The organism is Streptomyces sp. H27-H5, from assembly GCF_026627505.1.
Classification (GTDB): domain Bacteria; phylum Actinomycetota; class Actinomycetes; order Streptomycetales; family Streptomycetaceae; genus Streptomyces.
Genome location: NZ_JAPNLK010000043.1, coordinates 1 through 56,230, shown reverse-complemented (window position 1 = coordinate 56,230; position 56,230 = coordinate 1). Strand labels below are relative to the sequence as shown.

Below are 56,230 nucleotides of genomic sequence, written 5' to 3'. Positions count from 1 at the left end.
ATCCGGCGGAGTTCGCCGCCGATCACGTCGCCGTACCGGATCATGAAGGAGGCGATCTGGACCAGCAGCGGCGGCAGTTTCAGCCGCTGGAGGCCGAGGAGGAGCGCCCGCAGTTCGGTCGTCGAGGCGAGCAGGACGGAGGCGGCCACGCCGAGGGTGCCCTTGGCGAGCACGTTCCAGGCGCCCCACAGGCCGGAGACGCTCAGCGACATGCCGAGCACCTCGACCCGCTCGCCCTCCGCCACGAAGGGCATGAGCACGGCGAAGGCGACGAACGGCACCTCGATCAGCAGCCGGCGCAGCACGAAGGCGGCCGGGATCCGGGCGACGGCCGTGACCGCCGCGAGCAGGAGGGCGTACAGGCCGAAGGCCCACATCGCCTCCCGCGGTGTGGACACGACCACCAGCACGAACGCGAAGGTCGCGGCGAGCTTGCAGTGCGGCGGCAGGGCGTGGATCGGCGAGTGCCCGTGCCGGTAGAGCTTGTGGGTGTGGCCGGCCCCCATGTCAGGCGGTGGGCACGGAGGTGGAGGTGGCGGTCAGGTCCTCGGCGCGGCGGCGGCGGACGACCCAGAAGATGCCGGTGCCGACGACGACGGTCACGCCGACGCCGATGATCCCGGCGAGGCCGCCGGACAGCCGGGCGTCGCCGACGCCCTTGACGCTGTAGTCGGCGACGGGGGAGTTCGCGGAGGCGTGTTCCTCGACGTGGGCGTCGATGCCCTTGTCGGCGGCGACCTTCTCCAGCCCGTCGGGGCTGGCGGAGGCGTAGTAGGAGACGACACCGGCCAGCACGAGGGCGGTGACCAGGCCGGTGATCCACACGGGCTTGGTGGAGCGGGCGGCGGCGACGGGCACGGGGGCGGCGGTGGGGGCGTCGACGAGTTCGCCGTCGACGCGCAGCTTCAGCGGCGTGGCCAGTCCGCGCGCGCCGTGGACGAGGTCGGGCCGGACGGCCAGGACGGCGCCCACGGTCGCGGCCGTGATGACGGCCTCGCCGATGCCGATGAGGACGTGGACTCCGACCATGGCGGTGAACACCTTGGCCACCGGGATGTCGGTCGTCCCTCCGACGGCGTAGATCGCGGTGAAGGCGGCGGCCGCGCCGGGCACCGAGAGCAGGGCCCCGGCGAAGGCGGCGGTGGTGATCGAGGCCCGGCCGGTCGGCAGCACCTTGACCAGGCCACGGAAGATCGCGTAGGCGATGACCACGGTGACGACGCCCATGACGGTGATGTTGACGCCGAGGGCCGTCAGTCCGCCGTCGGCGAAGAGGATGCCCTGCATGAGCAGGACCACGGACACGCAGAGGACGCCCGTGTAGGGGCCGACGAGGATCGCGGCGAGGGCCCCTCCCAGCAGGTGGCCGCTGGTGCCGGCGGCGACCGGGAAGTTGAGCATCTGCACGGCGAAGATGAAGGCGGCGACCAGGCCGGCGAGCGGGGCGGTGCGCTCGTCGAGCTCGCGGCGGGCACCGCGGAGGCTGACCGCCACCGCACCCGCGGCGGCGACGCCCGCGGCTATGGAGACGGGGGCGTCGATGAAGCCGTCGGGGACATGCATGTGTCTGCTCCGCTTCCTGCGGTAAGGCTCACGGCGGTAAGGCTCGTGGCAGTGGGGCGCGTGGGGGTTCGGGCCGGTGTTGCGCTGACAAAATCTTTAACCGTTCAAGAATAGTGCCCACTTGCAAACCGTTGGCAAGAGCGTGCGCGCCCCAAATAGCGGCGCGCGGATTCGTGGGAATGTGCGAGGCTGGGGACAATACAGACGCATATGTTCCGATTTGTAGGAGCGGTGTCGATGTCAGCGACCGCCGATGACCCCCACATGACCGAGGTGACCACCGCCGTGGAGGAGCGCGTACGCGCCCGTGTGATCACGGACGATCCGCTCTACCGGGCGATTCCGGTCCTCCTGCGGTTCACCTCCGCCGAGCCGCTGGCCGTACGGATCGTCTTCCCGGCCGACCTGTCCCCCGAGGGCACGGACAACGAGTGGGTCTTCCCCCGCGCCCTCCTGGAGGCGGGCCTGACCGCCCCCACCGGGACCGGTGACGTGCGGGTCTGGCCGTGCGGCCGGGTACAGGCCGTCGTCGAGTTCCACTCCCCCGAGGGCGTCGCCGTGGTGCAGTTCGACCTCTCGGCGCTGCGCCGCTTCCTGCGCCGTACGTACGCCCCCGCCGCGGCGCCCGCCGTCGAGCCGGCCACCCGTTAGGCCCAATGCCACCGCACCCGCCCGACCGGCGGGCGCGAACGAGGCCGGCCCCGCACCCGGTGCTTCGGGTGCGGGGCCGGCCTCTGCTGCGATGACGGTCAGGCGCCGACGGTCAGGCGTTGACCAGTTCGCGGTCCTTGTCCGGGCCCTCGGAGGAGTCGCCGAGGTGCTTGCGCAGGCTCTCGCCCTCCACGTCCACGTTCGGCAGGAGCCGGTCGAGCCACTTCGGCAGCCACCAGGCCTTGTGGCCGAGCAGCGCCAGTACCGCCGGGACGATGGCCATGCGGACCACGAAGGCGTCGAAGAAGACGGCGACGGCCAGACCGAAGCCGATCATCTTGACCATCTGTTCGCTGGCTCCGATGAAGCCCGCGAACACGGCGATCATGATGACGGCGGCGGCCACGACCACGCGCGCGCTGTACTGGAAGCCGGTCACGACGGCCTGGCCCGGGCGCTCGCCGTGGACGTACGCCTCCCGCATGCGGGTGACCAGGAAGACCTCGTAGTCCATGGCCAGGCCGAAGACCACGCCCACCATGAAGATCGGCATCATCGACATGATCGGACCGGTCTGCTCCACCCCGAAGAGCGAGCCGAGCCAGCCCCACTGGAAGACCGCGACGACCGCGCCGAGGGCCGCGACGACCGACAGCAGGAAGCCGAGGGCCGCCTTGAGCGGGACCAGGATCGAGCGGAACACCAGCATCAGGAGCAGGAAGGCGAGACCGACCACGAGCGCCAGGTAGGGCAGCAGCGCGTCGTTCATCTTCTGCGAGAAGTCGATGTTCATCGCGGTGGCGCCGGTGACGAGGACGTCGTCCCCGCTGCCGTCGCGGATCTCGTGGACCAGGTTCTCGGTCTCGACCGAGGAGGGCCGGTCCTTCGGGATCACGTTGATGATCGCCGCGTCGCCGTCCTTGTTCAGCATCGGCGGGGTGACCGCCACGACGCCTTCCAGACCCTTGATCCGGTCGGCCGTGGAGTCGGCGAGCGCCTTGTCGCCGTCGACGACGATCATCAGCGGGCCGTTGAAGCCGGGGCCGAAGCCGTCGGACAGCAGGTCGTAGGCCTTGCGCTGGGTGGTGGAGACCGGCTGGGCGCCGTCGTCCGGCAGGCCCATCTCCAGCTTGCTCGCCGGGATGGCGACCACGCCGAGGCCGATCACACCGACCAGCAGCACCATGATCGGGCGGCGCAGGACGAAGCGGGCCCAGCGGGTGCCGCCGTTGGCCTTGGGCTCGGCGCCCTCGGCCTTCGGCCTGCCCTTGCCGAACAGCTTGCTCTTGGCGCCGGCCGGCAGGACCTTCTTGCCGGCGAAGCCCAGGATGGCCGGGACCAGGGTCAGGGCCACGAGGACCGCGATGACCACCGTGCCGGCGGCCGCGACGCCCATCTTGGTCAGCATCGGGATGTTGACGACGGCCAGGCCCACCAGGGCGATGACCACGGTCAGACCGGCGAAGACGACGGCGGAGCCGGCGGTTCCGGCGGCCCGGCCGGCGGCCTCGTCGCGCTCCCGGCCCTCGGCGAGCTCCGCGCGGTAGCGGGAGACGATGAAGAGGGCGTAGTCGATGCCGACGGCGAGGCCGATCATCATCGCGAGGGTGGAGGTGGTGGAGCCGAGGTCCAGCACGTTGGCGAGCGCCGTGATGCTGGAAACACCGATGCCCACGCCGATCAGCGCGGTCAGCAGCGGCAGTCCGGCCGCGATCAGCGAGCCGAAGGTGATGACCAGGACGATCGCCGCGATGGCGATGCCGATGATCTCGCCGGAGCCCGTCTCGGGCGCGGCCATCAGCGCGTCGCCGCCGATCTCGACGGTGAGCCCGGCGTCCTGGGCGGCCTTGCCGGACACCTTCAGGGCGTCGCGGGCGTCGTCCTTCAGCTCCATGCCGCTGACGTCGTACTTGACGCTGACGTAGGCGGTGGAACCGTCCTGGCTGACGGCCTTCACCTGGTAGGGGTCGTCGATCTTGGCGATCTGCTCGGCGCCGGGGCCGTTCTGCAGACCGGAGATGATCTTCTCGACCTCGGTCTTGGTGCCGGGGTCGGTGACCTTGGCGCCGGCCGGGGCCTTGACGACGATACGGGCGGTGGCGCCGTCGGCGGCCATGCCCGGGAAGCGCTGCTCCAGCAGGTCGAAGGCCTTCTGGGCCTCCGTGCCGGGTATCGAGAAGGAGCCTGAGGTGGGCGCGGACGCCGAGGCCGCGCCGAAGCCGGCGACGAACAGCAGCGCCACCCACACGAGGGCGACGAGGCGCCGGCGCCGGAAGGCGCCCTTGCCGAGGCGGTAGAGGAAGGTGGCCACGTCGGTGGTTCTCCCGTTCGGGTCGTGGGATGGGACAGGGCGTGGTGAGCCGGCCCGACGACGAGAGCGGCGTGTCAGGAGCAGCGGAAAGGGTCGTGCGTGGGGACTCAGACGCCGAGGGCGGGGAAGACCACGGCATCCAGGAACTGGCCGAGGAACGTCCGGTCCACCGACCGGTCCTCGATCAGCGGGAGCGCGATGAACGCCCCGATGAGCATGTGCGGTACGAAGTCGAGCGCCGGACAGTCCGGGGCGATCTCGCCCCGGTCCACCGCGCGCTGCAACATCATCTGCAGCCCGTTGATCTCGGGATCGACGAGCAGGTCGCGCAGTGCCTGGTGGAGTTCCGGGCTCTCGTGGACGGCATGGGCCAGACCCCGCATCAGCGCGGTGTCCTTGGCCATCTGCGCGTCGTCGGAGTGTTCGACCATCAGGGCGAAGTCCCCGCGCACGCTGCCCGTGTCGATCTCCCGGAGGGAGACCGGCTGGGTGCAGCGCAGGGCCTTGGCCACCAGTTCGGGCTTGCTCCCCCACTGGCGGTAGAGCGTGGCCTTGCTGGACTTGGTGCGGGCGGCGACCGCGTCCATGGTCAGCGCCTCGTACCCGACCTCGCGCAGGAGGTCGAGGACCGCCCCGTGGAGTTCGGCTTCCCGCTCGGGGGTGATCCGGCTGCGCCGCGACGCGACCTCTTCGGGCATACCCGGTCCTCCCATCCGAACGAAACGGTTTCGTACTCATGCGAGAGTACCTCCCCGCCGAACGAAACGAAACCGTTCCGTTTCGCTTCGAGGAGTGTCATGGATCACCTGTACGAGTTGCCAGGGCTCCTCCGCGCGGAAAGCATTGGGGGGTGAGTCACGACGTCGCGTACCTCCGGTTCCCGCACCTGCACGACGACCTGCTGTGTTTCGCCACCGAGGACGACCTCTGGGTGGCGCCCCTGGCTCCGCCCGACGGCCCGGCCGGCCGGGCCTGGCGGATCACCGTCGACCGCACCCGCGTCGGCCACCCGCAGTTCTCCCCCGACGGCCGGCACATCGCCTTCACCACCTGGCGCAGCCTCGACCCCGAGATCCACCTCGCGCCCGTGGACGGCGGCCCGGCCCGCCGGCTCAGCCACTGGGGCTCCACCGACACCCGCGTCTGCGGCTGGACCCCGCCCGACAAGGACGGCCGCAGCGACATCCTGGCCGTCTCCTCGCACGCCCAGCCCTTCTCGTACTACTCCTGGGCCTACAGCCTGCCCACCGACGGCAGCCCCGGCGGCAAGCTGCCCTGGGGCCCGGTGTCCGACATCGCCGTGCGCGAGGAACCGAACGGCGAGCGCCGGACCCTGCTGCTCACCGGCAAGCCCCCGCACGAGCCCGCCGCCTGGAAGCGGTACCGCGGCGGCGCCACCGGCCGGCTCTGGCTGCACGGCCGGCGGCTGCTGGAGGACGTCGAGGGCCACCTCGACTCGCCGATGTTCGTCGCGGGCCGGATCGCCTTCCTCTCCGACCACGAGGGCATCGGCAACCTCTACTCCTGCCTCCCCGACGGCACCGACCTGCGGCGCCACACCGACCACGCCGAGTTCTACGCCCGGCACGCCTCCAGCGACGGCACCCGGGTCGTCTACCAGTGCGCGGGCGACCTCTGGCTCGTGGACTCCCTCGCCCCGGACGCCGTCCCGCGCAAGCTGGAGGTCCGCCTCGGCGGCCCCCGCGCCGGCCGGCGCAGCTATCAGATCCCGGCCGCCCACCACGTCGACTCGCTCTCCGTCGACGCGACCGGCAGGGCCAGCGCCGTCGTCGTGCGCGGCAGCCTGTACTGGCTCACCCACCGCGACGGCCCGGCCCGCACCATCGCCGACACCCCGGGCGTACGGGTCCGGCTGCCCGAGATGCTCGGCAGCGGCGGGCAGGTGGCGTACGTGACCGACGCGGAGGGCGAGGACGCGATCGAGATCGCCTACCTGCCCCGCGCCTCCGGTGACCGCGAGCCCCGCCGGCTGGCCTCGGGCCGGCTGGGCCGCGTACTGGAGCTGCTCTCCGACCCGGACGGGGAACGGCTCGCCGTCGCCTCCAACGACGGCCGGCTGCTGCTGATCGACGCCACCGAGGAGTCCGACGGGGAGGTCACCGAGCTCATCCGCTCCATCAACGGGCCCGTCACCGACATCGCGTTCTCCCCCGACGGCTGTTGGCTGACCTGGTCGCACCCGGGCATCGGACGCTCGCTGCGCCAGATCAAGATGGCCCGCATCGCCGGCCCCGGCACCCGCACGGTCGTGGACGTCACCAACGGCCGCTTCGACGACGAGAACCCGGTGTTCACCCGGGACGGCCGGTTCCTCGCCTTCCTGTCCTGGCGCGGCTTCGACCCGGTCTACGACGTCCACACCGGCGACCTGTCCTTCCCGCTGGGCTGCCGCCCGTACCTGGTGCCGCTGTCCTCCGCGACCCCCTCGCCGTTCGCCTTCTCCCCCGACGGCCGCCCCGCGGCAGGCGGACTCGACCCGGTGGAGGGCGAGTCCGGCGACGGGGACGGCTCGGTGACCGTGGAGGTGGAGGGACTGGAGAGCCGGGTCACGCCCTTCCCCGTCACCGCGTCGAAGTACTCGGCCCTGTACCCGGTCAACGGCGGCGGCCTGGTGTGGCTGCGCTGGCCGATCTCGGGGGCGCTCGGCGAGACCTTCGCCAACCCCTCCGACACCAGCGGCAAGCCGACGCTGGAGCACTACGACATCTCCAAGGCCCGCAAGAGCGAACTCGCCTCCGGACTGGACTGGTTCGCGGTCAGCGGCGACGGCACCCGACTGGTGATCAACGACGACGGCGACCTGCGGGCCGTCCCCTCGACCGAGTCGGGCGACGGCGACTCCACCGTCTACCTGGACCTGCGGCGCATCCTGCACGAGGTGGACCCGGCGGCCGAGTGGCGTCAGGCGTACGAGGAGGCCGGCCGGCTGATCCGCGCCTACTTCTGGGAGCCCGACATGTGCGGCATCGACTGGGACGGGGTGCTGCGCCAGTACCGCTCCCTGGTCGAACGGGTCGCCTCCCCCGACGAGTTCGCCGACCTGCTGCGCGAGGTCCTCGGCGAACTGGGCACCTCCCACGCGTACGTGTCCCCCGCCCGCCGCAACGAGGGCCCGCCCCACTACCAGCGGGCCATCGGCCTGCTCGGCGCCAACCTGGTGTGCCGGGACGGCGCGTGGATGATCAAACGGATCCTGCCCGGCGAGTCCTCGGACTCCAAGGCCCGTTCCCCCCTGGCCGGCACCGGCATCCGCGAGGGCGCCGTGCTCACGCACGTCGACGGCCGTCGGGTGGACCCGGTGGCCGGCCCGCACCCGCTGCTGGACGCGGCGGGCGGCACCACCGTCGAGTTGACCTTCGCGCAGGACGGCGAGGGCCGGGCCCGCCGCGTCGCGGTCGTCCCCTTGATCGACGAACGGCCGCTGCGCTACCAGGACTGGGTCTCCAAACGCCGGTCGGTGGTCCGCGAGATCAGCGGCGGCCGGTGCGGCTACCTCCACATCCCCGACATGGGCGGCTCGGGCTGGGCGCAGTTCAACCGGGACCTGCGGATGGAGATGTCCCGGCCCGCGCTGATCGTGGACGTGCGCGGCAACGCCGGCGGCCACATCAGCGAGTTGGTCGTGGAGAAGCTGACCCGCTCGATCCTCGGCTGGGACCTGACGCGCAACGCCCAGCCGGTGTCGTACGCCTCCAACGCGCCCCGGGGCCCGATCGTGGCCCTGGCCGACGAGGCGACCTCCTCCGACGGGGACATGATCACCGCGGCGTTCAAACTGTTGGGGCTCGGCCCCGTGGTCGGCCAGCGCACCTGGGGCGGGGTGGTCGGCATGACCGGCCGGCACGTCCTGGGCGACGGCACGGTGATCACGGTGCCGATGAACGCGGCCTGGTTCCCCGAGTACGGCTGGTCGGTGGAGAACAACGGCGTCGAGCCCGACCTCGCGATCCTGCGCACGCCCCTCGACTGGGCGGAGGGCCGGCACGCGGTGCTCGACGACGCCGTGCACCTGGCGTTGGAACTGCTGGAGCAGGACCCGGCGGCGGTGCCCCCGGGCTACGCGGACGTCCCGGATCTGCGACGCCCGAAGTTGCCGCCGCGCCAAGCCGGTTCGTAGCGGCAGCACGGGAACGTCGAAGGGGCGGGACCGCGGTCGCGGTCCCGCCCCTCGTCACACGGTTCTCGTCCCACCGGTCCCGACCGCCCCTCGACCTACTCCTCGAAGGGCCGGTCGAACGTGTCACGGGGTCTGGCGGCCCGGTCCCGTACCGCCGCCGGCATCGGGTCCCCCGGCGCGTCCTTCGCCTCGTCCCTCGCTTCCCGGGCCTTCGCGGCCCTGCGTTCGAGTTCTCTCGCCTTGTCCTGGAACTGCTGCCTGATAGACATGCGACCAGACTTCCATGCGGTCATTAAGTGTGCATTTCGGGCACTTAACGGTCGAGGTTCGGTCGGGATCGACCCCTTCACCGCCTTCGGCAGGATCAGCGGGACGTGCTGCGTCCCTGTTCGTCCGCGGCCCCGCCGGCTCCGACGAGCCCCTTGGAGACGCCGCCGAGCCTCGGTTCGAACCGCGCCATCTCGCGCTGCCCGACGGTCGCGATGATCCCCGGCAGGTAGCCGCGCATGCCCTGCATGCCCCGCAGCCACCACTGCGCGTACACGTGCGGCGAGCGCCGCTCGATGCCGGCCACGATCCGGTCGACGGCCGGCCCCAGCGGGTACGTGCGGTTCGAGGGCCACGGCAGCCGTTGCCGCAGCTCGCGCATGACCTCGTCCTGGTCGGCGCCGCGCACCATGTCGGTGTCGGTCCAGGAGAGGTAGCCGACGCCGACCTTGACTCCCTTGTACCCGACCTCGGCGCGCAGGCAGTGCGCGAAGGCCTCGACGCCGGACTTGGAGGCGCAGTACGCCGTCATCATCGGCGCCGGGGTGATCGCGGCGAGCGAGGCGATCTGGAGGAAGTAGCCGCGGCTCTCCATCAGCACGGGCAGGAAGGCCCGGGCGGTGACGGCGCCGCCGATCAGGTTGACCTCGATCACCCGGCGCCACGCGTCGGGGTCGGAGTCGACGAACGGCCCGCCGGCGGCGACGCCCGCGTTGGCGACGACGATGTCCACCTTGCCGAACCGCTGCTTGACCTCCTGCGCGACCCGGGCCATCGCCTCGTGGTCGGTGACGTCGGCGTACCAGTGGTCGCTCTCGGTGTGCAGCCGCTCGGAGACCTCCTTGAGGGCCTCCGGCTCCAGACCCACCAGGGCCACCTTCGCCCCGCGCGCGGACAGCTTGCGGGCGAGGAGTTCACCGACTCCGCGGGCGGCGCCGGTGACGACGGCGACCTGACCTTCCAGACTCCTGCGAGCGCTCACGGCGTCTTCTCCTTCGGGGATGTGTCGTGGTCGTGCCGGTCCCCGGCGCCTCCCGCGTACAGGGCGGTCAGCTCGCGCACGGCACGGGTGACGGCCTCGGGGGCCTCGATCGGGGTCATGTGTCCCATGCCGGTCAGCTCGGTGAGCCCGCGGCAGTCGGGCAGCGCGGCGGCCAGTCCGCGGGCGAGGGTGAGGGGCGTCAGGCGGTCGCCGGTACCGGCGAGGACGGCGGTGGGCACGGTCAGCCGGGCCAGGTTCTCGCCCAGCTCCAGGTCGGCCAGGACCTGCGACCAGGCGTACCGGACGGCCGCGGGGCAGCCGTGCACGATGCGGGCGACGGCCTCGACCCGGTCGGGCGCGGTACCGGGCCCCATGGTGGCGTACTTGAGCACCTTGCTCGCGACGGGCGTGACCGGCCCGAGCGGGGCGCGGGAGCCGAGTACCGCCTTGGTGATCCTGGTCCGCAGCCGTCCGGCGCGCACCGGCAGCACCAGTGCCTCGGCGACCAGGCGTCCGCTGCCGGTGCTGCACAGCAGGGTGGCCGCGACGTGCTCGGTGAACTCGGGCCGCCCGGCTGCGGCCATGATCGTCATGCCGCCCATCGAGTGTCCCGCGACGACGGCCCGTTCGCCGGGCGCGAGGGTGGCCTTCAGCACGGCCACCAGGTCGTCGGCGAGGGCGGTCGTGCTGTGCCGGAGCCCGACGGGGCTGCGGCCGTGGCCGCGCTGGTCGTAGGCGATGACCCGGTGGTCCCGGACCAGGTCCCGTATCTGGGCGGCCCAGAAGGCGGTGGAGCAGGTCCAGCCGTGGGCCAGCACCACGGGCGGGGCGCTCGCCTCGCCGTGCACCTCCACGTGCAGCCGGGCCCCGTCGGCGGAGACGGCGGTGAGTTCCCGGCCCGCGACCGGGGGCGCGTAGGGCCCGGACGTCACGTGGGCGGGACGGCGGCTCACGCGGCGCTCCCCTCGGCCGTGACGGCCGTCGCCGGGGCGCCCCCGGACACGACGGCCCCGGAAGCGACGGCCCCGGACGGCACGGCCTCGGGCGCGGCCTTGCCGGCGCGGGAGGTCGGGCCGGTCGGGGCGGTCCCCGACGCCGACGTCGCCGCGACCCGCTCGGGTCGCGGTTCCCCGCCCTTGCGGACGACCTCGTACTCGGCGAGGTCGACGGTGCGGGTCTCGCGGCGGAACGCGCCGGTGGTGCCCGGCCAGACCGTCGTGTTGAGCCCGTTGGCGTCCAGGTACCAGCTGGTGCAGCCGCCGGTGTTCCAGACGGTCCGTTCCATCCGCGACTGCACCTGCCGGTTCCACGCGTTCACCGCGGACGGCCTGGCCGCCAGCGCGGTCCGGCCCCCCAGCGTGTCCAACTGCCGCAGGTAGTCGGCCATGTAGTTGAGCGCCGACTCGATCATCAGGATCATCGAGCTGTTGCCGAGCCCGGTGTTCGGTCCGATGATCGTCATCCAGTTGGGGAAGCCGGCGGCCGTCGCGCCGCGCAGCGACTTCATCCCGTCCTTCCAGGCGTCCGCGAGGGTCTGGCCGTCGACGCCGACCACCCGGTCCGCGATCGGCATGTCCGTCACGTGGAACCCGGTGCCGAAGACGATCGCGTCCACCTCGGTCTCGGTCCCGTCGGCGGCGACCAGCACCGAGCCGCGGATCTCCTTGAGCCCGGAGGCGACCACGTCGACATTGGGCCGGGCCAGCGCCGGGTAGTACTCGCTGGACAGCAGGATGCGCTTGCAGCCGATGCGGTACGAGGGCGTCAGCTTGGCCCGCAGCACCGGGTCCTTGATCGAACGCGCCATGTTGGCCTTGGCCAGGGCCTCGACCAGGCCGAGCTGGTTCGGCCGCTTGGTGAAGGCGCTGACCTGGAGTTCCCTGATCCCCCACAGCAGCCCGCGCCGGGCGGCCTGGGTGAAGGGCAACTGTCGGTGCAGCCGGCGCTCGAAGGCGGAGATGGCCCGGTCGGTGCGCGGCATCACCCACGGCGGGGTGCGCTGGAACAGCGTGAGGCGGTCCACGTCGGGGGCGATGGCCGGCACGATCTGGATCGCCGAGGCGCCGGTGCCGATCATGGCGACGCGCTTGCCGCGCAGGTCGTAGTCGTGGTCCCAGCGGGCCGAGTGGAAGACCTTGCCGGGGAACTCGGCGAGCCCCGGGATCTCGGGCATCTTCGGGTCGGACAGCGGCCCGGTCGCGGAGACCACCACGTCGGCGGTGAGGCTCCCGGTCGAGGTCTCGATCTCCCACCTCAGCTCGTCGGCGTCCCAGCGCATCAGCCGGACCTCGGAGTTCAGTCGGAGGTGCGGTCGCAGCCCGAAGGTGTCGGCGACCTGCTCCAGGTAGGCCCGGATGTGCGGCTGGCCCGAGAAGGTCCGGGGCCAGTCCGGGTTGGGCGCGAAGGAGAAGGAGTAGAGGTGCGAGGGCACGTCGCAGGCGCACCCCGGATAGTTGTTGTCGCGCCAGGTGCCGCCCACGGAATCGGCGCGCTCCAGCACGACGAAGTCCGTGATCCCCTCGCGGCGCAGCCGCACGGCGGCCCCGAGCCCGCCGAACCCGGACCCGATCACCACCACCCTCACGTGCTCGCGTCCGTCCACGCCGTCACCCTTGCCGCCCATGCCCGCCGCCTCCGCAGTCCCAGCCCAGCCCGGTCACAACCACCCGTGCAACACTGCCAGCAATCACTGGCACAATCGGGAGAGTAGAGCAGCCTCGTACTCATGGGTAGGGGTCGAGCCGGGAAAGTTACTGCGGGTACGCCGCGGGGGCGCCCGGGGCCCGGCCCGATCGACGGGACACCGCCCGACGGACGGGACACCGCCTAGGCTGCGCACGTGGCCGACAACGAGACGGAAGCAAGGACGACGACCGTGCCGAGTGCCGTGCGCGAATACCGTACGGAGGAGCTGGCCGAGGCGGCCGGCATCCCGGTGCGCACCCTGCGCTTCTACCGGGAGCGCAAGCTGCTGCCGCCGCCCCGCCGCGAGGGCCGGATCGCCTGGTACGACGACCACCACCTGGCCCGCCTGCGCACCATCGCCGGCCTGCTGGAACGCGGCCACACCCTGGGCGGCATCGCCGAGCTGACGGCGGCCTTCGAGAACGGGCGCGACGTCGGCCAGCTGGGAGAGCTGCTCGGCATCGGCTGGTCGGAGGAGACCCCGGTCCGGCTGTCACCCGAGGCGCTGGCCGACTACTTCGAGGGCGAGGTCACCCCCGAGAACCTGGCGGCCTCGCTGGACCTCGGCTACCTCGCCACCGACGGCGACGCCATCGTGCACGTCAGTCGCCGCCTGTTGGACGTCTCCTCGGCCCTGGTCCGCGAGGGCGTCCCGCTCGCGGCGGTGCTGGAGACGGGCCGCCGGGTCCGCGAGCACGCGGACGCCATGGCGGCCCTGTTCACCGAGCTCATATCCACCCACATCGCGGACGACGCCGTCCCGCGCCTGCGCCCGCTGGCCAAGAGCGTGGTCGAGGCCGAGCTGACGATGGCGATGGACCGGCTGCACCAGCAACGGGAGCAGCGGGAGCAGCGCCCTCAGACGCCGAGTTCGTAGACGACGGTCACCGGCGCGTGGTCGGACCAGCGCTCGGGGTGGGTCTCCGCGCGTTCCACGAAGGCCTTCACGGCCTTGCCGGCCAGTCCCGGGGTGGCGACCTGGAGGTCGATCCGCCAGCCGGCGTCGTTGTCGAAGGCCCGGCCCCGGTAGGACCACCACGAGTACGGACCCTCGGCGTCCGGGTGCAGCGCGCGCACGACGTCGACGTACCCGGCCTGCTCGTACACCTTCCCGAGCCACTCGCGTTCCTCGGGCAGGAAGCCGGCGTTCTTGCGGTTCGTCTTCCAGTTCTTGAGGTCGGCTTCCCGGTGGCAGATGTTCCAGTCGCCGCAGACGACGACCTCGCGCCCGTCGGCGGCGGCGCGCTCCTTGAGCCGGGCGAGGTGGTCGAGGAACTCGGCCATGAACCGGTACTTCTCGTCCTGCTTCTCGGTTCCCGCCTCGCCGGAGGGCAGGTACAGGCTCGCCACGGTCACCCCGGGAAGGTCGACCTCCAGGTAGCGGCCGGCGGCGTCGAACTCGTCGCTCCCGAAGCCGACCCGCACCGCCTCGGGCGCCCTGCGCGTGTACAGCGCGACGCCGGCCCGCCCCTTGGCGGCGGCCGGCGCGAACGCGGTGTGCCAGCCCTCGGGCTCCCGGACCTCGACCGGAATCTGCCCTTCCTCGGCCCGCACCTCCTGGAGGCACACGACGTCGGCGTCGGATCCCGCCAGCCATTCCACGAAGCCCTTCTTCGCGGCGGCCCGGATCCCATTCACATTCACGGTGGTCACGGTGAGCATCCCAGCACCTTAGCGGGACCGTTCCGTACGATGTTCGGATGTCTCATGGGATAACCCTGCGCACCGTCGCCTACGACCACCCCGACGCGGCGAAACTCGACGCCCAGGTCCAGATCGAATACCAGGAGCGCTACCAGGGGGAGGGTGACGCCACCTTCCTCGACCCGGCGATGTTCGTCCCGCCGAACGGCCTCTACCTCCTCGCCTACGACGTCTCGGACAGCCCGGTGGCCAGCGGTGCCTGGCGCCGCCAGGACCGGAGCGAGGAGGGCTACTCGGACGGCGACGCCGAGATCAAGCGGATGTACGTGGTCCCCGGGGCCCGCGGCCTCGGTCTGGCCCGGCGCATCCTGGCCGTGCTGGAGGACGACGCCCGGGTGGCGGGGCGCACCCGCATGGTCCTCGAAACCGGCGACCAACAGCCGGAGGCCATCGCCCTCTACGGCTCGTCGGGCTACACGCTGTCGGAGAAGTTCGGCCACTACCGCTTCCACGACTCCAGCCGCTGCATGACGAAGCCGCTGCGTCCCTGACCGCACCACACGGCGCGCCGCCCGCACCGCCGCCGGAGCCGAGGCCCCGGGGTGCGGGTGGCCAACGGGCCCCGGACAAAGAAAGATCCCGCCCGGTCTTGCGACCGGACGGGATCTCTTGTCTGTGGACCTGTGGGGATTTGAACCCCAGACCCCCTCGATGCGAACGAGGTGCGCTACCAGACTGCGCCACAGGCCCTTGCGACGTGTGAAACATTAGCATCCCCGCGCGGGTGCTCCAAAACCGGTTCCCCGAGGTGTCCGCGCAGGTCACCGATCACTCGTTCGCGGCACGCGGCCGGTCCTCGCCCTCGTACTGGTCGAAGAGCGGGGTGCGGCCCCGGTCCCGGCCGCGCGGGCGCGGGGTGACGGGGATCTTGGGCTCCGACTTCGGCTCCGGCTCGGAGGCCGGCGCCGGGACGGCCGGCTGGGCGCGCAGTCGGGGTTCCGTCGGCTCGGCCGTGCTGGAACGGGTGGCGCTCCAGCCGTCCGGGGAGGCCGGTCCGGTGGCACGCGGGGCCACGGGGGCCGTCACGTACGTCGGGAGCGGCACGGGGACGGGCTCCCAGCTGTCACCTCGGGCGGGGCCGCGTTCGCGCTCGCGCTGCTGGTCCACCCACTCGGCGTGGTCGGTCTGTTCGACCAGCGCGCGCCGGCCGGCCTCCTGCGGGGAGACCGGTGGAGAGGGGTCCGGTTCGGCGCCGGCGGCGGACTCCGCCTCGCGGCGGTGCGGGCGGTTCTCGCGGAGCCGGCGGGCGGCGGCCTCCGCGCGCCGCCGGTCCATCGTGAACTCGTAGCGCCGCCGCTCCTGGACCCGCAGGTGCACGATGTAGGTGCTCAGCAGCAGGGCCGGGAGGGCGGGCGCCCACAGGTAGCGCAGTCCGCCGACCGCGGCGACGATCGCCCCGAGGGTGAAGATCAGGAAGAGGAGCGCGGTGGTGCGCCTGCGGCGCGCCAGCACCTGGAGGCGCTGTTCCCGCCGGGCCCGCTCCGCCCGTTCGGCACCGGCCGACCTGGGCTCCGCCCTGGTCGGAGGCACGTCGAGGACCCGGGCGTCGGCGTCGACGGAATGCACCGTCTCCGTCGCCGCGTCCGGGTCCGCGTGGGGCTGGGGTTCCACCTCTTCGGCACCGCGCTCGCGCAGCCCCTTGGCGTAACGGCGCTCCATTCCCGCCCGGCCGGAAAGCAGCCGGATGGCAGTGGAGAAGCGTTCCGTCGGACGGGCTTCGTTCAGCTCGTCCTGCCTCCGGAGCCACATGGGCACCAAGTAGGCGGCCCAGGCCCCCACAATGACTGCGTAGATGAGGCCGCTGCTGCTCACACCACACACCGTAGAGGGGCGCGGGCGAGCGGATCAGCCAATTGAGCCGGTGTGTCGCACGATCTCGCTGATATCACGGACTTTTTTTGTGATTCTTCGGATCAGGTTATGGGCGAATCGGCCATGAATTCGAACGCGTTTGCGATTCCGCTATTTCGGCGGGGCTCCGCGGTGTCCGGCCGCCCGGTGCCAGCGGCTCAGCAGTCCCTCGGGAAGCTCCTCCACCGTGAGCGCGAAGACCAGGTGGTCCCGCCACGCCCCGTCGATGTGGAGGTAGCGCGGTCGCACGCCCTCCTCCCGGAACCCGAGCTTCTCGACGACCCGTCGACTGGGCCCGTTCTCCGGCCTGATGCACACCTCGATGCGGTGCAGCCCGACCTTCGCGAAGCAGTGGTCCACGGCGAGCGCGACGGCCGTCGGCATCACCCCGCGCCCCGCCACGTCGCGGTCCACCCAGTAGCCGACGTGGCCCGCACACATGGAACCCCAGGTGATCCCGGCGACCGTCAACTGGCCGACGAGACGCCCCTGGTACTCGATGACGAACGGCAGCATCCGCCCCGCGTTCGCCTCCGCCCGCAGGTGGCGCACCATTTGACGGTACGTCGGCCGGTGGATCACCGGTCCCCACGGCGCGGGCGGCGGGATCGTGGCCTCCCACGGCCGCAACCACTCGCGGTTGCGGCGGTTGACCTCGCGCCAGGCGCGCTGGTCCCGCAGCTTTATCGGCCGCAGCGTGACGTCACCGTCCGTCAGCACCACGGGCCAGGACGGGCCGTTCAGCTCGCGCTCCCCGACGGTCTCGGGTGGTCGCCACCCCGGATCTGGTCCACGGCGTGCGGCAGGATCCGGGACAGCACCGCGAGTCCGTCGCGGACCCCGCCGGTGGAGCCGGGCAGGTTCACGATCAGCGTGCGGCCGGCGACCCCCGCCACCCCCCGGGACAGCGCCGCGGTCGGCACCTTCGCCAGGCCCTGCGCACGGATGGCCTGCGGGATCCCGGGGATCTCGTAGTCGAGGACCTTCGCGGTGGCGTCGGGGGTCCGGTCGGTCGGCGAGATGCCGGTGCCGCCGGTGGTCAGGATGACGTCGTACCCGGCGGCCACGCCCTCGCGCAGCGCCTGCTCGACGGGGTCCCCGTCCGGGACGACCCGCGGGCCGTCCACGGCGAAGCCGAGCGCGCCCAGCGCCTCGGCCAGCAGCGGGCCGCCCTTGTCGGCGTACACGCCCTGTGAGGCGCGGTTGGAGGCGGTGATCACGAGCGCGCGCGTCACGGGCGGTGCCTCGGGGGCGTCGGGCCGTGCCGCCCAGGCCTCGCCCGCCACCGGCGGTACGTGGCTCAGGTGGCTGTGGACCTCGCCGCCGCGCGGGGCGTTCACGCGCGGGTCCAGTCGCCCGACTTGCCGCCGGTCTTCTCCTCCACCCGGACGTCCGTGATGACGGCGCCCTTGTCGACGGCCTTGACCATGTCGATCACGGTGAGTCCGGCGACCGCGACCGCGGTCAGCGCCTCCATCTCGACGCCCGTGCGGTCCGTGGTCTTCACGGTGGCGAGGATCTCGACGGCGTCGTCGGCGACCCTCAGGTCCACCTTCACCCCCGAGACGGCCAGCGGGTGGCAGAGCGGGATCAGGTCGGGGGTCTTCTTCGCCCCCATGATCCCGGCGATCCGCGCGGTGGCGAGGGCGTCGCCCTTCGGCACGCCCTCGCCCCGCAGCAGTTCGACGACCCGGGGGGAGACGAGGACCCGCCCGCTGGCTCGCGCCGTCCGGGTGGTGACGTCCTTCGCCGATACGTCCACCATCCGGGCCGCGCCGGCCTCGTCGATGTGCGTCAGCCTGCTCTGCGTGCTCATATCTGGTGCCGCTCCCGCTCCGGGCCCCGCAAGGGCCTGTGTGGTGCAACACGCTACCCGCACCTGCGGCACCTCAGCCGAGCAGGACCACTTCCAGCTCGGCCCCCGGCTCCACCGAGGTGACGTCCTCCGGTACGACGATCAGCGAGTCGGCGTGCGCCAGCGCGGCGATCAGGTGCGACCCCGATCCGCCGACCGGGCTGACCGTCGCGCTCTGCGGGTCGTACGTGCCGCGCAGGAACTGCCTGCGGCCGGCCGGGGAGCCGATGGCCTTGTCGGCCTTCAGCGCGGCCCGTACCACCGGACGGCTGACGGCGGACTCGGGCAGGCCCATCAGGGTGCGGATGGCGGGGCGCACGAACAGCTCGAAGGAGACGTAGGAGGAGACCGGGTTGCCGGGCAGGGCCAGCAGCGGGGTGTGGTCGGGGCCGATGGTGCCGAAGCCCTGGGGCTTGCCGGGCTGCATGGCGAGCTTGCGGAAGTCGATGCCGCCGCCGTCCACGTCGTCCTCGCCGGCGGCCACGGCGGTCAGGGCCTCCTTGACCACGTCGTACGCGCCGACGCTGACGCCGCCGGTGGTGACCAGCAGGTCGGCCCGGACCAGCTGGTCCTCGATGGTGGAGCGCAGGGTGTCCGCGTCGTCGGCGACCGCGCCGACCCGGTAGGCGATGGCCCCGGCGTCCCGCGCGGCGGCGGCCAGCGCGAAGCTGTTGGAGTCGTAGATGGTGCCCGCGGTCAGCGGTTCGCCCGGCTGGACCAGCTCGCTGCCGGTGGACAGGACGACCACGCGGGGCCGCGGCCGGACCCGCACCGTGCCCCGTCCGATGGCGGCCAGCAGGGCGATCTGCGGCGGGCCGAGCACCGTGCCGGCGGCCAGGGCGAGGTCCCCGGCCTGTACGTCGCTGCCGCGCGAGCGGACGTGCGCCCGGGCCTCGGCGGCGCGGTGCACCCGTACCTCGCCGCCCGCGCCCTCGGGCGCGGAGCTGGCCGGGGTCATGCCGACCGCGGCGCCCCCGCCGGTCCCGCCGTCGGTCCACTCGACCGGTACGACGGCTTCCGCGCCGGGCGGCAACGGGGCGCCGGTCATGATGCGGGCGGCCTGTCCGGGGCCGACCGTGGGCAGCTCACCGCTGCCCGCGGCGACGTCCCCGATGACCGTCAGCACCGCGGGGAACTCCTCGCTCGCGCCCTGGACGTCGGCCGTGCGGACGGCGTAGCCGTCCATCGAGCTGTTGTCGAAGGGCGGGAGGGCGACGGGCACGGTGACGTCCTCGACCAGGACACAGCCCTGGGCGTCGAGCAGTTGGAGTTCGATGGGCTCCAGCGGCCGGACGGCGGCGAGGATGTCCGCGAGGTGCTCGTCCACCGACCACAGACGGTCGTGATCGGTGCCCTGCGGTGCGGAACTGGTCAAGGTGCTACATCTCCTCCGTGACGTAACGGTGAAGCCAGGTGCGGAACTCCGGGCCCAGGTCCTCACGCTCGCACGCGAGACGGACGATGGCCCGCAGGTAGTCCCCGCGGTCCCCGGTGTCGTAGCGGCGGCCGCGGAAGACCACGCCGTGCACCGGGCCGCCCACGCTCTCGTCGGCGGCCAGCTTCTGCAGGGCGTCGGTGAGCTGGATCTCCCCGCCGCGGCCCGGCTCGGTCTCCCGCAGTATGCCGAAGATCGCCGGGTTGAGGACATAGCGTCCGATGACCGCGTAATTGCTGGGTGCGTCCGCCGCGTCCGGCTTCTCCACGAGTCCGGTCACCCGGACGACGTCGGGGTCGTCGGTCGGCGCGACGGCGGCGCAGCCGTAGAGGTGGACGCTGGCGGGATCGACCTCCATGAGGGCGACGACGGTGCCGCCGGTCTCGGCGTGGATGTCGACCATGCGGCGCAGCAGCGGGTCGCGGGGGTCGATGAGGTCGTCGCCGAGCAGGACGGCGAAGGGCTCGCGGCCCACGTGCGGCTCGGCGCAGAGCACGGCGTGCCCGAGTCCGCGCGGGTCGCCCTGGCGCACGTAGTGCATGGTCGCGAGGTCGCTGGACTCCTGGACCTTCTTGAGACGGTCGTCGTCACCCTTGGCGATGAGGGCCGATTCCAGCTCGTAGTTCCGGTCGAAATGGTCTTCGAGGGCGCGCTTGTTGCGTCCTGTGATCATGAGTACGTCGTCCAGGCCGGCGGAGACGGCCTCCTCGACGACGTACTGGATCGCCGGCTTGTCGACGACCGGAAGCATTTCCTTGGGGGTCGCCTTGGTCGCCGGAAGGAACCGAGTGCCGAGGCCCGCGGCCGGGATGACGGCCTTCTTGATCACGGGGTGCGACTGAGTCATGGGCAGAACGATAGTGGGTCGTACAGAACCACCAGGACAGATTCCGACAGATAAGACCGCTTATCGGATGGTTTGAAAGGATAGTTGAGTCAGTCGTGGTAGAGAAGCCGTCACGTCCCTCCCGAAACCCGGCGGCCCCGGTGGCCGAAAAGGCCACGCTGCGTCGTGAACTCCTCGCCGCCCGCCGCTCCCTGTCCCCCGAGGCCCGTCGCGCGGCGGCCCTCGCGCTCTCCCGCACCGCCCTCGAACTGCCCGAACTCGCCGACGCCCGCACGGTCGCCGCGTACGTCTCCGTCGGCGGCGAACCCGGCACCCGGGAACTGCTCGACGCGCTCCGGGCCGCCGGCAAGCGGGTCCTGCTGCCCCTGCTGCTCCCCGACAACGACCTCGACTGGGCCGTGTACGAGGGCCCGGACAGCCTCGCCGAGGCCGCGCACCCCGGGAAGATGCGCCTGCTGGAGCCCGCCGGGCCACCCCTCGGCCCGGACGCGGTCACCGGGGCCGACGCCGTCCTGCTGCCGGGGCTGGCCGTGGACCGGCGCGGCATGCGGCTCGGGCGCGGAGGGGGCTCGTACGACCGGGTGCTGGAACGGCTGGAGCGGGCCGGGGCGCGTCCCGCGCTCGTCGTGCTCCTCCACGACGAAGAGGTGGTCGCGCGGGTCCCGGAGGAACCGCACGACCACCCCGTTCAGGCAGTGGCCACCCCGTCGGGGGTGATCCGTTTCTGAGCCCTCGCCCCGATCCGTCGCCTACGGCTTCAGCGTGAGCGTGTCGACCGTGGCCTTGTCGACGGCCGCCTTGCCGAAGGGCCAGTCGAGCAGCTCGCCCTTGGCCCACAGCGTCGTCTGGTCCGTGTAGTGGGAGTGGTACGCGTGCCCCGAGGCACCGGTCAGGTTGATCCAGCGGGACTTGTCCAGGTCGTTGAGGTTCACGACCATCCGCATCGACGGCACCCAGGTCACCCCGTAGCCGCTGGAGGCGTTCCAGCCGGTGGCGTTGACCGTGGCCTCGCCGCCGCCCAGGTTCCAGGGGCCCCGGTTCAGCAGCCACTGCAGGTAGCCCGGGCCCTCCGTGCCGATGGTCTGGTTCTTCAGCGTCAGCTGGTGCATGCGGCCCCAGCTCCAGGTGGACTGGTCCTTGCCGAGCTTGGCGGTCAGCTCCCAGCGGGCGTCCTTCATGGCCCGCGCGAACAGCTCGTCGCGGGTCTTGGTGGCCGGCTTGTTGCGCGCGGCGGGTGCCTGCCACCAGGCCGACTTCTCGTCCTTGACCAGGCGCCGGACCACCTCGAACCAGCGGTCGCCGCCGTCGGGCTGCGCCGAGTCGGGGCCGCGCGTACCGCACTCGCGGACCGTCTCGGCGAGGTCGTCGACGGGGCCGGTGCTCTCGGCCCGGACGTTCATGCAGCTGCCCTCGACCCGCAGCTCCTTCGGCATCTTGTCGCCGAAGGACAGCTTGAGGATGTTGCGCCAGACCGCGTTGAAGTACGCGGCCGCCGCCGAGTCGGGCTCCTGGGTGTAGTTCCAGCCGTCCAGCAGCTTCTGCGCGGAGCGCACGTCCGGGTCGGAGATCTGGATCTTGGCCAGCATCGGGGTCAGCAGCGCGGCGATCTCGCTGCTGTTGTCCATCTGCATGGTCCGCATGTCATCGGTGGAGATCTTGCCGTTGTCCTTGGTCTTCGCCTCGATGAGGTCGTTGATCCGCTGGCTGCGGGCGCCGTATCCCCAGTCGGTGGTCAGCAGGTGCGGGTACTTCCCCGCGCCGGTGCCGCTCTCGACGACCGCCTGGTTGGCGGTGACGATGTAGCCGCGGGCCGGGTTCAGGTCCCACGGCATCTCGTCCTGCGGGATGTAGCCCGCGTTGCCGCTCTTCCACGCGTACTTCGGGTCCCAGCCGGGGGCCGGCATGCGACCGTCGCCCGTGGTGCGGATCGGGATGCGGCCGGGTGCCTGGTAGCCGATGTTCCCGTTGGGGCCCTTGTTGTCGGCGTAGATCAGGTTCTGCGAGGGGACCTCGAAGTCGCGCGCCGCCGCGCGGAAGCTGTTGAAGTCCTTGGCCCGGTTGATCTTGAAGACCGCGTCCATCGACTTGCCCGGGTCCAGCGCCGTCCAGCGCAGGGCGACGGCGTAGCCGTTGCCGCGGTCGGGGGCGGAGCTCGCGACCGGGGCGCGGGTGCCGACACCGGCGAGGTCGTCGCTGCGATCGGAGACCAGCGGCCCGTTGTTCGTGGTGCGGACGGTGATCTTCTTCTCGCCACCGCCGGCGATCTTGATCGTCTCCTCGCGGGTGACGAAGGGGACGACCTTGCCGCCGTAGAGGTAGCCCTCCGGCTTGACCTGCTCCAGGTAGAGGTCGGTGACGTCGGCCCCGAGGTTGGTCATGCCCCAGGCGATGTCGGCGTTGTGGCCGATGACCACGCCGGGCATGCCCGAGAAGGTGTAGCCGGCGACGTCGTACTGGCACCGGGGCGAGGCCGCGCGGCAGTGCAGGCCCATCTGGTACCAGACCGAGGGCAGCTGCGGGGAGAGGTGGGGGTCGTTCGCCAGCAGCGGCTTGCCGGTGGTCGTGTACTTGCCGGCGATGACCCAGGAGTTGGATCCGATGCCGCTGCCGTTGGGGCCGAGGATGGCCGGGATCTGGTCGAGGGTCTTGGCGAGGGAGGTCAGCCCGGTGCGCAGGCCGACGCTCGCGCCCTGGGCGGTGGCGTCCTCGGCGAGGCCGGTGGTGGTGCCCGGGTTCGCGGAGGCCTGCGAGCCGTTGCCCACGCCGTTGCCGGCGCCATTGCCAGAGCCCGACTGGCCCTGCGGGGCGTACTTGCCACCCGTGACCGCGCCGCCGTCGACGATCGGCTTGTTCCGGTCGAAGGGATACGCCGGGTAGAGGTCGTTGATCTGCTGCGGCGAGAGCTTGCCCGACATCAGCGAGCGGTCGATCTCGTCCTGCATGTTGCCGCGCAGGTCCCAGGCCATCGCCTTGAGCCAGGCCACCGAGTCGACCGGGGTCCACTGCTCGGGCGCGTAGTCGTCGCTGAGCTTGAGGGCGGCGTGCTCGACGGACAGGCTCTTGCCGGACTTCCCCTTCAGGTACGCGTTGACACCGTCGGCGTAGGCCTGGAGGTACTTCTTCGTCTCCGGCGAGAGCTTGGTGTCGTACTCGGCCTGCGCGACCTGGCGCCAGCCGAGGGTGCGCAGGAAGGCGTCGGTCTCGACCTGGCCGGAGCCGAACATCTCGGAGAGCCGCCCGGACGTCATGTGACGGCGGACGTCCATCTCCCAGAAGCGGTCCTGCGCGTGGACGAATCCCTGGGCGCGGAAGAGGTCCTCGTCGCTGTCGGCGTAGAGCTGCGGGATCCCGTGCTCGTCACGCTTGACGTCGACGGTCCCGGTCAGGCCGGGGACCTTCAGGGAGCCGGTGGTCTGGGGGAAGGAGGCGCGCACGCTGTCGACGCTCCAGTAAGCCCCGTAGCCGAGGCCCGCCAAGAGCGCCAGGACCATGACGAGCACGATCAGACGTGCGCGTCGTCCCTTCTTCTTGACGGAAGGGCCGGTTTCGTTGGCGGGCATCGCTGTCCTTAGAGGGGCAGGGTGGTCCTGGGAGTGCTGGGAGCAACCATAGGCGCAGGACCGAGTCCGATGATCCGCCAGGGGTCGAGCTGCTGAGGACAGGGCCGTTACCGCGTTTCACAATGTGACTATCGCGTCAAGGAATCGTCAAAGATTAGGTAAGGTAACGAAGTACTTGCCGGACGCGCCCCGGGAGGAACAATCCGTCGGTCCGCGGGCGCTCTGAGGAAAGGGCCGCCCGCTGACTGTCCACACGCTCAATGAGCTCCTGCTGGTCTGCTCGCTCGTGCTGCTCGTCGCCGTCGCGGCGGTACGCATCTCTTCACGCAGCGGCCTCCCCAGCCTGCTCATCTACCTCGGCATAGGCATCGCGATAGGCCAGGACGGGATCGGCAACGTCGTCTTCGACAACGCCGAACTGACGCAGGTCATCGGCTATGCCGCGCTCGTCGTGATCCTCGCCGAGGGTGGTCTGGGCACCAAGTGGAAAGAGATCAAACCGGCCCTGCCGGCGGCGATCTCACTGTCGCTGGTGGGCGTCGCCATCAGCGTCGGCGTCACCGCGGCGGGGGCGCACTACCTCGTCGGGCTCGAATGGCGGCAGGCCCTCCTCATCGGCGCGGTCGTCTCCTCGACGGACGCCGCCGCCGTCTTCTCCGTACTGCGCAAGGTTCCGCTCCCCTCCCGGATCACGGGTGTGCTGGAGGCGGAGTCCGGCTTCAACGACGCTCCCGTGGTCATCCTGGTGGTCGCCTTCGCGACCGTCGGCCCCGTGGACCCCTGGTACATGCTGATCGGCAAGATCGCCCTGGAGCTGGCGATCGGCGCCGCGATCGGCCTGGCGGTCGGCTTCCTCGGCTCGTACGGACTGCGGCACGTGGCGCTCCCCGCCTCGGGCCTCTACCCGATCGCCGTGATGGCCATCGCCATCACCGCGTACGCGGCCGGCGCCATGGCGCACGGCTCCGGCTTCCTCGCGGTGTACCTCGCCGCCATGGTGCTCGGGAACGCGAAGCTGCCGCACTGGCCGGCCACCCGCGGGTTCGCCGACGGGCTCGGTTGGATCGCACAGATCGGCATGTTCGTGCTGCTCGGCCTGCTGGTCACCCCGCACGAGCTGATCCACGACTTCTGGCCGGCGGTGATCATCGGGCTGGTGCTGACGATGGTCGCGCGCCCCCTGGAGGTCTTCGTCTCCCTCCTGCCGTTCCGCCTCCCCTGGCAGGAACAGGCCCTGATGTCCTGGGCGGGCCTGCGCGGCGCCGTGCCCATCATCCTGGCGACCATCCCCATGGTTTCCGGGATCGAGGGCAGCGACCGGGTCTTCAACATCGTCTTCGTGCTCGTCGTCGTCTACACGCTGGTCCAGGGGCCGACCCTGCCCTGGCTCGCGCGCAAGCTGAAGCTCGGGAACACCGACGAGAGCGCCTCCGACCTGGGCATCGAGTCGGCACCGCTGGAGAAGCTGCGCGGGCACCTGCTGTCCTTCGCGATCCCGGCCGCCTCGCGGATGCACGGCGTGGAGGTCAGCGAACTGCGCCTGCCGGCGGGAGCCTCGGTGACGCTGGTGGTCCGGGACGCGAAGAGCTTCGTACCGGCCCCCTCCACCGTGCTGCGACGCGGGGACGAGCTGCTGGTCGTGGCTACCGATCCGGTACGGGACGCGGCGGAGGCGCGGCTGCGCGCGGTGGCGCGGGGCGGCAAGCTCGCGGGCTGGCTCGGAAAGGGTGAGGGGCACGCGTGAGCCGCGAGCGCGCGACTCGCAAGTGAAGGATTCAGTGAACGATTCGCGCGAGGCCGGGGTTAGAGCGACGTTCTAATTCGGCCATTTTCGGGGGAGTATGCCCCATAGAATCCCCATATTTCGGGTTTCTGGAATGCGAAGTTCCAGTTAATCCCAGGTGAAGGCACCGCCTGTCGCCGTAATCACAGGGCGTGATAGGGAATCCCCCTGTACGATGAAGGCACACCACATCGAACCAACTCTGCCTGACGCAGAGCTGGCGCGACCGCAAAGCGGCCGTGGCACCCTCCCGCAGTGGGCGCCCAGGTATCACTCGGTTCTGCGCAAGAGGACAGCTCTCGGGGCTCCCACATGTACGGGTGCGATCGCTCACAAGGTGATGCATCGTCCGCAGTCGGGGAGTTCTACCAGGCAGCGGAAAGGCCAGGCCGTGACATCCGCGGTCACGACCGACACGTCCGCCCGCCCCGGCTACGGACAGCTCCTGCGCACTCCCGGCGCCCTCGGCTTCCTTCTTCCGGGCTTCGCCGCCCGACTGCCGTTCGGCATGCTGACCATCAGCATCCTGCTGCTCGTCCAGCACACCACCGGCTCCTACGCCAACGCCGGCATCGTCGCCGCCGTCACCGGCATCTCCATGGCGCTGTGCGCCCCCCTGATGGGCAACCTCACCGACCGCCACGGCCAGAGCGCCGTCCTGCTGCCGGTCGTACTGATCCACTCCGCCGCCGTCACCGGCCTGGCCGCGCTGGCCCTGGCCGGCGCGCCGGTCTGGGCGCTCGCCGCCGCCGCGATCCCCGCCGGCGCCTCGGTGCCGCAGGTCGGCCCGATGGTCCGGGCCCGCTGGGCCGCGAAGCTGGAGGGCTCGCCGCTGCTGCCGACGGCCGCCGCGTTCGAGTCCGTCACCGACGAGTTCACCTTCGTCGTCGGCCCGGTCCTCGCGACCGCGCTGTGCACCGGCATCCACCCCGCCGCCGGTCTGATCACCGAGGCCACCCTGAGCCTCCTCGGCGGGCTGCTGTTCGCCGCGCAGCGTCGGACCCAGCCCCCGGCACACGTCCAGGTCATCGGCGAGGCCAAGCGCGTCTCGGCCCTGACCTCCCCCGGTCTGCGCGTCCTGATCGTCGCCTTCCTCGGGATCGGCGCCGTCTTCGGCGGCATGCAGGTCTCCCTGGCCGCCTTCTCCAACGAGATCGGCAACCCGGGCGCCAATGGCCTGCTGTACGGCGTCTTCGCCGCGGGCAACATGATCGCCGGCATCGCCTGCGGCGCCATCGCCTGGAAGATCGGCCCGCGCCGCCGGCTGCTGTTCGGCTACATCGGCCTGACCGCCTTCGCGTCCCTGCTGTGGACCGCCGACTCGATGGTCATGCTGGCCGCGCTCGGCCTGTTCGTCGGACTGTGCATCGCCCCGGCCCTGATCACCGGTTACACCATGGTCGAGTCGCTGATCCCGGCGAACGCCCGCACCGAGGCCTTCACCTGGCTCACCGGCGCGGTCGCCTTCGGACAGGCCATCGCGGTGATCGTCGCCGGTCGACTGACCGACGCGCACGGTTCCTCGTACGGCTTCCTCGTGCCGCTGGCGGCCACCGCCCTGGCACTGGTCACCCTGCTGGCCCTGCGGTCCAAGCTCGCGCCGAAGGCGCCGAGCCGGATCGTGAACGCCTCGTCCACCACCGAGAGCGCCACGGAGGCCGACTCGGGCGACACCCCCGAGAACGCCGCCGAGAACGCCCCGGAGACGACTTCCGCGACCGACGCGGAGACCGTCACGGGCACCACCGCCCGGCGCGGCCGGCAGCGTGATCTGACCAGCGTCTGAGCGTGGCCTCGGTCACCGCGCGCCAAGGACGGTGGACTGATCGGCCGGAATACGTCACCATGGAGCGTCGTTAGCACTCATTGAGTCAGAGTGCCAGGAGGAAATTCGTGCCGACCTACCAGTACCAGTGCACCGAGTGCGGTGAGGGCCTTGAGGCCGTGCAGAAGTTCACCGATGACGCACTGACCGTGTGCCCGAACTGCGACGGACGCCTGAAGAAGGTGTTCTCCGCGGTCGGCATCGTCTTCAAGGGCTCCGGTTTCTACCGGAACGACAGCCGCGGCGCCTCGTCGAGCAGCACCCCTGCCTCGAAGCCGGCGTCCACGTCGTCCACGACCTCGACGGCTGCCGCCCCGGCCGCCTCGTCGTCCTCGACGTCCGGAACCGGCAGCTCCACCTCGGCTGCCTGATCCCGTCAGTCTTCCGTGAGGCCCCGCCGCCCTCTTTGGGCAGCGGGGCCTCACGCATGCCCGGTTAGGCTGACCGCATGGCGAATGCAGAGATCGGTGTCATCGGCGGCTCGGGCTTCTACTCCTTCCTGGAGGACGTCACGGAGGTGCAGGTCGAGACCCCGTACGGGCCTCCAAGCGACTCCCTGTACCTGGGCGAGCTGGCCGGCCGGTCGGTGGCCTTCCTGCCGCGGCACGGGCGCAGCCACACCGTGCCCCCGCACAAGATCAACTACCGGGCCAACCTGTGGGCCCTGCGCTCGGTCGGCGTCCGCCAGGTGCTCGGCCCCTGCGCGGTGGGCGGCCTGCGGGCCGAGTACGGTCCGGGCACGCTGCTCGTCCCCGACCAGCTCGTCGACCGAACGAAGTCCCGCGCCCAGACCTTCTTCGACGGGGAGCCGCTGCCCGACGGCAGCGTCCCGAACGTCGTGCACACCACCTTCGCCGACCCGTACTGCCCCGTCGGACGCGACGTGGCCCTGGCCGCGGCCCGCGGGCGGGAGTGGGAGCCCGTGGACGGCGGCACCATGGTCGTCATCGAAGGGCCGCGGTTCTCGACGCGGGCCGAGTCGCGCTGGCACGCCGCGGCGGGCTGGTCCGTGGTCGGCATGACGGGCCACCCGGAGGCGGTCCTCGCCCGTGAGCTGGGACTCTGCTACACCTCCATGGCGCTGGTGACCGACCTGGACGCGGGCGCCGAGACGGGCGAGGGCGTGTCCCACACCGAGGTCCTCAAGGTGTTCGGCGAGAACGTCGGACGCCTGCGCGAGGTCCTCTTCGACGCGGTGGCGGCCCTGCCCCCGACGGAGTCCCGCGCCTGCCTGTGCACGCACGCGCACGACGGCTGGGACCTGGGCATCGAACTGCCGTAACGGAGGCCGGGGGGGGTCTTGGGCGCGGGCCGGTTCGGCGGGCCGTCTCGGGCGCGGGCCGGGAGTCGTCTCGGGCGCGGCCTGCGGACCGGGGCTCGGTGGGGCTGCAGCTGCGGGCTGAGGCCGGGCCTTCCGGGGACGCTCGGGCCCAGGCGTCAGGGCCCCGGCCGGCCGGGGTTCGGCGGGCGCGGTGGGTCTCGCGGGAGCGGGAGGCGTGGTGTCACATTCCGCAGGGCTGTCCGGTCAGAGCTGTGGAGGACCGGCCATCGGGGCCGTCCCGCACAGGAGGCGACCACCATGCCGCGCATCTCGCTCACCCCGCCCCGCACCCTGCTCAACCGCCTCGGCGCCTGGTACGCGCGCCGCGCCTACGGCAAGGTGCTCGCGCCCGGCCTCGCGTACGGGCACAACGCGCGCGTCCTCCTCGCGTACGTCCGCCTCGAACGGCAGGTGGCGAAGTGGCAGGCCCTCGACGGTCAGTTGAAGCACCTCGCGGTGATGGCGGCGGCGGCCCGCGTCAACTGCTCGTGGTGCATGGACTTCGGTTACTGGGAGGGGCACGAGAAGGGCCTGTCACCGGAGAAGGCCCGGAACGTGCCGCGCTGGCGCGATGCCCGTGACGTCTTCACCGAGCCGGAACTGCTGGTCATGGAGTACGCCGAGGCCATGACCGAGACCGAGCCGACCGTCACCGACGCGCTCGCCGCCGAACTGATCGCCCGCCTCGGCGAGGCCGCGTTCGTGGAACTCACCGCGATGATCGCGCTGGAGAACTGGCGCTCGCGCGTCAACAGCGCCTTCGGGCTGACGAGCCAGGGGTTCTCGGAGGCCTGCCGGAACCCGAACGCGGCCTGAACCGTGCGCGCCGGTCCCCCGTGGGGGCGACGGGGTTTGTCCACAACCTGGGGATCGTCCACAGGCCCGAGCGGAGACGGGCGGGGCGGCGGATCGTGAGGGGTGTCCGGGCGTCGGCCCGGACATCGGCCCCACGATCGACTCGGCGGTGTTCATCATGTCCAGGACCACATCCCTGCTGCCCTCTTCCTCCGCATGTCCTCCCGCACGTCCCGTCCCCCTCTTCCCGCCGCTGCGCGTGGGGCGGGGCGGGGACCGGCTGCGGCGCGCCCTGCGGCGTCGGCGTCGGGTCGGCGCGGCCGGACTGGCCGTCGTGGCGGCCCTGTTGACCGTGGGCGGTACGGAGGCGCGGGCCTCCCGGGGCGGTGCGCCGCCCGAGGCGAAGCCACCGCCCGCCGTGGTGCGGATGGTGTCGGCCCCCGTGCGCATCGCGGACGCGGCGACCGTGCGGCTGTTGCGCCCCGGGGACCGGGTGGACGTGGTGGCGGCGGAGCGGGCGGGCCCGCCCCGGGTGGTGGCGGTGGCGGCCCGAGTTGCCGAAGTGCCCGAGCCCGAGCAGGGTGTCGGGGATGGCGGCGCCCTGGTGGTCCTGTCCGTACCCCGGGAAACCGCGCGGGCCCTCGTGGGGGTGGGCAGCGTGTCACGCCTGGCGGTGACGCTGTGTTGAATCGCACACGGGCCCAGTCGAGTCACCTTGAGGTGCGGACGGATTGGACACGCCGGGCCCGTACTGCCGTAGCTTTCGGAACCGTTGGCTCCGTGTTTTGTGGATGTGAAGATAGGCTCAGTGGTGAGCGAGCAGAAGAAGGAGAGCGTCCTGGCAGGCTTCAAGGCCTTCCTGATGCGCGGCAACGTGGTCGACCTGGCGGTGGCCGTGGTCATCGGCGCGGCGTTCACGAACATCGTGAACTCCATCGTGAAGGGGATCATCAGCCCATTGGTCGGTGCCGTGGGCACCAAGAACCTGGACGTCTACTCCTCGTGTCTGAAGGACACCTGTGGGGTCAACGCCAAGGGCGAGCCGACCGGCGTGAACATCATGTGGGGTTCGGTGCTGAACGCCACGCTGACCTTCCTGATCACCGCGGCCGTCGTCTACTTCCTGATGGTGCTGCCGATGGCGAAGTACCTGGCCAAGGTCGAGCAGCGCCGCAAGGCCAAGGAGGGCGTCCAGGAGACGATGGAGATCACCGAGCTGGTGGTCCTCAAGGAGATCCGGGACACCCTGGTGGCACAGCGCACGGCGTCCGTCTCCGGTGCGGTCGACGGCCACGGAGCGGGTCACGGGCAGGGTGCGGGTTACGGCCAGGGTCCGGGCTACGCGCAGGGCCCCGGCTACGGCCAGGGTCCGGGACACGGATAGAGGCGCGACGGCTCGCTCCGAGCCGCCCCGCTCAGACGTGGTGCGGGGGCTTCTCGTCGAGGAAGCGGGCCAGGTCGGCCGCGCTTCCGCCGGCGGGGGGTCGCTCGCCCCATCCCCGGTCGGTGTCGTCCGAGGACTGCCGGTCCAGCGGGTCGTCGAAGTCGAGCCTGGCCTTCGGCTTGGGCTTGGCGGCGGGGGCCGCGGGATCGGGCGCGGACACGGGCGCGTGGTGCGCGTCCTGCGGGTCGGAGGCGGGGGCGGTGCTCATGGCTCCAGAGTACGGCCGTCCCCGCCCCCGCCCCCGCTCAGCTGGGGGCCTCCGCGCCCTTGCGGGCGTAGAACCACCAGCACACGGCGAGGCAGGTGGCGTAGAAGCCGATGAACAGCCAGAGCGCGTTGGTCACCGCCATCGCCGCGAACATCGCGGGGATGAAGAAGAAGCCGTAGGCGGCGATCGCCGAGGAGAAGCCGGTGACGGCTCCGGCCTCCATCTCGGACTGCTTCATCGCGGCGTCCTGCGCGGCCGGGCCCTGGCCCTCGGCCGCCCGCATGTGCTGGTCCCGGAAGATCACCGGGATCTGCCGGAAGGTCGACCCGTTGCCGACGCCCGAGAAGAAGAACGCCGCCAGGAAGCAGAGGAAGAAGCCCTGGAAGGACCCCTGGTCGGAGCCGACCGGCAGGAAGGTGATCACTCCGATGATGGAGGCCGCCAAGCCCGCGAAGGACAGGATCGTCACCCGGGCGCCGCCCAGCTTGTCGGCGATCCATCCACCCGCCCAGCGGGCCAGCGCGCCGAGGGCGGGGCCCATCCAGGCGTAGGTCGCCACCGAGTACGCCGGGAAGGTCGTCTTGATCAGCAGCGGCAGGGCCGCGGCGAAGCCGATCAAGGAGCCGAACGTGCCGACGTAGAGCCAGGTCATCAGCCAGGTGCGCTTGCGCTTGAAGATGATCTTCTGGCGGCTGAAGGGGGTGGAGGCCACCTTCAGGTCGTTCTGACCGAACCAGGCGATCACCGCGAGCACGATCAGGACCGGGACCCACACGAAGGCCGCGTTCTGGAGGTAGATCTCCGAGCCATTCGCCTTCTTCTGGCCCGCGCCGATCGCCAGGACCGAGGAGGTGATCAGGATCGGGGTCAGCAACTGGACCACCGACACACCGAGGTTGCCCAGACCGCCGTTGATGCCGGTCGCGTTGCCCTTCTCCTGCTTGGGATAGAAGAAGCCGATGTTGGCCAGGGAGGAGGAGAAGTTCGCTCCGCCGATGCCGCACAGCGCGGCGATGGCGACCATCGTCGTGTACGAGGTGCTCGTGTCCTGCACCGCGAAACCGAGCCAGAGCAGCGGCACGATGAGCACGACGGTCGACAGCGCGGTGAAGCGGCGCTGCCCGATCCTCGGGCCGAGGAAGGTGTAGAAGATCCGGGCGGTACCTCCGGTGATGCCCGGCACCGCGGTCAGCCAGAACAGCTGGGACTGGGAGAAACCGAAGCCGACGTCCTTGAGGTTGGTCGCAGTGATGCTCCAGACCTGCCAGACCACGAAGGCCACGAGCAGCGCCGGCACCGCGATCCACAGATTGCGAGTGGCCACCTTCTTCCCCGTGGACTGCCAGAAGGACGGGTCCTCCGGCGTCCAGTCGGTGATGGGGCGGCCTGGGCGGTACTGCGCCGGATCCGGCGCCTGCGTACGTCCGGTCGCCGAGCGCGCTTCCTGCGTGGCGATACTCATGGCGTGTCCTGGGTGGTGGGGGCGGGGACCGAAAGAGTCCTGACGGTCCTGACATATCCAGGTTCCGTCGGACCGGGGGGCACGCGTCAGAGGAGAACGCACCGCGGGCGACGGAAGAAGGTCCCCTCCCCCGCAGTGCGTTGGTCGCCCCGCCCGCCGGACCAAGGACCGCACCCCCGCCCCCACCACCGGAAGCGAGGAACACGGCTCGCCGAGACCCGGCGCGACGGAGCCCGGGGAGCCGAGGCCCTGCTCGCCGGGGCCCGGGGCGACGAGTCCGCCCGGGGTACGCGGGCGCCGCGGGCCGCGCGCCTCGGCTGCCGACCCGCGCCCGGCTGCTGTGCTGGGCTGTATGACGTACGTACCGATGACCGCCCGGAGCCGGGACGAGAGCCACCGAGCCGCGACTCCCCTGGAGCTCTTCTTCGACCTGTGCTTCGTGGTCGGCGTGGCGCAGGCCGGCCGCCAACTCGTCCACGCCCTGGCGGAGGGGCACGTGGGCAGCGGCATCACCGGCTACCTCTTCGTGTTCTTCGGGGTGTGGTGGGCCTGGATGAACTTCACCTGGTTCGCCTCCGCCTACGACGTCGACGACATCCCGTACCGGATCGCGACCCTGGTGCAGATCTCCGGGGTGCTCGTCTACTCCGCCGGGATCCCGCGCGCCTTCAACGACAACGACTGGACCGTCGCGGTCATCGGCTATCTGGTGATGCGCATCGCGCTGACCTTCCAGTGGCTGCGGGCGGCCGCCGGGGAGCGTGGTCCGGCCCGCCGTTGCGCGATCACCTACGCGGTGGGGCTGCTGATCTGCCAGGCGGGCTGGACGGCGCTGCTCCTGGCACCCGAGAGCGCCCGGCAGTGGCTGTTCCTGGTCATGGTGGTGGCGGAGTTGGCGGTGCCGGTCATCGCGGAGCACGGTCACCAGACGCCGTGGCACCCGCACCACATCGCGGAGCGGTACGGCCTGTTCACCATCATCGTGCTCGGCGAGACCATCGCCGCGAGCACGGTCGCCGTGCAGTCGGCGATCGACGAACACGAGGCGCTGGGCGAGTTGCTGCCGATCGCGGCGGGCGGTCTGCTGCTGGTCTTCGCCGCCTGGTGGATCTACTTCGCGGTGCCCGTGCACGAGGGGCTGCGCACCAACCGCGATGCCATCCCGTGGGGTTACGGGCACTTCGTGATCCTGGCGTCGGCGGCGGCGATCGGCGCCGGCATCGAGGTGGCGATCGAGCAGGCAGTGGGCAAGGCGCACGTCTCCGACCTGGCGGCGAACCTCGCGGTCGCCGTCCCGGCCGCGCTGTTCCTGCTCTTCGTGTGGTTCCTGCACTCCCGTCACTTCAAGCGGGGCATGGCCCAGCAGCTGGTGCTCCCCATCTCGGCCCTGGCCGTCCTCGTCTGCGCCTGGACCGGCGAGCACGCGGTGCTCTGGATCGGACTGGTGGCGGCCGCCACGGTGGCGGTGGGCGTGACCTTGGCCGAGCGGGCGCGTTCTGGTGCGTGAGAACGGTCGGGGGCGATTCGGCGTGCTGCCGACGAGAAGGAAGAAGGTACGGGCATGACAGTCCCGGCACAGCGATACGAAGGCCGACCCGGGGCCGAGCTGGCCGATCCGGCCTTCTGGCAGTCGCCCCCGCAGGCCCGGCTGGCGGCCTTCGCCCGGCTGCGGGCGCTCGATTCCCCGGTGTACGTGCCCGAGGGCCGGGATCGGGGCCACTGGGCCATGGTGCGACACGCGGACGTGCAGGAGGCAAGCCGGCTGCCCAAGGTGTTCGCGAGCGCGCCGGGGGTCACGACCCCGGAGCCGCCCCGCTGGGTACGGGCCCTGTTCGGGGACTCGATGGTCAACCTGGACGGCCCCGACCACGCGCGGTTGCGCAAGGTCGTGCAGCGGGCCTTCACGCCGCGGCTGTTGGCCGCGGCCGAGGAGGACATCCACGCGGTGGCGGCCAGGATCGTGGACGACGTGCTGGACGAGCGGCCCGACGAGTTCGTCTCGGCGGTGGCCTCCCGGCTTCCGCTGGAGGTCATCTGCAACATGATGGGCATCCCGGAGGCCTACCGGGCCGAGATCGCGGACCGGGTCAACCACGCCTCCGAACACATCGGCGTGGAGCGGGGCCTGACCGCCCGGCTGCGGATGCCGGGGCGCGGTTTGCGCGCGCTGGCCCGGATGCAGCGGATGGTCGCGGGCATCGGGCGGGAACGGCGCAGGAACCCCACCGACGACCTCATCTCGGCGCTGGTCTGCGCGAACGTGGACGGCCAGGCCCTGGGTGCCCGGCAACTCGGTGCGTTCTTCTCGCTGTTGATGGTGGCCGGCGTGGAGACCACCCGGAACGCGATCACGCACGGGCTGACCCTGCTCACCGATTTCCCGGACCAACGCGATCTACTGCTGTCGGACTTCGAGTCGTACGCCGACGGTGCCGTGGACGAGATGATCCGCCACTCGACGCCGATCATCCAGTTCCGCCGCACGGTGGTGGCCGAACACGACCTGGGCGGGCGCCTGTTCACGCCCGGCGACAAGGTGGTGCTGTACTACGCCTCCGCCAACCGCGACGAGGCGGTCTTCCCCGACCCCGACGCCTTCGACATCACCCGCTCGCCCAATCCGCACCTGGGGTTCGGGGGCGGCGGTCCGCATTTCTGCCTGGGCGCCCATCTGGCCCGGGTGGAGATGAAGTCACTGTTCCGTGAGCTGCTGACCCGGCCGGTGGGGTTGCGCGCCGTGGGCCTGCCCGACCTGGCGGGATCCAACTTCGACAACCGGGTACGTTCGCTCCGCTTCGCCTTCGACCAGCCGTAAGGCTTCACGGGTGGAGGCGGTGACGTCACGGCCACCGCCCCACCACCCCACCCCACCGGCCACCGGGCAGGCTGGGGGCCCGGCGGCCGGAGTGTGTGTGGGGGGGTGACGCCGGCGCCGTGTCAGCCGCGCAGGCTCTGCACCGTGAGCACGCAGTGGGCGCTGCTGGTCAGCACTTCCTCGTCGCCCGCGAAGGCCTGGAGCACCTCCGCGGAGACCGGCTGCCCGGGGACGGCCTCGGGCCAGGCACGCGTGGCGAACAGGAAGTAGGCCTGCCCGCTCTCGCGGGCGGCGACGACCCACTCCGGCGGGGCGGTGCAGGTGGCGTTGAGCCCGGGCAGGGTCAGCGCGATCTGGTGGTCGGCCAGCAGGATCTTCACCGGGAAGGTGGCCGCCTTGAGGGTGCCGTCCATGACCACGTCCCCGATCGGCAGGCCGATCTCCTCCAGGAGACCTCGGGCGGCCGCCTCGCCGGCCTCCTTGCCGCCCGGGCCGTCGCCCAGGGTGTAGGCGAGGAGGTAGGGGATGTCGTGACCCTCGGAGGGGTCACCGATCCAGGCGAGCACGGAAAGGGTGCCGAGCTGGGACCGGTCGATTTCGGCTTGGGTGGAAGTCATGCGCCGCACCTTAGTGCGCTGCCGACCACCCCCTCGCGGCCTTTCACCCGAGCGGGCTATACGGCCCAGAATCCCCCTCCGGAATTCGCCTGCGTGTTCGCGTCCTGGTACTGGAGCCGCACGATGCGCGCGCTTTCCGGAATTTCGAACACCACCCATCCCTCGGCCCGCTCACCGACCTCCAGGGAATCGAAGACGAGGGGTTTGCCGGTTGTCAGTTCACCGGTCGGCACGATCGCGTGGCGCTGTCCCTCGCCGTCGTACGCCCACATGCTCCCGAGAGCCCCGTACGAGGCTCCCCCCACGTTGACGAACGACATCGAGGCGGCCACCCAGCGCTTCCCGGCGACCGGTGCGAAGTTCTTCTCGACGCTGACGGCCGGGTCCACGTACGCGTTGAGCACCACCTGGAGGTGCTGTCCGACCTGCCGGCCCGGCACCCGTACGGAGTCACCCACACGGGCATCCTTCGCGGTCGCGGGCACCACCGCCGGGGCCGGTGCCGCCGGGTCGCCGTCGGATCCCGGCACCCCGTCGTCCACCGGGACGGCGGGGACCGCCGCAGGGGCCACGGCGGCCCCCTCGGACACGCTCTGGCAGGCGGTGGCGCCCATCAGCAGGAGGGGCAGGAGGGCGGCGGCGGCGAGGACGGAAGCGGGCTGACGCATGCGGGATCCCTTCGGGGATCTTCGGGGCGGGGAAGCATTCCGGTCAGTTTCACGCGCCCGAGCGGGCAATTGCACACACCGACACGAGTCCGCGGAGCGAGTTGACCTGCCGACTGCCAGCAGAATGCTTCCGGCAGTACCCCGCCACCCGTTTCCCACTGGAGGAAAAATGGTCATGTTCGGCCGCCGAATGGCCCTCGCGGCGTTCTCCGCACTGGCCGCCGTCTCGGTATTCACCGCTCCGGCGAACGCCACTGTTTTCAACCAGGAGATTTCCGTACAGCCTTACGCCCACATCACCGAGGACGGCTCCGTCACCCTTTCCGGGACCTACCTGTGCGAGGGCTCGTCACCCAGGGGGGCGGTCCAGGTGAAGGCGATCGTCGTCCAGGAGGGGCTCCGTCTCACCGTCGCCGCCGGCGACGCCCGTTGCGACGGCGAGCGGCACCGCTGGGAGGCGCGCGGCTCCGTTCGCTTCACCCCGGGCCTGCACGCCGGTCGCGCCGAGGCCGTGGCGCAGCTCCAGGAGGTCCACTTCTCCGGGCTGCTGCCGCGCTCGATCGACACGCTCGCCGAGGACGACAAGAACATCGAGGTGTTCGACCACCGGTGATCCCGGCGCGACCCCTGACGCCGTCCGGTCCGGTAGCCGCCGCTACCGGATCCCCGCCGTCAACGGCCGTGCGCACAGACCCCGCCGCCGTTCGAAGGCCGTGCCCGCGGGCCCGGTCGTCAGCCCCGACCGGAGCCCGTACGCCGGACGCCGCGACCCGAGCCCACCGTCAACGGCACTCCGGTGCGACACCGGTCATCGACATGAACGCCACCGTCTGACACCCGGGATCCGAGTGCGGGCGCCCCGTCGTCCAGTCCACGGCCTTCGGCACCCCGGCCACCAGCAGGAGCAGGGCCAGGATGCCCGTCACCGCGCCCCTGTTCAGGCGGCGCACAGCAGAATCCGTTCCATGGCGGCATCATCGCGCCCCCTCCGGCAACCCACAACTCGGGGTGACCGTCCGGTCACTCCGCGCCCCGCCGCACGCCCCCGGCGTCGAACTCGCACCAGACGGCCTTTCCCTCGCCCCGGGACTCCACTCCCCAGTGCGTGGCCAGCGCGTCCACCAGCAGCAGCCCGCGCCCCGTGGTGGCCGACTCCCCCGGGGTGCGCCGGCGGGGCCACACGCTGGAGCGGTCCTTGACCCACAGCCGGATCCGCCGCACCGGTTCCGGCAGCACCTCCATGGTCAGCACCGCTCCGCCGTCCGTGTGCAGCAGGGCGTTGACGAGCAGTTCGCCCGCGGCCAGCTCCACGTCGTCGGCGAGTTCCGCCATGCCCCAGTCGCGCAGGGCCTGCCGCAGGGCGTAGCGGGCCTCCGAGAGGCCCTCGGGGTCGGCCTGGTGGATGTACTGGTGGATGCGGGGCGCCCGGTGCGTGCCCGGGTCGGGAGCCCGGCGCAGCACCAGCAGGGCCACGTCGTCGCCGGAGCCCCAGCGTTCCCAGAGCCGGTCGGAGAGGTGGTCGGCGAGCGCCCCGGCCTCCTGGGGGCCGCTGCGGACGGCGTGGGCCAGCGCTTCCATGCCTTGGGTGATGGCGGTGCCCGGTTCCTCCACGAGCCCGTCGGTGCACAGCACGAGGGTCTCGCCGGGCACCAGGTCCAGCCGGGTCTCGGGGAACTCCTCCCGCTCGAAGATCGAGGCGAGTCCGAGGGGCAGGCCGCCGCGCACGTTGGGCCAGCCCGTTCGGCCGTCCGTGTGGCGGATCAGCGGTCCGAGGTGGCCCGCGCGGACGGCCCGTACCCCTCCGGTCTCCAGGTCCACCTGCGCGTACATGCAGGTCGCGAAGCGTTCGGTGTCGAGTTCGGCGAGGAAGCGGGAGGCCCGGGCCAGCACGGTGGACGGCGGGTGCCCCTCCCCCGCGTAGGCGCGCAGCGCGATGCGCAGTTGGCCCATGATGGCGGCGGCGTGCGTGTCGTGGCCCTGGACGTCGCCCACGACGATGCCGACCCGGTCGCGGGGCAGCGCGATCACGTCGTACCAGTCGCCGCCGACCTCGCGCCCGCTCCACGCGGCGTGGTAGCGGACCGCGATCTCGCCGCCGGTGATCTCGGGGATCCGGCGCGGCAGCATCGACGCCTGGAGGCCGGTGGCGAACTCCCGTTCCTGGTCGAAGAGCAGGGCCCGCTGGAGGGACTGGGCCACGATGCCCGCCAGGCCCAGGCAGAGGTTGCGTTCCTCGGGGCTGAACTCGCTGAGCCGCTTGTAGAAGAGGACCAGTCCGCCGATGGCCTTGGCCTGCGCGATCAGCGGCAGGTAGGCGGCCGCGTCGTAGCGGATCCGGTTCAGGTAGTCCGAGAACATCGGGAACTCGGCCGCCAGCTCGGACAGCGAGGTGACGAACCGCGCCTTGCGGCTGAGGACGGCCTGCGACAGCGGCAGCGAACCGTCCAGCCGGGTGAACCTCCGCTCATTGAGGATCTCCAGGGACTCCCCGCTCAACGCGATGATCTTGATGGCGCCGTTCTCGACGAGACCGAGGGCGAGCCCGTCCGCACCGAGCCGTTCCAGGGCTCCGGTGCCCGTCAGGGTGGCCGTCACGTCGTCGACGGTCACGGCCCGCGACAGGGCCTCGGTGGTCCGCTGCACGATGGTGGCCTGCTGGGCGCGGGCCGACTCCAGCTTCCGCAGCACCGTGAGGTGGGCCAGCTCGGCCGTCGCGTCCCGGACGATGCCGACGATCCGCAGGGGGCGGCCGTCGGGGGCGCGCAGCACCCTCCCCTGGATGTGGGTCCACTGGTCGCGGCCGTCGCGCCGGCGCACCGTGAAGTAGGAGCCGTACGTCCCCTCACCGCTGTCGAGCACCCCGCCCACGGTGTCCGCGAGCCGTGCGCTGTCGTCGGCCGGAACCCGCAGCCCCAGGCCTTCCGGGGTGTGGTCGAACTCCTCCGGTTCCAGGTCGAAGACGACCAGGCCGGCCTCGTCGAGCGACACCGTCCCCGCGCCGAGGTCCCAGTCGTAGCTGCCCATGCCGTTCAGCGCGAGCCGCTCCCCGGCTCCGGTCACGGGCATGCCGCCGTCCGGCGCGGGTCTGTCGGGTCGCTCCGCCGCTGCCACGCGTCACACCACCTAACGGCCGGGCCAGCACGGCTGGGAGATCAGCCGCTCCCACTCTTCGTCAGGATGCCCCGGAAGGGTGCGTCCGGCCTCTCGCCAGCGCTTCAGGAGGGAGAGGTAGATCGTGGACTGGTCGCCGGGGCCGAAGGATCCGCCCTTGGGCCGGCTCGGCGGCTGTTCCGCACGGCTGGCGGGGATGCGTACCCAGCCACGGCCGCCCTGTGCTCGCTCCGCGCCCATCGCGACCCCTCTCGCCTCTGACCGTGTACACGTCTCACCGCGGATACGTCTCGGGGTGCCCGGCGGCGGCCCGGTCGGGCCGGTCGCCGGCGGCGGAACCCGGCAGTCGGCCCCGGGCGCCGAGCCTCCCCAGGACTCCCTTCACCAGTCTCCCCGCCGTGAAGCCCGCACCGTGCACGAATCGCATGGAAGGGCCGAATGAGGGAGCCGTCAGCAGGCCCGCGAAGAACAGCCCGGGCCACGACGATTCGAAGCCCGCGCTCAGCTCGGGCGTCCCGCCGCCGCCCACGGTGCGCAGCGCGGTCCGCAGCCCGACGTCGAGAAGTTCCAGTCGGCGCAGGTCGGGGGCGAATCCGGTGGCCGCGATGACGTGCGAGGTGTCCAGGACGACGGACTCCCCGGTCGCGGAGGTCAGCTGGAGGCGGGTGCGGTCGCCCGCCGCGACCGCCCGGTGCAGGTGGTGGCCGAGCAGCACCGGTACCCGCTGTTCGAAGCGGTCCCGCAGCCACCAGGCACCGGCGGGCCCCAGCGCCGTGGCGGCGATGCGTTCCCGGGTCGCCGCGGGCAGCCGACGCACCGCCCACGGCAGTTCCGACCACACCCAACTGCGCCATCCGGTACCCAGCCCGCTGTGCGGGTCGCGCAGGGCCCGCAGCGGGGACCGTTCCAGGGGCTGCGGGACGGTGTTCCAGTTCAGTCGGGGCCGCCGGGCCACCAGGCACGGTCGCGCCCCGGCCTCCGCCAGCAGGGCCGCGGTCTCCAGGGCCGCCTGCCCGGCCCCGAGCACGGCGACCTCCCGGCCGGCGAACCGGGCCAGGTCGCGGTGGCCGCTGCTGTGCGAGTAGTGGCCGGGCGGCAGGTCCCGCAGTACCGCGGGGAAGTTCACGAACGGCATCACCCCCACCGCCAGGGCGACGGTACGGGCGAACAGCGGCGGCCCCTGCGCGGTCCTGATCCGGAAGCCGCCCCCCTGCGGGGTCAGCTCGGTGACCGTCACCTCCTCCACCTCGGGCGCGGCCCGCCCCGCGAACCAGAGCCCGTACGCGCTGAAGGTGCCGATCGGCAGCGGCCCGCCGTGTTCGGCCCGCACGCCCAGGCCGGCGCAGTAGTCGGCGAGGGTGTGCCGTCCGCCGGGCGCGGACAGGTTGGACGACCAGGGCTCCGACTTCAGGTACATCCCCTCGGGCATGTGGTCCCGCCAGGACGCCATGGGCCGCCCCAACACCCGCACGCGGAGCCCGGCCGCCGCGGCGTGCGCGGCGATCGACAGCCCGTACGGCCCCGCGCCGACCACGACGAGGTCGTCCATTCGTGTCATCGCTGTCCCTCCACTGTCATGGCCGACCGCCCCGGGCGGGCCCGCCCGGGGCGAGGGGTGTCACCGGCTCGGGGGTGTCACCGGCTCACCAGCTCGTCCGGTTCCGCCGCCTCCGGCGGGGCCGGGCGGGCGGCCGGCCCGGAGCCGTCGGACGCCTGTTCCCGGCCGCGCTGGCGGGGTGCGCGCACCACGGCTCGGGCGGTACGGCGGCCCTGCGCGGGGAAGCCCCGCAGCACCCGGGCGCCCTTGCCGAAGCCCCGCCCCAGGAAGGCGGTGACCATCGCGACGAACGGCATCAGGTCGTCCGGGGCGAACCATGCCGCCTCCACCTCCGCGCGCCGGTCCCTCGGCGCGGCCCGCGCCGTCCCGGCCGTGGCGGACCCCGCTCCGGGGCCGTCACCCCGGTCCGGGGCCGCGCCGCTCTGGTCCACCCGGTGTTCCGCCGCCCGGCCGGGCCGATCCGGCCGGGCCGGGTCCGGGATCACCACACCGTCGCGGGGGCCGCCGGGGGCCGGTGCCGCGCCGGGCTCGGGGGCCGGGTCCCGGGCCGGGTGCGGACGAGCCACCGCCCCCCACGCCGCTCCCCGTGCCTGCCCCCGCGCCGGCCGCGGGGCGAGCGGCAGCCGGCGTCCGCGTACCGCCGCCAGCAGCGCGTAGTTCTCCGCGACGAACACCCGGCCCGGCCCGCCCGAGGGCGTGGGTACCCGTTGCCCCGTCAGATCCAGGTACATCGCCTGGACCACGTCCAGGCCGGCCGCGTCCGTGAACAACCGGAACTGGGCCCCGGGACGCGGGTTGAAGTCCACGAGCCGGAAGCAGCCCCGCTCGTCGCGACGGAAGTCGAGGTCCAGGATGCCCTGGTAGCCGAGCCGTTCGGCGAGCCGCAGTCCCGCCTCCTCCACCGCCGGATCGGGCAGCCACCGTCCGACGGCCGTCAGCCCCGTCCGTACCGGCCAGGACAGTTCCTTGCGCCCGGACCCGACGAGCAGCGGGTGTCCGCCCCGCGCGAAGGCCCCGTGGAAGAACCAGTCGGTGTCCTGACCGGCCGGCAGGAACCGTTGGAGCAGCAGCCGGCTGCCCGCCCGCGCCGAGCGTTCGTAGAGGCGTCGCGCCTCGGCCGCGCTGTGCAGCAGCGTGGTGCTCCGCAGTCCCTCGCCCGCCGGCAGCAGCCACGGCCGGCTCCACTTCGCCACCACCGGCAGCCCCAACCGCCAGGCGGCCTCGGACGCCTCGGCCCCGCTCGTCGGGATCACCGTCTCGGGGTGCGGGATGTCCCAGCGCGCGCACAGCCGCGACAGTTCGGCCTTGTCGGCCACCCGTGCGGGCAGGCCGTCCGGCTGATGGGGAATCCGGTACCGCTCGTCGAGCGCCGGCGCGATCCGGGCGACCGCGATCGCGCTCAGGTCGTCCATCGCGACGAGCACGGCGGGACGCCCGATGCGTTCTGACACGGTGAGCAGGCAGTCCAGCAGGGCTTGTGGTGCCTCGGGGTCGAGTCCGCCGACCGGCCCGGGATGCACGGCGCGCAGATACCGCGAACGCCGCACCGGACCTCCCCCGGCCTCGACGACGACATGGACCTCCACGCCTTTGCGGCCAAGGGATCTGACGGCGCCGAGGGTTCCGTGGTGGAACGGATTCCGATCGAGCCTGAGCAGAACGGCGGGCACATGGTTGGCGAACGCGTGCATGAAAACGGTGTCTTTCACCTAGTCGGACCAAGCTGGGGTGGTGTGCGCCTGCGAATGGCCTACGCGGCGGTCACCGGACAGGCCATTCGTCGGATGTGATGCCTAACGTCGTTGACAAGCACACCGATTCGGGAAGCTCGGGAGACGCCATGCCCACACCACGCCGCCGACTGGCGAGCGCCTGCGTCGGTACGGTCACGGCCGGACTGCTGGCCACCGGCGCCGCGCTCGCCGCGCCCGACGAGGAAGCACCCAAGGGCTCCGACATCGCCATGGGCGCGTATCTCGACTACGGGCCGTCGGGAGTGGCCCGGATCCCGTTCCTGTCGCGCTGGCTGGGCGGCAAGGAGATCCGGGTCGGGCACACCTATCTCCCCGGGGACCGGTGGGCCGGCATCGAGGGCAACGTCGACTTCCTGACGGACTGGGCCGAGTGGCGCCAGGAGGAGGACGACCGGATGTTCGTCCTCAACGTGCCCATGCAGGAACGCAACGAGGAGCGGGTGCCCGACCGTCAGGTGGCCCAGCTGATCAGGGCGGGCGCGCAAGGCGAGTACGACCGGCACTTCAAGCGGCTGGCCGAGCGGCTGGTGGAGCTGGGCGTGCCGGACACCGTCATCGTCCTCGGCTGGGAGATGAACGGCACCACGTACACGCACCGCTGCGGGCCCGACCCGGAGAACTGGAAGCGGTACTGGAAGCGCGCCGTCGCCGCGATGCGGTCCGTGTCCGGCCAGAAGTTCAAGTTCGACTTCGCACCGAACCGGGGTACGGACGCGATCGGCTGGACCAAGTGCTACCCGGGCGACGACGTGGTGGACATCATCGGAATGGACTCCTACGACCAGGGTCCCGGCCAGGACTTCGACGACCAGATCACGCAGCCGTACGGACTCCAGGAGCACGTGGACTTCGCGAAGGCACACGGCAAGGAGATCTCGTACCCGGAGTGGGGCCTGTACCGGCGCGGGGACAACGCGGAGTACGTGCGGCGCATGCTCACGTGGATCGAGCAGCACAAACCGCTCTACCACACCATCACCGACTACTGCCCGCACGGCGTCTGGCAGTGCAAGCAGAATCCGCGGTCCTCGAAGGTGTTCAAGGACGCCCTCACCCCGCAGAAGCCCGGCCCCGTCATCCCGACGCCGGTGATCCCCACGCCGGTGATCCCGACGCCCGTGGTCCCGACCCCGGTCGTCCCCACCCCCCAGGTCCCGACTCCGCAGATCCCGACGCCGCAGATCCCCACGCCGCAGGCACCGTCGGTCCCGCCCGTCGTCCCGCCCGTGGACGTTCCCGTCGAGCCGTCCGTCGTGCCCTCGGTCGAACCCTCCGTGGTGCCGGCGCCCGTGAGCCCGTCCCCGGAGGTCCCCGTCGTGGAGCCCTCGCCGGCGGTCCCGAGCCCGGCGGCCCCCTCCCCGGCCGTCCCCTCCCCCGCGGCCCCCAGCCCGGCGGCGCCGAGCCCGGTCGCGCCGAGCCCGGCCGTGCCCGCAGCCACGCCCAAGCCGGCCGAGCCGACGCCGCCGAAGCCCTCCGCGAACAACACGCAGTGGTGCGTGCCGCTCAACTTCGGGGAATGGCTGTCCAAGCTCGTCGGCAACCAGGCGGTCTGCGTCAAGCTCGACTGGCGCAAGGGCTTCCTCTGGCCCTTCTAGGCGAGGTGGCGTGACTCCCGTCATCGCACCCGCAGTTCGTTGAGCCGCGCCCGCCAGTCCCTGGCGGCCGGCAGCGCCTCGCGCAGCGCGTCCACCGCCCGCTCGCGCCCCGACACCTGCGACTCGTGCAGTCGCAGCAGGGGCGCGAGCGCGTTGGTGGCCAGCAGGAACCGCTGGTTGACCACCGTTTCGGGCCGCCAGTGGTTCTTGTACGGTTCGTTGCCGCGCAGGAAGCTCACCACCGGCCGCCCCTCCGCGAGGGCCCGGCCGGCCTCGTGGCGCAGCAGCAGCGTGGCGATGTCCACCTTGCGGTCGCGCAGGTCCGGGTCGGCCCCGTACAGGTACCCGCCGCTCAGGGCCGACGAGAGCAGCGTGACGTTGGCCGCGACCACGTTCCCGTCCAGCCGGAACTCGGTGAGCCGGCCCTCCCCGACGCGCACCATCCGCCGCACGGCCCGGGTCAGGTGCTCGGCGAAGCGCGGCTTGAGGTGCTCGGGGGTCACCCCGCGTCCCCGCCACTGCTTCTCGTGCAGCCGCAGCAGCGTCCGCACGGCGCGCGGCACCTCCTGCTCGCTGACGTCGTGCTCCTCGATGCCGGCCGCGTCGGTCTTGCGGAGCTTGGCCCGCACCCGTTGGGCGCCGGAGGAGGGCATGCGCCGGACGAGCTCGTCGAAGGGCAGCGCGGGCAGTTCCATGCAGGTGGAGTCGGTGAGCCTGGCCCGTGCCCCGGGCCACTGCTCGAACACCGCCTCGGCGACCGCCCCGGGCCGCACCTCGCGGAGGTCGACGACCGCGCCGCGGGCGGCCCGGTGCAGCCCGCGGGCCAGCGCCGGGACGACCTGCCGGGCGTGCTCGGGGGCCACGAGCACGTCGAAGTAGTCGGTGATCCCGCCGCCCAGCGGCACCAGCAGCGGCAGCGGCCGGTGCACGAGCATCAGCGCGGCCACGCCGACCAGTTCCTCGCCGCGGCGCACGAGGACGAGCCGGAGCCTGCCCTCCTTGCCGTACGACAGCCACCAGGAGTGCAGCCAGGCGTGGCTCTGGAAGGGGGTGGCGGTGGGGCAGCCGCGGACGAGCCGGTTCCACGGCTCTTCCAGCGCGGCGAACTGCCGGGGGTCCCGGCACAGCGTCACCGACAGGCCCCCGGCGGAGCCCGAACTCATCGCACGGACTCCTTCTCCTTGGCCGTGGTGTGCTCGCCCTGCGCGGGCAGCGTCGCGAACTCGCCGGCCACGGGGGTCTCGGCGCCCTCGGCGACGACCTCGTCGCCGCGCCGGCGTCCGGGTCGGGCCAGCATCCACAGGCCGCCGACGAGCCCGCCGGCGCAGAGTCCGACGGCTCCGCTGAGCGGCGCGGAGGCCGAGGCCGGGTCGGTCGGCGCGACGGCCTGGTTGAACAGCAGCAGCTGCACGCCGGTGTTCTTGGCGGCCTGGTTGCTGCTCAGCGACAGGGCGTCGGCGACCGCGTTCGCGATGTCGGCGGCCTCGGACGGGCTCTTGGAGGTACCGGTGATGGCGATCATCGGGGACTCGGGGGAGGTCTCGGCGCGTACCTGGGTCCGCAGCCGGTGGGCGCTGATGCCGGCGCGGGGCTGGGCGTAGGCGAGGGTGGAGCTGCTGGTGGCGATGCGGGCGTAGGCCTGGGCAAAACCGAGGGCGGTGGCCGGTTCGGTGGTGTCGTCCGGGACGGCGACGACGTAGCTGGTGGCGGCGTACTCGGGCGCCTTGAGCACCCCGTACGCCCCGCCGGCGGCCAGCCCCAGCAGCGCGCAGGCGGGCAACAGCCACCACGCGGGCGGCAGCAACCGGGGCCGCCCCTTCTTCGCGGAGCGGTGGTCGGACTTCTTCTGGTCGGCGGTGTCGGCCATGTGCGTGCTCGCTTCCTGAGTGGAGGGAACTTCCTTCGGCCCCGCTGCGGGGCCCCTGCGGTAGGACTGATCAGCCGTCGCCCCGGCCGGGCGTGCGTGCGGCCCCCGGCCGGGGGGCGGCGTCCCCCCGTGCGTCCGGCCCGCGCCCGGGGGCGGACAGCGCCCCGACCCCGAGCCGTTTCGCCCCGGCGCCCGGATCCGGGGCGGTGCCCCGGCCCCCCTCGGGCGGCGCGGCCAGCGCTCCGGCGTAGACCGAGAGCAACCGCTCCGCGCTCCGCGCGATGTCGTAGCGCCGCACCACGGGCGGCGCCGGCAACCGGCCGGCCCCCGCCTCCATGTGTCCGCGCAGCGCGGCGACCAGCTCCTCCGTCCCGGTGCCGATCCGTCGCGCCCCGGGCGCCTGCGTCGCGGGCAGGTCGTCGATGGCCGGGCAGGTGACGTGCAGGACGGGCAGTCCGGCGGCGAGCGCCTCGACGACCGCGAGCCCGAAGGCCTCCTCACGCGACGGGGACACGAAGACGTCCATCGCGGCCAGCAGGGCGGGGATGCCGGGCGTCCGCCCGTCCGCACTGTCGCCGAGCGGGTCCCGTTCCCCGAGCAGGTGGATCCGGCTCTGGGCGCCGAGGTCGGCGGCGAGCCGCCGCAGCGCGGCCCGTTCGGGGCCGTCCCCGGCGAGCAGCAGGTGGGCTCCGGGCAGCGCGGCCACGGCCCGTACGAGCACGTCGAACCGCTTGCCCGGCACGAGCCGGCCGACCCCGCCCACCACGAAGGCCCGTTCCGGGAGTCCGGCCCGGGCCCGCGTGGCCCGGCGCACGCCTTCGTCGAAACGGAAGCGGACGGCTTCGATCCCGTTCGGTACGACGTGGATGCGCGCGGCCGGCACGCCCCAGCCCTCCAGCCGCGTCGCCACGGTGTCGGAGACGGCCACCGTCGCCGCGCCGAGGCGTTCTCCGGCCAGGTACAGGGCGCGGACCCCGTGCGAGAGCCGTCGTCCCTCGATCTCGCCCTCGCCGAGGGAGTGTTCGGTGGCCACGGTCGTGCGCACGCCCGCGAGCCGGGCCGCGAGCCGCCCGTACAGGCAGGCCCGGTACAGGTGGGTGTGGACCAGGTCGTAGCGTTCGCGCCGGATGAAGCGCACCATCCGGGGCAGCGCGCCGAGGTCCCGGTTGCCCTTCATGCCGAGGTGGACGACCCGTACCCCATCGGCCCGCAGTCCCTCGGCCACCTGGCCGGGGTTGGTCAGGGTCAGCACGTCGCACCGCATGGGCATGTGGCGCAGCAGCAGGCGCAGTTGCTGCTCGGCTCCGCCGACGCCCAGGCCGGTGATGACGTGCAGCACCTTGAGCGACTTCATCCCGTCAATCGCGTTCATCGTGCCGCCACCCCCCTGCGCAGCTCCCGCATCCGGTGCCGCAGCCGCTTGATCCGCAGCCGTGCCCCGCCGTCGGCCTGGCTGATGTGCGTACGGGGCAGGGCGTACGGGCCGGCGAGTCGACCGGGGTCGATGGCGCACGCGTAGCCGTACCCGGCGGCCCGGGTGGCGTCCACGACCCGTGCGTCGAGGTGCCCGTACGGGTAGCAGAACCCCTCGGGCAGCGTCCCGGTCAACTCCCGCAGCAGGTCGCGGCTGCCGTGCAGTTCCTGCCGGAGCACGTCGTCGGTGGTGGCCGTGAGGTCCTGGTGGAGCAGCCCGTGCGAGCCGATCTCCTGCCCGGCGGCGGCGACCTCGCGGATCCCCTCGGCGGTGAGGAGGGACTTGCGGGGGCCCAGCGGGTCCCACACGTTGTCCACCCCGAGCCGCCCCGGCAGCACGAACAGCGTGGAGGTGAAGTCGAGGCGCTTGAGCAGGGGAAGCGCCCGGGTGAGGAAGTCGGTGTACCCGTCGTCGAAGGTGAGTCCGACGAGCCCGGCTCCGCGGCCGGCCGCGCGGGCCCGGAGCAGTTCGCCGACGGACACCCCGCGCAGGCCCCGGGAGCGCAGCCACAGCAGCTGGGCCTCCAGCACGCGCGGGGTGACGGTGATCCCGTACGGGTCCTCGGCGGGGTCGGTGAACTCGGCGACCGAGTGGTACATGAGGACCCACGGCGATGCGGTCCGGCGGGCGGGGACCAGCACGGCGGCGGACGCCGTGTCGGTGTCAGCGGGCATTGCGAAACCTCTGGGTGAGCTGGGAGGTGAGCTGGGCGATCTGGGCGGGCAGCACGGTGACTTCGAGTGCCCGCATGGCCATTCCGGTGGCTCCGAACATGGCCGGGACCAGCAGGCAGCCGAGGGCGGCGCTGAGCAGCGGGTCGGGGATCATGGGGCCGGCGATCCAGCCGGTGGCGCAGGCCGCGACGGCGGCGACCGCGAGGCGCCCGATGCTGACGGCGACCCGGCGGACCTGGATGGCGACGATCCGGGAGCCGAGCCCGGTGAGGAGCAGGGCGGCGGTGGTCGAGATGCCGGCGGCGTTGGCGGCGGCGATCCCGTAGGTCCCCCACCAGCCGACGGCGAAGGCTCCGAAGACGATGTTGACGAGCAGTCCGGCGCCCATCGCGAGCGCCGGGAACCAGGTGGGCCGGGCGGTCGAGAAGAAGGGCCGGGACAGCGCCCCGACGAGGCAGTGGCCGAGGAGTCCGAGGCCGTAGACCCGCATCACGGAGGCGGTGGCCAGGGTGTCCCGGTGGGTGAAGGCGCCGCGTTCGAAGAGGACCTGGATGATCTGGGGCGCGTACCCGATGACGAGGGCGGTGCCCATGAGGACGGCGAGGGAGGCGAGGGCCAGGTCCCGTTCGACGCGCCGCCGGGCCTTCTCGCGTTCGCCGCCGGCCATGGCCTGGGCGACGACCGGGAAGGTGACCGTGCAGATCATCAGGGACAGCACCATCGGCATCTGCGCGACCTTCTGCGCGTAGTTCAGGTGCGAGATGGCCCCGGACGGGAGCGAGGCGGCCAGGAACCGTTCGACCAGGACCTGGGACTGCCGGAAGACGGCGAAGAAGATGACGGGGGCGATCAGCCCGAAGGCGATCAGCGTCGGCCGGTCCCGGTCGCGCCGGCTGCGCGGGGCGCCCTTGGCCCGGGACGGTCCGAAGCCCACGTTCCGGATGAACGCGGGCAGTTGGACGAGCACCATCAGCGCCCCGCCGAGGGCGACTCCGGCCGCGGCGGCCCGCACACCCCACAGGGCGTGGAGGGCGACCATCGCGCCGATGATCCCGACGTTGTAGGAGACGTAGATCGCGGCGGGTGGCAGGAAGGATCTGTGGGCCCGCAGCGCGGCGCTGAAGTATCCGGCGATCCCGAAGGTGATCACGGTCAGGGCGGTCAGCCGGGTGCACTGGACGGCCAGGTCGGAATCGGGCAGTCCGGGCGCGAGGACGCCCACGACGAGCGGCGCGGCGACGATCAGTACGGAGGCCACGGCGGCCAGCAGCACCAGCAGCCGCGGCAGGGTCGCGCCCACGAGCAGCCGTACGGGGTCCTGCGCGCGGGCCTGCTTGCGGGTGAGCCCGGCGCGGTCGGCGGCCCGGCGGGCCAGGGCGTGGCTGAAGGCGGGCACCATCAGCAGCGCCATGGCGTCCTCGATGAGCAGCGTCGAGGCCATCTCGGGGACGGTCCAGGCGATGAGGAACGCGTCGCTGTCGTGCCCGGCGCCGAAGAGGTGGGCGATGGTCTGGTCGCGTACGAGCCCGAACACCGCCCCCGCGGCGGTGAGGCCGGCGGTGACGGCGGCGGCCTTGGCGAGGTACCGGCCCAGGGGGGCGGACGTGCCGGGGTCGCCGGATCCGGATCCCCGCCCGGCCCGCGCACGGGCGGCGGCGGTCCCCTCGAATTCCGTGGCGGCGGACGTCCCCGCGACGGCGGGGCCGCCGGAGGCGATCACGCGGCCCCGGTCCCGGTCCCCGCGCGCACCGGCGCCGCGGGCGGCGTCCGGTTCCGCCGGGGCGGGATGCCCGTCACCGGCCGGCCGGCCACTCGACGGCCGGCCGGCCCCGTCCGGTACCGGTCGCGAACCCGCCCTCCGGGTCGCCCCGGGAGGACAGCGCCCACCAGGCGGCGAGTCCGATGATCACCCCGGTCAGGACGGTGGACGGCCCGCCGATGTCCGCGTAGAGGAAGTCGGTCAGCTGCCACGCCAGGAGCCCGACGGCGATCAGCCCACAGTCCAGGGCTCCTCGGCGGGAGGCGCATCGGCGGACGCCCGCGACCAGCAGCGCCGCCCAGCCGCCGACGAGCGCGGTCAGTCCGATCAGGCCCTGCTCGCTGAGCACGAGCAGGTACATGTTGTGCGGGGACAGCAGCGGTTGCTTGATGAAGGCCTGCCCCGCGCCGGCGGTGTCGCTGCCGGCGGACAGGGCCAGGCCGGAGTGGCCGTCCCGGTTGGCCGGGAAGCCCTTGAGGCCCACGCCGGCCGCGGGCCGCTCGCGCCACATCGACTCGGCGGCGGCCCACATGGTGTAGCGGTCGGTGACCGATTGGTCGGGGGCGTCGGAGACCTGGGTGATCGAGGTCAGCCGTTCCGCGACCATCTCGGAGCCGACCCCGAGCCCGCCGACGAGCACCACGCCGAGCGCGACCAGCGCCAACAGCACCTTGAGCGCCCGCCGGATACCGGCGATCACCATGATCAGCACGGCCGCGCCGAGGGTGGCGATCCACGCGCCCCGGCTGAAGGACAGCACCAGCGGCAGCACCAGGGCGAGCGCGCAGCCGGTCGCCACCCTCCGGACCCGTCGCGGCAGTCCCGGCGCCAGTGCGGCGGCGGTCGCGACGATCAGCCCGTACGCGACCACCGTGGCCATGCCCATGACGTCACCGGGGCCGAAGGTGCCCACGGCCCGGATGTCCTCGCCCTGGTACGAGGCGCCGGTGTGGGTCGCGAACTGCACGACGCCGACGGCCCCCTGGACCAGTGCCAGCACCACGAAGCAGGCGGCGGCCAGGCGGAACTCGCGGGCGTCCCGCACCAGCAGCACGATCGCCGCCGGGACCAGCACGAAGACCTGGAGGTAGCGCACGAACCCGGGCAGCGCCGCGTACGGGTCCCCCGCGGTGACGGTGGCCACCGCGAGCCCCACGGCAGGCAGCCCGAGGAGGGCCGCCCCTATCGGGGTCAGCGCCCGCACCCGGCCGCGCACCGCCTGTACGGCGCACACCAGGACGAGCAGCAGCGAGGCGGCGTCGGCCGGTCCGACCTTGCCCGAGGTGGTGGCGTCGCCCGCCGGCAGCGGGGCGAGGAGGAACAGGACGGTCGCGGCGAGCGGCAGCAACGGCCAGTGTCGGCGCAGCAGCCCACCGACGTCCGGGCGTACCCAGGGGCTCGATACGGCAAGGCTCATGCTCAGCTGCCCCCCAGCCGGAATCGGAAGAACCCGGCCGCGGTGCGGGCGAGGATCCACAGGTCCTGCCACAGCGACCAGGTGTCGATGTAGTGGTTGTCGAAGCGGGCCCGGTCCTCGATGGAGGTGTCCCCGCGCAGTCCGTTGATCTGCGCGAGTCCGGTGATCCCGACGGGCATCCGGTGACGGGCCTCGTAACCGGGGTGCACGCTGCTGAACTTGGCGACGAAGAAGGGCCGCTCGGGGCGCGGACCGACCAGGCTCATGTCACCCCGTACGACGTTCCACAGCTGCGGCAGCTCGTCCAGCGAGGACTTGCGCAGGAAGGAGCCGACCGGGCTCATCCGCCGGTCGCCGGCGACCGTCCACCGGGTGGCGGACTCGTGCGGATCGGCGCTCAGGGTGCGGAACTTCAGCAGGGTGAAGGGGCGTCCGTACAACCCGACCCGCTCCTGCCGGAAGATCACGCCGGGCCCGTCGACGAGCCGTACGGCCAGGGCGCAGGCGGCCATCACGGGCGCGGCGAGCAGCAGGGCGATCGCGGCGAGCGTGGAGTCGATGAGCCGCTTCGCGAACCGCTCCAACGGCCGGGACGGGCGCGGCAGCAGCGGCTGCACGGCGTACCCCCACAGCTGGTCGGCCGGCTGCGCCACGCGCATGCCGGTGACCTTGGCGGTGCCGGCCGGGTCGGCGAGCCAGAGCCGGCAGCCGTGGTCGTGGAAGAGCCGGACCAGCGAGGCGGTGCGTTCGTCGGCCTCCGGCGGTCGGGTGAAGACGGCGTGCCGGACGGAATTCTGGATGACCGCGCGCCGGACGTCCTCGTGGGTGGCGAGCACCGGCAGGGGGGCGTGTTCCCCGTCGGCGGCCCCGGTGTCGGCGATCCCGACGGGCCGCAGGCCGTACTCGGGGCGCCCGTGGAGGGCGGTGGCGACCGCCCCGGCGCCCGCGCCGGGACCGACGACGAGCGCGGAGGCGGGCGAGCGCAGCGCGGCGCGCCGGTGGAGCTGGTTCACGAGGCCGCGGCCCGCGCAGACCAGCAGGACCTGGAGGCAGACCGTGCCGAGCAGCACGCTCCAGCTCATGGCCTGTCGGGGGTGGAGGGCGGCCAGGACGGCGGCGGCCCCGCACCACAGGACGACGGCCCGACCGGCGAGTGCGGGCAGTTCGAACAGCGCGGAGGGCGCGAGCCGCGGCCGGTACAGCCCCGCCTGCGCGTGCAGCGCGAGGAGCAGGGCCGCGAGGGGCAGGGCGGCCTCGGTCGCGAGGCCCGGTCCGGGCAGGGTCAGGGCGGTGAGGACGGCGGCCAGCGCGTCAGAGGTCACCAGCGGGACGACCCGGTCGCGGGGGCGGACGCGCCGCGGCCGGACGGCGGTCCTGGCCGGTTCGACCTGGGGCCCGCGCGGCGGGTGGATGGCGGTCACGGAACGGCGGGCTGGTGTGTGAGGCGCGGGCGCGAAGGCGCTGCTCCCGGCGGGCCCCGTGCCGCCCTGCCCGGGGTGCCGGGCGGGTGCGCTGTCCATCGTCATCGGCTGATGCGCTCCTGGTTCAAGGGCCGGGGCCTGCCCAGCAGTTCGTGGTACAGGCCGGTGACCGCGTCCGTGGTCCGCCGTACGTCGAAGTCGGTCCGGGCGTGCTCCCGGGCCCGCTCCCCGAGTTCGGCGAGCAGCCGCGGTTCGGCCAACAGCCCGGAGAGGGCCTTGGCCAGTGCCGTCGGGTCCTCCGGCGGCACCAGGCACAGCCGCCCCTGGCCGGGCGGCAGACTTTCCCGGGCACCGCTGACGTCGGAGACCAGGACCGGGCGACCGCAGGCCATCGCTTCGAGCGGGGCGAGCGCCATGCCTTCCCACCGCGACGGCAGTACAACGAGATCGGCGGCCCGAAGCCACGGTCGGATGTCGGAGGCGGCCCCCGCGAAGAGGACGCCCGGCGGGGCCCCCAGGCGCAGCCGTTCGGTGTCGGGGCCGTCCCCGACGAGGGCCAGTCGGGCGTCCGGGATCGTCGCCGACACCTCCGACCAGGCCTTGAGCAGGATGTCCTGGCCCTTCTGCGGGCAGAGCCGGCCGACGCAGACGACGAGCGGCGCGTCGCCCCGGAACTCGGCGGGCAGCGGGAGTTCGGCGCGGGCCGCCGCCCGGTCGACGTCGCGGTCGGCGGCGCCGGGCCGGAAGTGGTCGGTGTCCACGCCGTTGCGGATGACCGACCAGCGGGCGGTGATCCCCTCGGACTCGCCGGCCCGGCGTTCCGCCTCGCTGACGCAGAGCACCCGGTCGGCCCACCGGGCGCCGAACCGCTCCCAGCGCAGCGCGAGCGCGGCGGTGGCCCCGCCCACGGCGTCGAAGGACCAGGCGTGCGGCTGGAACACGGTCGCCACGGTGCCGCGCGCGGCCAGCCGCCCGGCCAACCCGGCCTTGGCGCTGTGGACGTGCAGCAGATCGGGCCGTACGCGGCGGATCAGTCGCGCGGCGCCGAGCACCTCGGCGGGCAGCCCGGGCCCGGGCGATCGCCCGGCGCGCCAGGTGAGGACCTCGGCGCCGGCGTCGTGGGCGTCGTCGGCGAGCCGGCCGCCGCGCGGGCAGCCGACGACGACGCGCAGCCCTACGGCGGCCTGCGCCCGGACCAGGTCGGTGACGACCCGGGCGACCCCGCCGTCGACGGGTTGGGCGAGGTGGAGGACGGTGTGGAGGACCGATGGGGACGAATGTGCTGTCGAACGGTTGGTCGACACGTGGAGTGATCTCCTACGTTCAGCGGCGCGCGTCTGTCTGAACGAAGAGCACACCGAGGAATTGGCCCTGACTTTCGCCCGTGAACTTGAAACTCAGGCTGCGGGCACCACCGGACAGGGCGGGACCCAGATCGAACACGTCCGCGTCATATCCGAGGGTATTCACGTGTTCGGGCTGTCGCACGAACGAGGGACGTCCGAATTCCGTGATCGTGGAATTCATAACATCATTAAAAGGATTTTCTGAATCACTGAGACTCACGCGCCGACCACTGTCCGCCGTCACCGTCAGTGAGTCCCCGAGGACCCCCCGGTCCCCGTCGTAGGCGACCACCCCGGCCTTGCCGGCGGACCCGGCCGGCGCGTCCAGCCCGGCGACCTCCACCGTCCGACCGGCGGCCTCGCCCACCCCCGGGACCAGCCCGTCGAACCCGTCGTGCACGGAAACCCGGCGCAGCGGTTCCTTCGGGTGCTCGTAGGCGACGACCAGCGTCCAGCCGCCCCAGGCCCCCACCGCCGAGTGCCCCATCGCGATGTTCAGCTGGGCGACCGTCCACATCCCGGCGCCGCCCTTGCGGACCAGCGGGGTCACGTCCGCCGAGGCCTGGTAGGCGTCGCTGCCCGCGTCACTGCGGTGCCCGATGACCGTGTCCGCAAGGACTTCCTTGTACGCGCCGCCGGGCTCGGCGACCAGCACGCGGCCGTTGTCCTCCGGCGGCTTCTGCTCGCCCACCCGCAGGTTCCCGCCCCAGTACAGCCGGGCGTAGGCGACCTTCGCGCCTTGCGGGACCTTGAGCTCGGCCCGGGTGGAGTTGTAGGTGTCGGGGTCCTTGTCGACCTCGCTGTAGAACATCTCGTAGTCGCTGTTGACCCCCGCGGCGCCGCGCTGCACGTCGGCGCAGGGTTCGGCCTGCCGGTTCTCCTCCTTGCGACAGCTGATCCCGGAGTTCGAGGCCCGGACCAGCCCGCCGTGCAGCACGGCCTGGTAACGCTGTGTGAACGGGATCCGGGCCTGCTCCTTGACGGTGACGTCGGAGACACGGGGGCCGGCGAGGACCGCCGCACCGGCCGCCGGAACGTTCGCCGAAAGTGTGAGGCAGGACAGTAGACCGAGCGCGCCGAGGATTCTGCGGGAGGAACCCATGACCCTGTCTCCATTTTTGATCAGGGGGACAAAACAGGAGTGAACTTTGTCAGAAATCAGGCTGGAAATCACGTCGGACTCGCTCGTACGGCCTTTTGGGCGATACCACGCACCCTCAAAGTTACGGCAGCTGTAGATAGATCTGCTGATGCTCGTCGGTGCTGGTCAGCGGCTTGATGGGGGTGGCTGCGGGCATGAGGGCGGCCGCCTTGATCATGATGTGGTATGACACAACATCAGAACGAGACGGCCGCTTCGGCCACGGTAGACCACGAAGGCCACGACATGGCGTTCGGGGGCCTGTTGGCCTCGATGGCTGGCTGCTTCGCCCGCTCCGAGACCCGGGAGACGTTCGCACGGATGAC

General features: G+C 72.3%; 51 protein-coding genes and 1 tRNA gene (1 of these 52 cut by a window edge). 17 read left to right on the top strand and 35 right to left on the bottom strand.

Annotated elements, in window-relative coordinates:
• Both cbiQ and OTB19_RS21735 read right to left on the bottom strand, forming a co-directional pair.
• Positions 1 to 506, bottom strand: partial view of a cobalt ECF transporter T component CbiQ gene (gene cbiQ / locus OTB19_RS21740; protein ID WP_267800022.1) — the 5' portion only. It extends 256 nt beyond the left edge of the window; 506 of the gene's 762 nt are visible here — the first part of the coding sequence; it begins with the start codon at positions 504 to 506; its stop codon lies off the left edge, out of view.
• Between the two features lies 1 nt (position 507).
• Positions 508 to 1,563, bottom strand: a complete 1,056-nt coding sequence (locus OTB19_RS21735) for an energy-coupling factor ABC transporter permease (protein ID WP_267800021.1) — start codon at positions 1,561 to 1,563, stop codon at positions 508 to 510.
• A 237-nt stretch (positions 1,564 to 1,800) separates the two neighbouring features.
• Here OTB19_RS21735 and OTB19_RS21730 point away from each other — a divergent pair, with 237 nt between their 5' ends.
• Positions 1,801 to 2,214: an SsgA family sporulation/cell division regulator gene (locus OTB19_RS21730; RefSeq protein WP_267800020.1), complete on the top strand. Its 414-nt coding sequence runs from the start codon at positions 1,801 to 1,803 to the stop codon at positions 2,212 to 2,214.
• Between the two features lie 112 nt (positions 2,215 to 2,326).
• Here the strand turns inward: OTB19_RS21730 and OTB19_RS21725 are convergent, their stop codons facing one another.
• Complete coding sequence (locus OTB19_RS21725) at positions 2,327 to 4,525, bottom strand: MMPL family transporter (RefSeq protein WP_267800019.1); 2,199 nt, start codon at positions 4,523 to 4,525, stop codon at positions 2,327 to 2,329.
• A 107-nt stretch (positions 4,526 to 4,632) separates the two neighbouring features.
• Entirely contained in the window at positions 4,633 to 5,223 is a 591-nt protein-coding gene (locus OTB19_RS21720) for a TetR/AcrR family transcriptional regulator (protein ID WP_267800018.1), read from the bottom strand.
• Between the two features lie 152 nt (positions 5,224 to 5,375).
• Here OTB19_RS21720 and OTB19_RS21715 point away from each other — a divergent pair, with 152 nt between their 5' ends.
• The gene (locus OTB19_RS21715; protein WP_267800017.1) at positions 5,376 to 8,663 is read left to right on the top strand and encodes a S41 family peptidase; all 3,288 of its coding nucleotides are present in this window, start codon (positions 5,376 to 5,378) and stop codon (positions 8,661 to 8,663) included.
• A 95-nt stretch (positions 8,664 to 8,758) separates the two neighbouring features.
• On the opposite strand, the gene OTB19_RS21710 is transcribed toward OTB19_RS21715, so the two are convergent.
• The 4 genes from OTB19_RS21710 to OTB19_RS21695 form a co-directional block, all read right to left on the bottom strand.
• Positions 8,759 to 8,932, bottom strand: a complete 174-nt coding sequence (locus tag OTB19_RS21710; RefSeq protein WP_267800016.1) for a hypothetical protein — start codon at positions 8,930 to 8,932, stop codon at positions 8,759 to 8,761.
• Positions 8,933 to 9,027: 95 nt separating this feature from the next.
• Positions 9,028 to 9,912 (bottom strand): SDR family oxidoreductase, encoded by an 885-nt coding sequence (locus OTB19_RS21705; protein WP_267800015.1) that lies wholly within the window; start codon positions 9,910 to 9,912, stop codon positions 9,028 to 9,030.
• Entirely contained in the window at positions 9,909 to 10,865 is a 957-nt protein-coding gene (locus OTB19_RS21700; protein WP_267800014.1) for an alpha/beta fold hydrolase, read from the bottom strand. The genes OTB19_RS21705 and OTB19_RS21700 overlap by 4 nt, the downstream gene beginning before the upstream one ends.
• The gene (locus OTB19_RS21695) at positions 10,862 to 12,535 is read right to left on the bottom strand and encodes a flavin-containing monooxygenase (RefSeq protein ID WP_420716885.1); all 1,674 of its coding nucleotides are present in this window, start codon (positions 12,533 to 12,535) and stop codon (positions 10,862 to 10,864) included. Before OTB19_RS21695 ends, OTB19_RS21700 begins: the two co-directional genes overlap by 4 nt.
• 216 nt (positions 12,536 to 12,751) lie before the next feature.
• On the opposite strand from OTB19_RS21695, the gene OTB19_RS21690 reads away from it, so the two are divergent.
• Positions 12,752 to 13,474, top strand: a complete 723-nt coding sequence (locus OTB19_RS21690; protein WP_267800013.1) for a MerR family transcriptional regulator — start codon at positions 12,752 to 12,754, stop codon at positions 13,472 to 13,474.
• Here the strand turns inward: OTB19_RS21690 and OTB19_RS21685 are convergent.
• Entirely contained in the window at positions 13,456 to 14,259 is an 804-nt protein-coding gene (locus OTB19_RS21685; protein ID WP_267800012.1) for an exodeoxyribonuclease III, read from the bottom strand. The two genes, OTB19_RS21690 and OTB19_RS21685, sit on opposite strands and share 19 nt — an antisense overlap.
• A 38-nt stretch (positions 14,260 to 14,297) precedes the next feature.
• Here OTB19_RS21685 and OTB19_RS21680 point away from each other — a divergent pair, with 38 nt between their 5' ends.
• Positions 14,298 to 14,792, top strand: a complete 495-nt coding sequence (locus OTB19_RS21680) for a GNAT family N-acetyltransferase (RefSeq protein ID WP_267800011.1) — start codon at positions 14,298 to 14,300, stop codon at positions 14,790 to 14,792.
• Positions 14,793 to 14,917: 125 nt separating this feature from the next.
• Here the strand turns inward: OTB19_RS21680 and OTB19_RS21675 are convergent.
• From OTB19_RS21675 to galU, 7 genes are all read right to left on the bottom strand, one after another.
• Positions 14,918 to 14,991: transfer RNA gene (locus OTB19_RS21675), tRNA-Ala, on the bottom strand.
• A 78-nt stretch (positions 14,992 to 15,069) separates the two neighbouring features.
• Positions 15,070 to 16,113, bottom strand: coding sequence for a hypothetical protein (locus OTB19_RS21670; protein ID WP_267800010.1), 1,044 nt, complete (start codon positions 16,111 to 16,113; stop codon positions 15,070 to 15,072).
• 150 nt (positions 16,114 to 16,263) lie between these two features.
• Positions 16,264 to 16,875 carry a GNAT family N-acetyltransferase gene (locus OTB19_RS21665; RefSeq protein WP_267800009.1) on the bottom strand — a complete coding sequence of 204 codons (612 nt, stop codon included), beginning with the start codon at positions 16,873 to 16,875 and terminating at the stop codon, positions 16,264 to 16,266.
• 17 nt (positions 16,876 to 16,892) lie between these two features.
• Positions 16,893 to 17,438 (bottom strand): MogA/MoaB family molybdenum cofactor biosynthesis protein, encoded by a 546-nt coding sequence (locus tag OTB19_RS21660; RefSeq protein WP_420716886.1) that lies wholly within the window; start codon positions 17,436 to 17,438, stop codon positions 16,893 to 16,895.
• Positions 17,439 to 17,488: 50 nt separating this feature from the next.
• The gene (moaC, locus tag OTB19_RS21655) at positions 17,489 to 17,968 is read right to left on the bottom strand and encodes a cyclic pyranopterin monophosphate synthase MoaC (protein WP_267800008.1); all 480 of its coding nucleotides are present in this window, start codon (positions 17,966 to 17,968) and stop codon (positions 17,489 to 17,491) included.
• Between the two features lie 73 nt (positions 17,969 to 18,041).
• Complete coding sequence (gene glp, locus OTB19_RS21650; protein WP_267800007.1) at positions 18,042 to 19,382, bottom strand: gephyrin-like molybdotransferase Glp; 1,341 nt, start codon at positions 19,380 to 19,382, stop codon at positions 18,042 to 18,044.
• Positions 19,383 to 19,386: 4 nt separating this feature from the next.
• Positions 19,387 to 20,289, bottom strand: coding sequence for a UTP--glucose-1-phosphate uridylyltransferase GalU (galU, locus tag OTB19_RS21645; RefSeq protein WP_053679757.1), 903 nt, complete (start codon positions 20,287 to 20,289; stop codon positions 19,387 to 19,389).
• 95 nt (positions 20,290 to 20,384) lie between these two features.
• On the opposite strand from galU, the gene OTB19_RS21640 reads away from it, so the two are divergent.
• Positions 20,385 to 21,017: a 5-formyltetrahydrofolate cyclo-ligase gene (locus tag OTB19_RS21640; protein ID WP_267800006.1), complete on the top strand. Its 633-nt coding sequence runs from the start codon at positions 20,385 to 20,387 to the stop codon at positions 21,015 to 21,017.
• Positions 21,018 to 21,038: 21 nt separating this feature from the next.
• On the opposite strand, the gene OTB19_RS21635 is transcribed toward OTB19_RS21640, so the two are convergent.
• Positions 21,039 to 23,849 (bottom strand): penicillin acylase family protein, encoded by a 2,811-nt coding sequence (locus tag OTB19_RS21635; RefSeq protein WP_267800005.1) that lies wholly within the window; start codon positions 23,847 to 23,849, stop codon positions 21,039 to 21,041.
• Between the two features lie 241 nt (positions 23,850 to 24,090).
• Here OTB19_RS21635 and OTB19_RS21630 point away from each other — a divergent pair, with 241 nt between their 5' ends.
• From OTB19_RS21630 to mscL, 7 genes are all read left to right on the top strand, one after another.
• Positions 24,091 to 25,593 carry a potassium/proton antiporter gene (locus OTB19_RS21630; protein ID WP_267800051.1) on the top strand — a complete coding sequence of 501 codons (1,503 nt, stop codon included), beginning with the start codon at positions 24,091 to 24,093 and terminating at the stop codon, positions 25,591 to 25,593.
• A gap of 430 nt (positions 25,594 to 26,023) precedes the next feature.
• A complete protein-coding gene (locus OTB19_RS21625) occupies positions 26,024 to 27,418 on the top strand; it encodes an MFS transporter (protein ID WP_267800004.1) in 1,395 nt (464 codons plus the stop codon).
• A 107-nt stretch (positions 27,419 to 27,525) separates the two neighbouring features.
• Positions 27,526 to 27,828: an FmdB family zinc ribbon protein gene (locus tag OTB19_RS21620; protein WP_267800003.1), complete on the top strand. Its 303-nt coding sequence runs from the start codon at positions 27,526 to 27,528 to the stop codon at positions 27,826 to 27,828.
• A gap of 77 nt (positions 27,829 to 27,905) precedes the next feature.
• Positions 27,906 to 28,739, top strand: coding sequence for an S-methyl-5'-thioadenosine phosphorylase (locus tag OTB19_RS21615; protein WP_267800002.1), 834 nt, complete (start codon positions 27,906 to 27,908; stop codon positions 28,737 to 28,739).
• Between the two features lie 297 nt (positions 28,740 to 29,036).
• Positions 29,037 to 29,594, top strand: a complete 558-nt coding sequence (locus OTB19_RS21610; protein ID WP_267800001.1) for a carboxymuconolactone decarboxylase family protein — start codon at positions 29,037 to 29,039, stop codon at positions 29,592 to 29,594.
• A gap of 157 nt (positions 29,595 to 29,751) precedes the next feature.
• Positions 29,752 to 30,261: a hypothetical protein gene (locus tag OTB19_RS21605; RefSeq protein ID WP_267800000.1), complete on the top strand. Its 510-nt coding sequence runs from the start codon at positions 29,752 to 29,754 to the stop codon at positions 30,259 to 30,261.
• 120 nt (positions 30,262 to 30,381) lie between these two features.
• A complete protein-coding gene (mscL, locus tag OTB19_RS21600) occupies positions 30,382 to 30,957 on the top strand; it encodes a large conductance mechanosensitive channel protein MscL (protein WP_324290533.1) in 576 nt (191 codons plus the stop codon).
• Positions 30,958 to 30,988: 31 nt separating this feature from the next.
• On the opposite strand, the gene OTB19_RS21595 is transcribed toward mscL, so the two are convergent.
• Positions 30,989 to 31,225 carry a hypothetical protein gene (locus OTB19_RS21595; protein ID WP_267799998.1) on the bottom strand — a complete coding sequence of 79 codons (237 nt, stop codon included), beginning with the start codon at positions 31,223 to 31,225 and terminating at the stop codon, positions 30,989 to 30,991.
• A gap of 37 nt (positions 31,226 to 31,262) precedes the next feature.
• On the bottom strand, positions 31,263 to 32,687 hold the full coding sequence (locus tag OTB19_RS21590) for a NarK family nitrate/nitrite MFS transporter (protein ID WP_267799997.1): 1,425 nt from the start codon (positions 32,685 to 32,687) through the stop codon (positions 31,263 to 31,265).
• Between the two features lie 352 nt (positions 32,688 to 33,039).
• Between OTB19_RS21590 and OTB19_RS21585 the strand changes: the two genes are divergently transcribed.
• On the top strand, positions 33,040 to 34,194 hold the full coding sequence (locus OTB19_RS21585; RefSeq protein ID WP_267799996.1) for a low temperature requirement protein A: 1,155 nt from the start codon (positions 33,040 to 33,042) through the stop codon (positions 34,192 to 34,194).
• Positions 34,195 to 34,248: 54 nt separating this feature from the next.
• Positions 34,249 to 35,502, top strand: a complete 1,254-nt coding sequence (locus OTB19_RS21580; protein ID WP_267799995.1) for a cytochrome P450 — start codon at positions 34,249 to 34,251, stop codon at positions 35,500 to 35,502.
• 122 nt (positions 35,503 to 35,624) lie between these two features.
• Here the strand turns inward: OTB19_RS21580 and OTB19_RS21575 are convergent, their stop codons facing one another.
• Both OTB19_RS21575 and OTB19_RS21570 read right to left on the bottom strand, forming a co-directional pair.
• Positions 35,625 to 36,119, bottom strand: coding sequence for a DUF5949 family protein (locus OTB19_RS21575; protein ID WP_267799994.1), 495 nt, complete (start codon positions 36,117 to 36,119; stop codon positions 35,625 to 35,627).
• Positions 36,120 to 36,175: 56 nt separating this feature from the next.
• Positions 36,176 to 36,787 carry a DUF4352 domain-containing protein gene (locus tag OTB19_RS21570; protein ID WP_267799993.1) on the bottom strand — a complete coding sequence of 204 codons (612 nt, stop codon included), beginning with the start codon at positions 36,785 to 36,787 and terminating at the stop codon, positions 36,176 to 36,178.
• A gap of 175 nt (positions 36,788 to 36,962) precedes the next feature.
• Between OTB19_RS21570 and OTB19_RS21565 the strand changes: the two genes are divergently transcribed.
• Positions 36,963 to 37,400, top strand: coding sequence for a DUF6299 family protein (locus OTB19_RS21565; protein ID WP_267799992.1), 438 nt, complete (start codon positions 36,963 to 36,965; stop codon positions 37,398 to 37,400).
• Positions 37,401 to 37,569: 169 nt separating this feature from the next.
• Here the strand turns inward: OTB19_RS21565 and OTB19_RS21560 are convergent, their stop codons facing one another.
• The 5 genes from OTB19_RS21560 to OTB19_RS21540 all read right to left on the bottom strand — a co-directional run bounded on the left by OTB19_RS21560 (position 37,570) and on the right by OTB19_RS21540 (position 43,003).
• On the bottom strand, positions 37,570 to 37,737 hold the full coding sequence (locus OTB19_RS21560) for a hypothetical protein (RefSeq protein WP_267799991.1): 168 nt from the start codon (positions 37,735 to 37,737) through the stop codon (positions 37,570 to 37,572).
• A 70-nt stretch (positions 37,738 to 37,807) separates the two neighbouring features.
• Positions 37,808 to 39,853, bottom strand: a complete 2,046-nt coding sequence (locus OTB19_RS21555; RefSeq protein ID WP_267799990.1) for a SpoIIE family protein phosphatase — start codon at positions 39,851 to 39,853, stop codon at positions 37,808 to 37,810.
• A gap of 57 nt (positions 39,854 to 39,910) precedes the next feature.
• Positions 39,911 to 40,138, bottom strand: coding sequence for a hypothetical protein (locus tag OTB19_RS21550; RefSeq protein ID WP_267799989.1), 228 nt, complete (start codon positions 40,136 to 40,138; stop codon positions 39,911 to 39,913).
• A gap of 34 nt (positions 40,139 to 40,172) precedes the next feature.
• Positions 40,173 to 41,447, bottom strand: a complete 1,275-nt coding sequence (locus OTB19_RS21545; protein WP_267800050.1) for an NAD(P)-binding domain-containing protein — start codon at positions 41,445 to 41,447, stop codon at positions 40,173 to 40,175.
• An 86-nt stretch (positions 41,448 to 41,533) separates the two neighbouring features.
• On the bottom strand, positions 41,534 to 43,003 hold the full coding sequence (locus tag OTB19_RS21540) for an ATP-grasp domain-containing protein (RefSeq protein ID WP_267799988.1): 1,470 nt from the start codon (positions 43,001 to 43,003) through the stop codon (positions 41,534 to 41,536).
• 27 nt (positions 43,004 to 43,030) lie between these two features.
• Between OTB19_RS21540 and OTB19_RS21535 the strand changes: the two genes are divergently transcribed.
• Both OTB19_RS21535 and OTB19_RS43680 read left to right on the top strand, forming a co-directional pair.
• Entirely contained in the window at positions 43,031 to 43,246 is a 216-nt protein-coding gene (locus OTB19_RS21535; protein WP_267799987.1) for a hypothetical protein, read from the top strand.
• A gap of 50 nt (positions 43,247 to 43,296) precedes the next feature.
• Entirely contained in the window at positions 43,297 to 44,805 is a 1,509-nt protein-coding gene (locus tag OTB19_RS43680; RefSeq protein WP_420716884.1) for a glycoside hydrolase family 26 protein, read from the top strand.
• Between the two features lie 20 nt (positions 44,806 to 44,825).
• On the opposite strand, the gene OTB19_RS21525 is transcribed toward OTB19_RS43680, so the two are convergent.
• From OTB19_RS21525 to OTB19_RS21485, 9 genes are all read right to left on the bottom strand, one after another.
• A complete protein-coding gene (locus tag OTB19_RS21525; RefSeq protein ID WP_267799986.1) occupies positions 44,826 to 45,968 on the bottom strand; it encodes a GNAT family N-acetyltransferase in 1,143 nt (380 codons plus the stop codon).
• Entirely contained in the window at positions 45,965 to 46,672 is a 708-nt protein-coding gene (locus OTB19_RS21520; protein ID WP_267799985.1) for a lipopolysaccharide biosynthesis protein, read from the bottom strand. The genes OTB19_RS21525 and OTB19_RS21520 overlap by 4 nt, the downstream gene beginning before the upstream one ends.
• A 70-nt stretch (positions 46,673 to 46,742) precedes the next feature.
• Positions 46,743 to 48,044 carry a glycosyltransferase gene (locus tag OTB19_RS21515; RefSeq protein WP_267799984.1) on the bottom strand — a complete coding sequence of 434 codons (1,302 nt, stop codon included), beginning with the start codon at positions 48,042 to 48,044 and terminating at the stop codon, positions 46,743 to 46,745.
• Positions 48,041 to 48,820, bottom strand: coding sequence for a polysaccharide deacetylase family protein (locus tag OTB19_RS21510; RefSeq protein ID WP_267799983.1), 780 nt, complete (start codon positions 48,818 to 48,820; stop codon positions 48,041 to 48,043). The genes OTB19_RS21515 and OTB19_RS21510 overlap by 4 nt, the downstream gene beginning before the upstream one ends.
• Positions 48,810 to 50,540: a murein biosynthesis integral membrane protein MurJ gene (gene murJ / locus OTB19_RS21505; RefSeq protein ID WP_267799982.1), complete on the bottom strand. Its 1,731-nt coding sequence runs from the start codon at positions 50,538 to 50,540 to the stop codon at positions 48,810 to 48,812. Before murJ ends, OTB19_RS21510 begins: the two co-directional genes overlap by 11 nt.
• 73 nt (positions 50,541 to 50,613) lie before the next feature.
• Positions 50,614 to 51,996, bottom strand: coding sequence for an O-antigen ligase family protein (locus OTB19_RS21500; RefSeq protein WP_267799981.1), 1,383 nt, complete (start codon positions 51,994 to 51,996; stop codon positions 50,614 to 50,616).
• Between the two features lie 2 nt (positions 51,997 to 51,998).
• On the bottom strand, positions 51,999 to 53,522 hold the full coding sequence (locus OTB19_RS21495; protein WP_420716883.1) for an exopolysaccharide biosynthesis polyprenyl glycosylphosphotransferase: 1,524 nt from the start codon (positions 53,520 to 53,522) through the stop codon (positions 51,999 to 52,001).
• Entirely contained in the window at positions 53,519 to 54,721 is a 1,203-nt protein-coding gene (locus OTB19_RS21490) for a glycosyltransferase (RefSeq protein ID WP_267799980.1), read from the bottom strand. Before OTB19_RS21490 ends, OTB19_RS21495 begins: the two co-directional genes overlap by 4 nt.
• 19 nt (positions 54,722 to 54,740) lie before the next feature.
• Positions 54,741 to 55,865, bottom strand: a complete 1,125-nt coding sequence (locus tag OTB19_RS21485; RefSeq protein ID WP_420716882.1) for a DUF3344 domain-containing protein — start codon at positions 55,863 to 55,865, stop codon at positions 54,741 to 54,743.
• Between the last annotated feature and the right edge of the window lie 365 nt (positions 55,866 to 56,230).

Bases quoted from the DNA above. Each gene is read 5' to 3' on its own strand.
- OTB19_RS21735 (WP_267800021.1), bottom strand. From the start codon at position 1,563: ATGCATGTCCCCGACGGCTTCATCGACGCCCCCGTCTCCATAGCCGCG.
- OTB19_RS21730 (WP_267800020.1), top strand. From the start codon at position 1,801: ATGTCAGCGACCGCCGATGACCCCCACATGACCGAGGTGACCACCGCC.
- OTB19_RS21720 (WP_267800018.1), bottom strand. From the start codon at position 5,223: ATGCCCGAAGAGGTCGCGTCGCGGCGCAGCCGGATCACCCCCGAGCGG.
- OTB19_RS21710 (WP_267800016.1), bottom strand. From the start codon at position 8,932: ATGTCTATCAGGCAGCAGTTCCAGGACAAGGCGAGAGAACTCGAACGC.
- OTB19_RS21695 (WP_420716885.1), bottom strand. From the start codon at position 12,535: ATGGGCGGCAAGGGTGACGGCGTGGACGGACGCGAGCACGTGAGGGTG.
- OTB19_RS21685 (WP_267800012.1), bottom strand. From the start codon at position 14,259: ATGCTCACCGTGACCACCGTGAATGTGAATGGGATCCGGGCCGCCGCG.
- OTB19_RS21680 (WP_267800011.1), top strand. From the start codon at position 14,298: ATGTCTCATGGGATAACCCTGCGCACCGTCGCCTACGACCACCCCGAC.
- moaC (WP_267800008.1), bottom strand. From the start codon at position 17,968: ATGAGCACGCAGAGCAGGCTGACGCACATCGACGAGGCCGGCGCGGCC.
- galU (WP_053679757.1), bottom strand. From the start codon at position 20,289: ATGACTCAGTCGCACCCCGTGATCAAGAAGGCCGTCATCCCGGCCGCG.
- OTB19_RS21635 (WP_267800005.1), bottom strand. From the start codon at position 23,849: ATGCCCGCCAACGAAACCGGCCCTTCCGTCAAGAAGAAGGGACGACGC.
- OTB19_RS21615 (WP_267800002.1), top strand. From the start codon at position 27,906: ATGGCGAATGCAGAGATCGGTGTCATCGGCGGCTCGGGCTTCTACTCC.
- OTB19_RS21610 (WP_267800001.1), top strand. From the start codon at position 29,037: ATGCCGCGCATCTCGCTCACCCCGCCCCGCACCCTGCTCAACCGCCTC.
- OTB19_RS21605 (WP_267800000.1), top strand. From the start codon at position 29,752: ATGTCCAGGACCACATCCCTGCTGCCCTCTTCCTCCGCATGTCCTCCC.
- OTB19_RS21595 (WP_267799998.1), bottom strand. From the start codon at position 31,225: ATGAGCACCGCCCCCGCCTCCGACCCGCAGGACGCGCACCACGCGCCC.
- OTB19_RS21590 (WP_267799997.1), bottom strand. From the start codon at position 32,687: ATGAGTATCGCCACGCAGGAAGCGCGCTCGGCGACCGGACGTACGCAG.
- OTB19_RS21585 (WP_267799996.1), top strand. From the start codon at position 33,040: ATGACGTACGTACCGATGACCGCCCGGAGCCGGGACGAGAGCCACCGA.
- OTB19_RS21580 (WP_267799995.1), top strand. From the start codon at position 34,249: ATGACAGTCCCGGCACAGCGATACGAAGGCCGACCCGGGGCCGAGCTG.
- OTB19_RS21575 (WP_267799994.1), bottom strand. From the start codon at position 36,119: ATGACTTCCACCCAAGCCGAAATCGACCGGTCCCAGCTCGGCACCCTT.
- OTB19_RS21570 (WP_267799993.1), bottom strand. From the start codon at position 36,787: ATGCGTCAGCCCGCTTCCGTCCTCGCCGCCGCCGCCCTCCTGCCCCTC.
- OTB19_RS21565 (WP_267799992.1), top strand. From the start codon at position 36,963: ATGTTCGGCCGCCGAATGGCCCTCGCGGCGTTCTCCGCACTGGCCGCC.
- OTB19_RS21555 (WP_267799990.1), bottom strand. From the start codon at position 39,853: ATGCCCGTGACCGGAGCCGGGGAGCGGCTCGCGCTGAACGGCATGGGC.
- OTB19_RS21550 (WP_267799989.1), bottom strand. From the start codon at position 40,138: ATGGGCGCGGAGCGAGCACAGGGCGGCCGTGGCTGGGTACGCATCCCC.
- OTB19_RS21545 (WP_267800050.1), bottom strand. From the start codon at position 41,447: ATGGACGACCTCGTCGTGGTCGGCGCGGGGCCGTACGGGCTGTCGATC.
- OTB19_RS21535 (WP_267799987.1), top strand. From the start codon at position 43,031: ATGGACCTCCACGCCTTTGCGGCCAAGGGATCTGACGGCGCCGAGGGT.
- OTB19_RS43680 (WP_420716884.1), top strand. From the start codon at position 43,297: ATGCCCACACCACGCCGCCGACTGGCGAGCGCCTGCGTCGGTACGGTC.
- OTB19_RS21525 (WP_267799986.1), bottom strand. From the start codon at position 45,968: ATGAGTTCGGGCTCCGCCGGGGGCCTGTCGGTGACGCTGTGCCGGGAC.
- OTB19_RS21520 (WP_267799985.1), bottom strand. From the start codon at position 46,672: ATGGCCGACACCGCCGACCAGAAGAAGTCCGACCACCGCTCCGCGAAG.
- OTB19_RS21515 (WP_267799984.1), bottom strand. From the start codon at position 48,044: ATGAACGCGATTGACGGGATGAAGTCGCTCAAGGTGCTGCACGTCATC.
- OTB19_RS21510 (WP_267799983.1), bottom strand. From the start codon at position 48,820: ATGCCCGCTGACACCGACACGGCGTCCGCCGCCGTGCTGGTCCCCGCC.
- OTB19_RS21500 (WP_267799981.1), bottom strand. From the start codon at position 51,996: ATGAGCCTTGCCGTATCGAGCCCCTGGGTACGCCCGGACGTCGGTGGG.
- OTB19_RS21495 (WP_420716883.1), bottom strand. From the start codon at position 53,522: ATGACGATGGACAGCGCACCCGCCCGGCACCCCGGGCAGGGCGGCACG.
- OTB19_RS21485 (WP_420716882.1), bottom strand. From the start codon at position 55,865: ATGGGTTCCTCCCGCAGAATCCTCGGCGCGCTCGGTCTACTGTCCTGC.